The sequence below is a fragment of the Pseudomonadota bacterium genome (genome assembly GCA_022572885.1).
Classification (GTDB): Bacteria; Pseudomonadota; Gammaproteobacteria; order Steroidobacterales; family MnTg04; genus MnTg04.
Genome location: JACZVC010000013.1, coordinates 1 through 57,671 on the forward strand (window position 1 = coordinate 1; position 57,671 = coordinate 57,671).

General features: G+C 55.6%; 51 protein-coding genes, 1 tRNA gene and 2 pseudogenes (1 of these 54 running past the window's edge). 37 read left to right on the top strand and 17 right to left on the bottom strand.

Annotated features, from left to right (window positions below; translation table 11 throughout):
* Window positions 1–2,718 (bottom strand): SEL1-like repeat protein (locus IIA05_06370; protein ID MCH9026725.1); only part of this gene is annotated, 2,718 nt, incomplete at its 3' end.
* Between the two features lie 292 nt (window positions 2,719–3,010).
* Between IIA05_06370 and IIA05_06375 the strand changes: the two genes are divergently transcribed.
* The 9 genes from IIA05_06375 (at window position 3,011) to IIA05_06415 (ending at window position 13,707) form a co-directional block, all read left to right on the top strand.
* Entirely contained in the window at window positions 3,011–3,214 is a 204-nt protein-coding gene (locus tag IIA05_06375) for a hypothetical protein (protein ID MCH9026726.1), read from the top strand.
* Window positions 3,215–3,601: 387 nt separating this feature from the next.
* Window positions 3,602–4,000 (top strand): ribosome maturation factor RimP, encoded by a 399-nt coding sequence (locus IIA05_06380; protein MCH9026727.1) that lies wholly within the window; start codon window positions 3,602–3,604, stop codon window positions 3,998–4,000.
* A gap of 16 nt (window positions 4,001–4,016) precedes the next feature.
* Window positions 4,017–5,519, top strand: coding sequence for a transcription termination/antitermination protein NusA (gene nusA / locus IIA05_06385; protein MCH9026728.1), 1,503 nt, complete (start codon window positions 4,017–4,019; stop codon window positions 5,517–5,519).
* 17 nt (window positions 5,520–5,536) lie between these two features.
* A complete protein-coding gene (infB, locus tag IIA05_06390) occupies window positions 5,537–8,053 on the top strand; it encodes a translation initiation factor IF-2 (GenBank protein MCH9026729.1) in 2,517 nt (838 codons plus the stop codon).
* A 10-nt stretch (window positions 8,054–8,063) separates the two neighbouring features.
* Window positions 8,064–8,447, top strand: coding sequence for a 30S ribosome-binding factor RbfA (gene rbfA, locus IIA05_06395; protein MCH9026730.1), 384 nt, complete (start codon window positions 8,064–8,066; stop codon window positions 8,445–8,447).
* Window positions 8,440–9,363 carry a tRNA pseudouridine(55) synthase TruB gene (gene truB, locus IIA05_06400; protein MCH9026731.1) on the top strand — a complete coding sequence of 308 codons (924 nt, stop codon included), beginning with the start codon at window positions 8,440–8,442 and terminating at the stop codon, window positions 9,361–9,363. The genes rbfA and truB overlap by 8 nt, the downstream gene beginning before the upstream one ends.
* Before the next feature lie 103 nt (window positions 9,364–9,466).
* Window positions 9,467–9,736: a 30S ribosomal protein S15 gene (gene rpsO, locus IIA05_06405; GenBank protein ID MCH9026732.1), complete on the top strand. Its 270-nt coding sequence runs from the start codon at window positions 9,467–9,469 to the stop codon at window positions 9,734–9,736.
* Between the two features lie 32 nt (window positions 9,737–9,768).
* Window positions 9,769–11,856: a polyribonucleotide nucleotidyltransferase gene (gene pnp, locus IIA05_06410; protein ID MCH9026733.1), complete on the top strand. Its 2,088-nt coding sequence runs from the start codon at window positions 9,769–9,771 to the stop codon at window positions 11,854–11,856.
* Window positions 11,857–11,994: 138 nt separating this feature from the next.
* Window positions 11,995–13,707, top strand: coding sequence for a hypothetical protein (locus IIA05_06415; protein ID MCH9026734.1), 1,713 nt, complete (start codon window positions 11,995–11,997; stop codon window positions 13,705–13,707).
* A gap of 47 nt (window positions 13,708–13,754) precedes the next feature.
* Here the strand turns inward: IIA05_06415 and phaR are convergent, their stop codons facing one another.
* From phaR to queF, 4 genes are all read right to left on the bottom strand, one after another.
* The gene (gene phaR, locus IIA05_06420) at window positions 13,755–14,285 is read right to left on the bottom strand and encodes a polyhydroxyalkanoate synthesis repressor PhaR (GenBank protein ID MCH9026735.1); all 531 of its coding nucleotides are present in this window, start codon (window positions 14,283–14,285) and stop codon (window positions 13,755–13,757) included.
* A gap of 133 nt (window positions 14,286–14,418) precedes the next feature.
* On the bottom strand, window positions 14,419–15,342 hold the full coding sequence (gene gluQRS / locus IIA05_06425; GenBank protein ID MCH9026736.1) for a tRNA glutamyl-Q(34) synthetase GluQRS: 924 nt from the start codon (window positions 15,340–15,342) through the stop codon (window positions 14,419–14,421).
* Between the two features lie 37 nt (window positions 15,343–15,379).
* Window positions 15,380–16,099, bottom strand: a complete 720-nt coding sequence (dksA, locus tag IIA05_06430) for an RNA polymerase-binding protein DksA (GenBank protein MCH9026737.1) — start codon at window positions 16,097–16,099, stop codon at window positions 15,380–15,382.
* A 60-nt stretch (window positions 16,100–16,159) separates the two neighbouring features.
* Window positions 16,160–16,573, bottom strand: coding sequence for an NADPH-dependent 7-cyano-7-deazaguanine reductase QueF (queF, locus tag IIA05_06435; GenBank protein MCH9026738.1), 414 nt, complete (start codon window positions 16,571–16,573; stop codon window positions 16,160–16,162).
* Between the two features lie 111 nt (window positions 16,574–16,684).
* Between queF and smc the strand changes: the two genes are divergently transcribed.
* Genes smc through IIA05_06455 form a run of 4 tightly spaced genes read left to right on the top strand, consistent with a single transcriptional unit; the run spans window position 16,685 to window position 23,830 of the window.
* Window positions 16,685–20,188, top strand: coding sequence for a chromosome segregation protein SMC (gene smc, locus IIA05_06440; GenBank protein ID MCH9026739.1), 3,504 nt, complete (start codon window positions 16,685–16,687; stop codon window positions 20,186–20,188).
* 8 nt (window positions 20,189–20,196) lie between these two features.
* Window positions 20,197–20,892 carry a cell division protein ZipA C-terminal FtsZ-binding domain-containing protein gene (locus IIA05_06445; protein MCH9026740.1) on the top strand — a complete coding sequence of 232 codons (696 nt, stop codon included), beginning with the start codon at window positions 20,197–20,199 and terminating at the stop codon, window positions 20,890–20,892.
* Between the two features lie 31 nt (window positions 20,893–20,923).
* On the top strand, window positions 20,924–22,951 hold the full coding sequence (gene ligA / locus IIA05_06450) for an NAD-dependent DNA ligase LigA (protein ID MCH9026741.1): 2,028 nt from the start codon (window positions 20,924–20,926) through the stop codon (window positions 22,949–22,951).
* A gap of 60 nt (window positions 22,952–23,011) precedes the next feature.
* A complete protein-coding gene (locus tag IIA05_06455; protein ID MCH9026742.1) occupies window positions 23,012–23,830 on the top strand; it encodes a hypothetical protein in 819 nt (272 codons plus the stop codon).
* A gap of 83 nt (window positions 23,831–23,913) precedes the next feature.
* On the opposite strand, the gene IIA05_06460 is transcribed toward IIA05_06455, so the two are convergent.
* The 4 genes from IIA05_06460 to IIA05_06475 all read right to left on the bottom strand — a co-directional run bounded on the left by IIA05_06460 (window position 23,914) and on the right by IIA05_06475 (window position 27,420).
* On the bottom strand, window positions 23,914–24,840 hold the full coding sequence (locus tag IIA05_06460; protein ID MCH9026743.1) for a hypothetical protein: 927 nt from the start codon (window positions 24,838–24,840) through the stop codon (window positions 23,914–23,916).
* Window positions 24,833–25,720, bottom strand: coding sequence for a hypothetical protein (locus IIA05_06465; GenBank protein MCH9026744.1), 888 nt, complete (start codon window positions 25,718–25,720; stop codon window positions 24,833–24,835). The genes IIA05_06460 and IIA05_06465 overlap by 8 nt, the downstream gene beginning before the upstream one ends.
* 651 nt (window positions 25,721–26,371) lie before the next feature.
* Window positions 26,372–26,629 carry a BolA family transcriptional regulator gene (locus tag IIA05_06470; protein MCH9026745.1) on the bottom strand — a complete coding sequence of 86 codons (258 nt, stop codon included), beginning with the start codon at window positions 26,627–26,629 and terminating at the stop codon, window positions 26,372–26,374.
* 218 nt (window positions 26,630–26,847) lie between these two features.
* Window positions 26,848–27,420, bottom strand: a complete 573-nt coding sequence (locus IIA05_06475) for a septation protein A (protein MCH9026746.1) — start codon at window positions 27,418–27,420, stop codon at window positions 26,848–26,850.
* A 146-nt stretch (window positions 27,421–27,566) separates the two neighbouring features.
* Between IIA05_06475 and IIA05_06480 the strand changes: the two genes are divergently transcribed.
* The 6 genes from IIA05_06480 to IIA05_06505 all read left to right on the top strand — a co-directional run bounded on the left by IIA05_06480 (window position 27,567) and on the right by IIA05_06505 (window position 32,633).
* Window positions 27,567–28,190: a threonylcarbamoyl-AMP synthase gene (locus IIA05_06480; protein MCH9026747.1), complete on the top strand. Its 624-nt coding sequence runs from the start codon at window positions 27,567–27,569 to the stop codon at window positions 28,188–28,190.
* A gap of 36 nt (window positions 28,191–28,226) precedes the next feature.
* On the top strand, window positions 28,227–28,880 hold the full coding sequence (locus IIA05_06485) for a site-2 protease family protein (GenBank protein ID MCH9026748.1): 654 nt from the start codon (window positions 28,227–28,229) through the stop codon (window positions 28,878–28,880).
* A gap of 19 nt (window positions 28,881–28,899) precedes the next feature.
* On the top strand, window positions 28,900–30,114 hold the full coding sequence (locus IIA05_06490; GenBank protein ID MCH9026749.1) for a tryptophan--tRNA ligase: 1,215 nt from the start codon (window positions 28,900–28,902) through the stop codon (window positions 30,112–30,114).
* 105 nt (window positions 30,115–30,219) lie between these two features.
* Window positions 30,220–31,044, top strand: a complete 825-nt coding sequence (locus IIA05_06495; protein MCH9026750.1) for a segregation/condensation protein A — start codon at window positions 30,220–30,222, stop codon at window positions 31,042–31,044.
* A 10-nt stretch (window positions 31,045–31,054) separates the two neighbouring features.
* The gene (scpB, locus tag IIA05_06500) at window positions 31,055–31,846 is read left to right on the top strand and encodes an SMC-Scp complex subunit ScpB (protein MCH9026751.1); all 792 of its coding nucleotides are present in this window, start codon (window positions 31,055–31,057) and stop codon (window positions 31,844–31,846) included.
* The gene (locus tag IIA05_06505; GenBank protein ID MCH9026752.1) at window positions 31,809–32,633 is read left to right on the top strand and encodes an rRNA pseudouridine synthase; all 825 of its coding nucleotides are present in this window, start codon (window positions 31,809–31,811) and stop codon (window positions 32,631–32,633) included. The genes scpB and IIA05_06505 overlap by 38 nt, the downstream gene beginning before the upstream one ends.
* A gap of 10 nt (window positions 32,634–32,643) precedes the next feature.
* Here the strand turns inward: IIA05_06505 and IIA05_06510 are convergent.
* From IIA05_06510 to IIA05_06535, 6 genes and pseudogenes are all read right to left on the bottom strand, one after another.
* Window positions 32,644–33,389: pseudogene (locus tag IIA05_06510) on the bottom strand (YciK family oxidoreductase).
* Window positions 33,390–33,410: 21 nt separating this feature from the next.
* Window positions 33,411–34,286, bottom strand: coding sequence for a squalene/phytoene synthase family protein (locus IIA05_06515; GenBank protein ID MCH9026753.1), 876 nt, complete (start codon window positions 34,284–34,286; stop codon window positions 33,411–33,413).
* A 5-nt stretch (window positions 34,287–34,291) separates the two neighbouring features.
* Complete coding sequence (rmuC, locus tag IIA05_06520) at window positions 34,292–35,605, bottom strand: DNA recombination protein RmuC (protein MCH9026754.1); 1,314 nt, start codon at window positions 35,603–35,605, stop codon at window positions 34,292–34,294.
* A 4-nt stretch (window positions 35,606–35,609) separates the two neighbouring features.
* Window positions 35,610–36,287, bottom strand: a complete 678-nt coding sequence (gph, locus tag IIA05_06525; protein MCH9026755.1) for a phosphoglycolate phosphatase — start codon at window positions 36,285–36,287, stop codon at window positions 35,610–35,612.
* Window positions 36,284–36,988 carry a bifunctional 2-polyprenyl-6-hydroxyphenol methylase/3-demethylubiquinol 3-O-methyltransferase UbiG gene (gene ubiG / locus IIA05_06530; protein MCH9026756.1) on the bottom strand — a complete coding sequence of 235 codons (705 nt, stop codon included), beginning with the start codon at window positions 36,986–36,988 and terminating at the stop codon, window positions 36,284–36,286. Before ubiG ends, gph begins: the two co-directional genes overlap by 4 nt.
* A gap of 45 nt (window positions 36,989–37,033) precedes the next feature.
* The gene (locus IIA05_06535; protein MCH9026757.1) at window positions 37,034–37,861 is read right to left on the bottom strand and encodes a mechanosensitive ion channel; all 828 of its coding nucleotides are present in this window, start codon (window positions 37,859–37,861) and stop codon (window positions 37,034–37,036) included.
* A 190-nt stretch (window positions 37,862–38,051) separates the two neighbouring features.
* Between IIA05_06535 and mtnA the strand changes: the two genes are divergently transcribed.
* The 17 genes and pseudogenes from mtnA to IIA05_06620 all read left to right on the top strand — a co-directional run bounded on the left by mtnA (window position 38,052) and on the right by IIA05_06620 (window position 54,902).
* The gene (gene mtnA, locus IIA05_06540; GenBank protein ID MCH9026758.1) at window positions 38,052–39,074 is read left to right on the top strand and encodes an S-methyl-5-thioribose-1-phosphate isomerase; all 1,023 of its coding nucleotides are present in this window, start codon (window positions 38,052–38,054) and stop codon (window positions 39,072–39,074) included.
* A 134-nt stretch (window positions 39,075–39,208) separates the two neighbouring features.
* A complete protein-coding gene (gyrA, locus tag IIA05_06545; GenBank protein MCH9026759.1) occupies window positions 39,209–41,761 on the top strand; it encodes a DNA gyrase subunit A in 2,553 nt (850 codons plus the stop codon).
* A 45-nt stretch (window positions 41,762–41,806) separates the two neighbouring features.
* Complete coding sequence (serC, locus tag IIA05_06550) at window positions 41,807–42,901, top strand: 3-phosphoserine/phosphohydroxythreonine transaminase (GenBank protein ID MCH9026760.1); 1,095 nt, start codon at window positions 41,807–41,809, stop codon at window positions 42,899–42,901.
* A gap of 27 nt (window positions 42,902–42,928) precedes the next feature.
* The gene (locus IIA05_06555) at window positions 42,929–44,107 is read left to right on the top strand and encodes a phosphoglycerate dehydrogenase (protein ID MCH9026761.1); all 1,179 of its coding nucleotides are present in this window, start codon (window positions 42,929–42,931) and stop codon (window positions 44,105–44,107) included.
* A 117-nt stretch (window positions 44,108–44,224) separates the two neighbouring features.
* The gene (locus tag IIA05_06560; GenBank protein MCH9026762.1) at window positions 44,225–45,340 is read left to right on the top strand and encodes a histidinol-phosphate transaminase; all 1,116 of its coding nucleotides are present in this window, start codon (window positions 44,225–44,227) and stop codon (window positions 45,338–45,340) included.
* A gap of 37 nt (window positions 45,341–45,377) precedes the next feature.
* The gene (gene aroA, locus IIA05_06565; GenBank protein MCH9026763.1) at window positions 45,378–46,733 is read left to right on the top strand and encodes a 3-phosphoshikimate 1-carboxyvinyltransferase; all 1,356 of its coding nucleotides are present in this window, start codon (window positions 45,378–45,380) and stop codon (window positions 46,731–46,733) included.
* The gene (cmk, locus tag IIA05_06570) at window positions 46,733–47,434 is read left to right on the top strand and encodes a (d)CMP kinase (GenBank protein ID MCH9026764.1); all 702 of its coding nucleotides are present in this window, start codon (window positions 46,733–46,735) and stop codon (window positions 47,432–47,434) included. Before aroA ends, cmk begins: the two co-directional genes overlap by 1 nt.
* A 130-nt stretch (window positions 47,435–47,564) precedes the next feature.
* Window positions 47,565–49,241: a 30S ribosomal protein S1 gene (gene rpsA, locus IIA05_06575; GenBank protein ID MCH9026765.1), complete on the top strand. Its 1,677-nt coding sequence runs from the start codon at window positions 47,565–47,567 to the stop codon at window positions 49,239–49,241.
* A 103-nt stretch (window positions 49,242–49,344) separates the two neighbouring features.
* Complete coding sequence (gene ihfB, locus IIA05_06580) at window positions 49,345–49,647, top strand: integration host factor subunit beta (protein MCH9026766.1); 303 nt, start codon at window positions 49,345–49,347, stop codon at window positions 49,645–49,647.
* A gap of 173 nt (window positions 49,648–49,820) precedes the next feature.
* Window positions 49,821–50,183 (top strand): LapA family protein, encoded by a 363-nt coding sequence (locus tag IIA05_06585; GenBank protein ID MCH9026767.1) that lies wholly within the window; start codon window positions 49,821–49,823, stop codon window positions 50,181–50,183.
* Window positions 50,173–51,351 carry a tetratricopeptide repeat protein gene (locus IIA05_06590; protein MCH9026768.1) on the top strand — a complete coding sequence of 393 codons (1,179 nt, stop codon included), beginning with the start codon at window positions 50,173–50,175 and terminating at the stop codon, window positions 51,349–51,351. Before IIA05_06585 ends, IIA05_06590 begins: the two co-directional genes overlap by 11 nt.
* Window positions 51,352–51,824: 473 nt before the next feature.
* Window positions 51,825–52,112 carry a helix-hairpin-helix domain-containing protein gene (locus IIA05_06595; protein MCH9026769.1) on the top strand — a complete coding sequence of 96 codons (288 nt, stop codon included), beginning with the start codon at window positions 51,825–51,827 and terminating at the stop codon, window positions 52,110–52,112.
* 90 nt (window positions 52,113–52,202) lie between these two features.
* A complete protein-coding gene (gene galU / locus IIA05_06600) occupies window positions 52,203–53,102 on the top strand; it encodes a UTP--glucose-1-phosphate uridylyltransferase GalU (protein MCH9026770.1) in 900 nt (299 codons plus the stop codon).
* Between the two features lie 345 nt (window positions 53,103–53,447).
* Window positions 53,448–53,936, top strand: coding sequence for a hypothetical protein (locus IIA05_06605; GenBank protein MCH9026771.1), 489 nt, complete (start codon window positions 53,448–53,450; stop codon window positions 53,934–53,936).
* Window positions 53,937–54,029: 93 nt separating this feature from the next.
* A pseudogene (locus tag IIA05_06610) lies at window positions 54,030–54,116 on the top strand (VPLPA-CTERM sorting domain-containing protein).
* Between the two features lie 207 nt (window positions 54,117–54,323).
* Entirely contained in the window at window positions 54,324–54,470 is a 147-nt protein-coding gene (locus tag IIA05_06615) for a hypothetical protein (GenBank protein ID MCH9026772.1), read from the top strand.
* Between the two features lie 126 nt (window positions 54,471–54,596).
* A complete protein-coding gene (locus IIA05_06620) occupies window positions 54,597–54,902 on the top strand; it encodes a hypothetical protein (protein MCH9026773.1) in 306 nt (101 codons plus the stop codon).
* 320 nt (window positions 54,903–55,222) lie between these two features.
* On the opposite strand, the gene IIA05_06625 is transcribed toward IIA05_06620, so the two are convergent.
* Window positions 55,223–55,298: transfer RNA gene (locus tag IIA05_06625), tRNA-Asn, on the bottom strand.
* A 110-nt stretch (window positions 55,299–55,408) separates the two neighbouring features.
* On the bottom strand, window positions 55,409–56,599 hold the full coding sequence (locus IIA05_06630; GenBank protein ID MCH9026774.1) for a pyridoxal phosphate-dependent aminotransferase: 1,191 nt from the start codon (window positions 56,597–56,599) through the stop codon (window positions 55,409–55,411).
* A gap of 115 nt (window positions 56,600–56,714) precedes the next feature.
* On the opposite strand from IIA05_06630, the gene uvrB reads away from it, so the two are divergent.
* Window positions 56,715–57,671: the beginning of an excinuclease ABC subunit UvrB gene (uvrB, locus tag IIA05_06635; protein ID MCH9026775.1), read on the top strand. Its footprint extends 1,080 nt past the window's final position; 957 of the gene's 2,037 nt are visible here — the first part of the coding sequence; it begins with the start codon at window positions 56,715–56,717; its stop codon lies beyond the right edge, outside the window.

A 57,671-nucleotide genomic window follows, 5' to 3' on the forward strand; every position in this document is an offset into this window, starting at 1 on the left:
GTCCTCGATGAATCCCATCGCCGATCCAGCCGGAGGGACTGTCGTTGTGTAGGCTGAATCGTCCTTGGCGAAAATCACACTGATTCCGTTGGCAGAATTATAGCGTTTCCCCCAGCTCGTACCCCCGTCATCGTCCCAAATATTGAACTCAAACGTGAGAACAAATGGCGTTGTTGTTGGCTCTTTCATGAGGGCAACAGCCGATGCGCCGTACGCATCGACCGGAGTCAGGGTGAGGACACCGGACTCAGGATCAAGCGACGGGTAACCCGGGTTCTTGGGATTGCCGTACAGATTGTATGTAGACGAAGTATCGGGTCTCTTGTGTGTATTCCTGGAGTTGTCTTTGACGACGACTCGGTTGGTTTGGTAGGGCGTGTCTGTCGTATTTAGCTCATTGAAATCCCAATACGCCAGAATTCGGGTGCTCGCCGCCAACGTGGTTGGCGAGTCGCCTCTGGCCAGCGCTCGAATGTCGGCTTCGCCAAGCGCAGTCGCGAACACTGAGTAGTCATCCAGCATGCCGTGCATGTGGTTTTCCATTCCCAGCCTTTTGGCGCCAAGCCAGATTTCCGTAAAATCGCTTGGCAACGGTTTCGTGTTCTTCCCGGCGAGGAACAGTTGCCCATCGATCCAGATTTCCTTGTGCGAACCCTTCTTTGTAAAAACAAAATGATGCCATTGGTTCCACCACTTGACGTCACCGGAGTAACCGGGAAATGATGCGATGCTGGCTTCGATACGCTGGGTGTTGGCATTGCAGCAACCCGCAGTGTCGAAAACGATAGCGTTATTTCCCCAGGGAATGTGCGCTTGAAAACCACGCTTTGACTTGCCGCCGGAGGGTGAAGCTACCCAAAACACGGAACTGTTGACGATCTCGTAATTTTTTACCCAGATCGAAAACGTCAGCTCGTCTGCTTCTGCGGTCGCCGCGTTCAGGAAATCGGCGTCCGGAATCACAATCGACGGATTGCCCTTGCCCATGCCCAGGTCTACCCCACGATCACCTGGGTTACCCGAGAAACCACTGGCGTCGTCGGCGAGTCGAGCGGTGCCCAGAATAAATGCCACGATATTATTGAGCTTGTCCGAAACCGACTGAGGGCGCGGGCACCGGCTGAGGTCGCTGAGTTTTCTGCCCCGGTCGTAACAGCTTTCCGTCGCGTTGTCCTCGATGTCCCAGTCAGTCCAGTGCCCCTGGCGATAGTTTGCAAACCGCTGGCCTCGCGAGTTCTTCATGTAAGGCGGTCTGTAGCGTATGTATAATCCTTCCGCTTTTTTGCCGCCGCTTTCATACCACTGGGTCCAGTAGACGCGTCCCCATTCCTTCAAATAGCCGAGCTCCGGCCGAGCCCGCTGCAGGTGGTTTTCCTCAGATTTCTTTTGCCCGGTCTGATAGTACTCGGTCCAGGGACCATCCCTGAGGCCAGTACTTTTTTTGATCATGCCCTCCGACTGCTTTTCGCCGTTTTCGTACCAGCGGGTCTGGAGCCCGTCTGCAAGGCCTCCATCCATGTTTTTCACCGCGGATTTGTTCCCGTTTTCGTACCAAGTGGTCACTGGACCCTTGATCCTTCCATTGACGTAATTCGCCTCCTGCTTCTTGGTCCCGCTCTCGTACCAACTTACGAAAAGCCCTTCTTCTTTCCCATTGACGAAACTGACTTCACTGTGTTTCGACCCGTCTTCGTGCCACCATGTTTTCAGACCCTCTCGCTTTCCATTAACATAGTTAACTTCAAACCATTTTTGTCCGTTTCCATACTTCCACATGGAAGAAAGGCCCTCTTTCTGCCCATCAACATAGTTTGCCTCGGTATATTTTCTCCATTTCCTTTGGAATCTCGGCCCACCAGTCCATTGGGTCCTGATGCCATGTATGTTTCCGTTCAGGTAGCTCGTGAATATCGGAGAACCCCCGAAGTTCTTTCGGTCCCAGGTACAGCCGGTCAATGGCCCGCCATGCCCTTTCATTTGATTACTGTGTAGAAATGCACCACTTGACGAGTCCGCCACGATTGGCTCCAGGCACTCCAGTAGTTGCTGCGCTACGGGGTCTCCTTGCGCGGCGGCCAACCGATACCACTCAGCGGCAGTTTGGTCGTTTTCCTCGACACCCACACCAAACACGTAGCTGTCACCAAGCAACGATTGTGCATTGAGGTTGCCCTGCTCGGCCGCTTTCTTGTACCACTGAACGGCTGTAGCGTCGTTTTTCTTGACGCCTTCTCCCCGGTTGTACAGAACACCGAAGTAATATTGCCCCTCGGCGTCTCCATGTTTCGCAGCCAGGCCGAACCACTTCGCCGCGTTCTTGTAATTTTTGCGCTGGATCTTGTCCCGCAACGCTTTCAGTCCCGAATCACGTTGGGCAGCTCGTTTTTTCGAACTGTCCATTTTGGCCCAGGCCTGCTCAGCCTGTTCAATTGGATCCGGGGACTTTTTGCCAACTACTTTGTCCCAAATCTTATCGGCAAGCCACTCAGTATCCAAAATCGACCCGCGGGAACCCTGGCGAATTGATTCACCAATGGCCTCGACCCAGATCCCTTCCTCAGAAGCGCTTCTGCCCTCGTAGTAAATCAGACCGATGTTGAATTCCGCGTTGGCGTCACCCTGTTTCGCCAGAGCACGATATTTCGTCAAGGATTCCGTTTCCGCGAGCGCCGACAACGGAACTGTTACAAGCAATACAGCCAGAAAAAGCTTTTTCACTTTTGTCTCCCCAAAACAAGGTCTCTTATTATGGTCTGTACGACCATGTTTACATCTTTCGTGATTCTAGGGTCAGTGTCAGAGTACTCGTTTCAACACAATCAGGCGAAGCCCCCAGAAATACAGTATGTTACTGAGCGCCTGAACGCGGGCTGAACATGGAGCGTCCGAGCTTCATCGCTGACGAATACCGAAAAGGGCACGTATTGGGCAAGCGGAGTAGTTGCAATCATCGAATGCAGCCGCTGGGCTGACAAAATAACGGTGTTGATCGGTATACAACCGAACCCTGATGGAATCGTTTCGGCCTTTAGCGTTGCAGGACTTGAGTCATACCAAAATTTCTCCGAGTTCCAAAATTCATACTCGAGAGCATTTTTGGCAAGCATCGATGGCGGAGGCGGGTATAGCATCGATGGCGGCGGCGGCCGAACTGTTTTTAGCCAAGCTGTATGGCCACGATTGGAATGCCCATATCCTTGCCTTTAAAGGTTGAGGCTGCTGCGGAAAGCAGACATCGATACCGCTCCTAACCTCCTGCCTCGGGGCGGAATAGAGACTGATTTTGAGTGAAAAAGGGTTTTATGCGGCGATATACTAGGGTAATATGCGCGCTCAGCGGGTCACTCAAGCTTGAGTAGAGGGTGATCCGGCGTTAGATCGTAGCGCCGAATATACGGGCTGCAACGTGCCCCCGCTACCAAATTGGTAGAAAGCCCCGCTGGCCGGGGCTTTTTATTTGCAGCAGGCTCGGTGGCATGCTGGTTTGGCATGGAAAGTAGCGGGGCAGGACCGGGTGGGCTATAGGCCCATTTTTTGTACGCGAGGCAAAAGTTTGATCAGAGAGGAATTGATAGCGCTGCTTGAGCCGACCGTGAACGGTATGGGCTACGAGTTGATCGATATCGATCTGGATCTGGGCGGCACTGGCCTGCTCAGGTTGTTTATCGATGGCCCGGATGGCGTCGGCCTGGATGACTGCACGAAAGTCAGCCACCAGGTCAGTGCATTGCTCGACGTGGAAGACCCGATTCCCGGGCACTACACGCTCGAAGTGTCGTCGCCGGGCTTGAACCGGATTTTGCGGACTGCGGATCACTTTCGGCAGTTCACCGGCAAACGCGTCAAGGTTCGCATGGAGCGCGCCGTTGACGGGCGAAAAAGGATTATTGGCCGGTTGCTGGGTCTCGATGAGGAACAGGTACTGGTAGTGATGGCAGACCATGAATACCGGCTGCCGATTGAGGATATCAAGAGGGCGCGGCTGGCGCCGGAGTTGTGAGATCATGAGTTTGGAAATGCACAAGGAAATTCTGCTTGTTGTCGATGCTGTTTCCAATGAAAAAGACATCGACAAGGAAATTATTTTCGAGGCGATTGAAGCAGCGCTCGCCTCGGCGACACGCAAGACCCACAAGGACGATATTGACGTTCGGGTCGCGATCGACCGCCAGACCGGTGACTACGAGACCTTCCAGCGCTGGCTGGTGTTCGCGGACGACTCGACCGAGCTGGAAATACCGGATCACGAACTGCGCATGATCGACGCCGTTGACATCGATCCGGACGCCCAGCCGGGCGAATATGTCGAAGTGCCGATGGAGTCGGTCGATTTCGGGCGCATTGGCGCCCAGACCGCCAAACAGGTCATCGTCCAGAAAGTCCGCGAAGCAGAACGTAAACAGGTCTTCGAAGAATACCAGGAACGGGTTGGCGAGTTGCTCAGCGGCATGGTCAAGCGCGTCGATCGTAATGGCGCCTATGTTGATTTAGGCGGCAATGCGGAGGCGTTTATTCCACGCGAGCACCTGATTCCGCGCGAGCCCCTGCGTAATAATGAACGGGTCAAGGGCCTGTTGCGTGAGGTTCGTGAAGAAATCCGCGGACCACAACTGTTTCTGACCCGAACATCTTCTGAGTTTTTGCTCGCAATGTTCAAATTGGAAGTGCCCGAGGTCGGGCAGGGCCTGGTCGAGATTCTGGGGGCCGCGCGCGATCCGGGACTGCGCGCGAAGATTGCCGTGAAAAGCAATGACAACCGGATTGACCCGGTCGGCGCCTGCGTGGGTATGCGCGGGTCCAGGGTGCAGGCGGTATCCAATGAGCTGGCTGGCGAACGAGTCGATATCATTCTGTGGAACGAGGACCCGGCGCAGTTCGTGGTCAATGCGATGTCGCCGGCCGAGGTGCTTTCCATCGTGGTCGACGAAGATAAACACAGCATGGACATATCGGTCGATGCCGAAAAACTCTCCCAGGCCATCGGCCGGGGCGGGCAAAATATTCGGCTGGCCAGCGAGTTAACCGGCTGGGAACTGAACGTAATGGATGAGGCGGATGCCCAGACCAAGACAGAGGAAGAAGCCAAAGAACTGACCAACATGTTCATGGAACAGCTCGATGTCGATGAAGACGTCGCAATCATCCTGGTCCAGGAAGGGTTTTCTTCGGTCGAAGAGATAGCCTATGTGCCTAACTCTGAATTGCTCGGTATCGAGGAGTTCAACGAGACCATTGTCACCGAGTTGAGGAACCGGGCGAGGGACGTACTGCTGACCCAGGCAATTGTCAACGAAGAACGCCTGGATGAAGTTGAGCCCGCGGCTGACTTGCTGGAACTGGAAGATATGGACAAAGCGCTGGCATTTCAGCTGGCCAGCCATGGGGTCATAACCCGTGAAGACCTGGCCGAGCAGGCGGTGCTGGATCTGGAGGACGTCGAGGGTCTGGATGAAGAGCGGGCGGCCAGGCTGATCATGGCGGCACGAGCCCATTGGTTTGAGAACGAAGAGAGTACCTGACGCGCTGGAGCGTATATATGTCTGATGTGACTGTTAGCCAATTTGCCGAAGTACTGAAGGTACCGGTCGACCGTTTGCTGGTTCAGCTTGAGAAAGCCGGCATTGAGGTCGCCGGTGCGGATGACAGTATCTCGGATGAATCGAAAATGGAACTGTTGACGTTTTTGCGCAGGAGTCACGGTCAGTTTGGTGACGATGCGGCAATGGGTCCGAGAAAAATTTCATTGAAACGCAAGTCGCACACCGAACTGAGGTTGCCAGGCGCGCAAGGCAGAGCCCGTACGGTCAGCGTTGAAGTCAGGCGCAAGCGAACATACGTCAAGCGTGACGATCTCGAAAAAGAAGCCAAAGCGCGGCAGGCAGAGCTGGAAAGCATTCGCGCCGAGGAGCTGGCCGAGAAAAAACGCCAGGACGAGGAAATCCGCGCCAAGGCTGAGTCTCGTGAAGAGCAGCGCAATCGGCAAGAGCAAGAAGAAAAAGAACGCATCGAGGACGAGCGATCCAAAAAAGAAGCCGATATCGACCGCCGGGTGGATGAAGAATCCAAGAGACAGCAGGAAGCCCGCGAGACAGAGCGTCAGGAGAAAGAAAAGAAACACCGCGAACATGCCGCCCGCGCCGAGCGCGACCGCAAACGCAGCCGGACCAAGTATGGCCGCGAGGAACTGCATATTGGTTCGATCAGCGCCCGGCGCAAACGCAAGCCGCAGCGACGCCGGCCCAGCCATATCAACGTCGACCAGAAGCACGGGTTCGAAATGCCAACCGAGCCCGTGGTTCGCGAGGTCAAGGTGCCGGAGACCATTGCGGTCGGCGAGCTGGGCAAACTGATGGCGATCAAATCCGGCGATTTGATCAAGGCGCTGATGGGCATGGGTGTTATGGCTACGATCAACCAGGTACTGGATCAGGACACTGCCTTGCTGCTGGTTGAGGAACTGGGGCACAAGGCAATTTCTGTCAGTGAAGATCACGCTGAGGAGAAGCTCGTTGAGGCGGCCGGCGAAAGTGAAGCCAAGGAGCTACCGCGCGCGCCGGTGGTCACCGTCATGGGTCACGTCGACCATGGCAAAACTTCACTACTCGACTACATTCGCAAGAGCCGGGTCGCTGCCGGCGAAGCCGGCGGCATTACGCAGCACATTGGCGCCTACAGCGTGGAGACGGAGAAAGGAACGATCACTTTCCTGGATACGCCGGGTCATGAAGCGTTTACCGCGATGCGCGCACGCGGTGCGCGGGCGACCGATATCGTGATCCTCGTCGTTGCTGCGGATGATGGCGTGATGCCGCAGACCATAGAAGCCATTCAGCACGCCAAAGTTGCGGGAGTTCCGCTGGTAGTGGCGGTAAACAAGATTGACAAACCGGAAGCGGATCTCGAGAAAGTCCGCAGCGAACTTTCGCAACACGAAGTGATATCGGAAGAATGGGGCGGCGAACACCTGTTTGCCAATGTGTCGGCCACCAGCGGCGAAGGTGTGGATAAGTTGCTGGACATCATCCTGCTCCAGGCGGAGGTTCTGGAACTGCAGGCCCGGCGCGAGGGTCCGGCGGCCGGTGTGGTCATTGAATCCAGCCTGGAAAGAGGCCGTGGCCCGGTGGCGACAGTGCTGGTCAGGAAAGGCACACTGCGTTGCGGCGACGTACTTCTGGCGGGCCAGGAGTTGGGGCGCGTCCGCGCCATGTTCGATAATGCCGGCAAGGCGATAAGCGAAGCGGGTCCATCGATGCCTGTCGAAGTCCTGGGATTGTCGGGCACGCCGGCGGCGGGCGATGACGTGCTCGTGGTCAGCAGTGAACGCAAGGCAAGGGAAATTGCCGACCTGCGCCGCAACCGGAGCCGGGATCTCGATCTGGCCAGCCAGCAGGCTGCTCGTCTGGATGACGTATTCTCGCAAATGGAAGCCGGGCTGGTCAGTTCGGTTCAGATACTGATCAAGGCGGATGTCCACGGCAGTGCCGAAGCGATACGCGATGCCTTGGGCAAACTTCCCAGCGATGAAGTCAAGGTCAAGATTATCGCCTCGACCGTCGGTGGTATTACCGAATCGGATGTCCACCTGGCGGCCGCGTCCGACGCGATCATTCTCGGGTTCAATGTCCGCGCCGATGGCGCCGCACGCAAGACGATCCAGGAAATGGGCGTCGATGTTCGGTATTACAGTGTCATCTACGAAGCGATCGATGACGTAAAGGCGGCGCTCAGTGGCTTGTTGAGTCCGGAAATCCGGGAGCAGATCGTTGGGCTGGCGGAGGTCAGGGAAGTCTTCAAATCACCAAGCTTTGGCCAGATCGCAGGTTGCCTGGTCACCGAGGGCGCCGTCAGGCGCAACAACCCGATTCGCGTGCTTCGCGACAACGTAGTGATCTATGAGGGAGAACTGGAGTCGTTGAGGCGCTTCAAGGACGACGCCAATGAGGTTCGCTCGGGTACTGAGTGCGGCATCGGCGTGCGCAATTACAACGACGTCAAGGTTGGTGACCAAATCGAGTGTTACGAACGGGTCGAGATAGCCCGGACGCTGGATTGAGCGGCGCGATATGCCAAGAGAGTTTTCACGTACAAAAAGAGTCTCGGAGCAGGTAAGGCGTTTGCTCAACCAGCTGATCCTGACCGAGCTGAAGGATCCTCGTGCTGCCTCGGTCACCGTGACCGAGTGTGATGTCTCGAGGGACCTGTCGCATGCGACCGTGTTTTTCAGTCTGCTGGACCCGGATTCAGACCCGGAACCGACGGCAAAGGCGCTCAAGGGGGCTGCGGGCTTTTTGCGCAGCCAGCTGCGCAAGGCGATGGATACCAGGCAAGTGCCGGCGCTCAAGTTCGTCCACGATCAGTCGGTGGCGAGCGGGGTCCGGATCAGTGCATTGATTGACGAAGCGGTGAGCAAGGACAAGTCTCGCACGCAGGACAACGAACATGAGTAGGCTGCGCGGCCGCAGACAAAAAGGCCGGGCGATCGACGGTATATTGTTGCTGGACAAGCCGATCGGCCTGACTTCGAACCAGGCATTGCAGCGGGTCAAGCGCCTGTTTGACGCGAGAAAGGCGGGGCATACCGGGAGCCTTGATCCGCTGGCCAGTGGACTGTTGCCGATATGCCTTGGCCAGGCGACCAAGGTATCCGGGTTCCTGCTCAATGCCAGCAAGCGATACCAGGTTACTGCCCGGCTTGGGCAGCGTAAAGATACCGGCGATGCCGATGGCCGGGTCGTCGAGGAAGAGCCGGTACCGGCCCTGGACAATGACGCCGTCAAGCGGGTTCTTGCGCAGTTTGCAGGATTGCAGAAACAGGTGCCGCCGATGTATTCGGCGATAAAACACCAGGGCCAGCGCTTGTACAAACTGGCGCGCAAGGGCATAGAAATAGAGCGTCAGGCACGTGAAATCGAGATCTACGGACTCGAGTTGCTCAGCCTCGAAGACGATGCCCTGGAACTGGACGTGGCGTGCTCAAAAGGAACCTACATCCGGACATTGATCGAAGACATTGCCCAGGCGCTGGGCACGGTGGCTCATGTCATCGCGCTGAGGAGACTGAGCGTTGGCCCATATGCCGAGGGGCGTATGTATAAGCTGGAGGAGCTTGAGGCTCTGGCAGAGCAGGGTATGGAACGGCTGGATGACATTTTACTGCCGGTGGACAGTGCGCTCGGCCACTGGCCGTCCGTCGAACTGGGTGCAGACAGCGCCTATTACCTGATGCAGGGGCAGGCGGTGATGGCGCCCGGTGCCCCGCGTAGTGGAAAAGTGCGGCTTTACGATGAAAGCCATGGTTTTCTGGGAATTGGCGAAGTAAAACTGGATGGGCGGGTGGCTCCCACGCGGCTGTTTCCACGTTGAGCGTCGTGAATGAATATTTATTTGTATTTCAGCTTGTTAGCTGCGCGGCAGCAACTTAGAATAGCGGGCTGATTTGTGCCGGTGCGCCGGCCAGGGAGTGAAAATGCCTCTTTCAACAGAGCAGAAAAGCGAAGTAATTGCCGAATTCAAACGGGGAGATCTTGATACCGGGTCTGCCGAGGTGCAGGTTGCCCTGCTCACCAAGCGGATCACCGAGCTAAGCGATCATTTTGCCGGACACAAGAAAGACCACCATTCAAGGCGTGGATTACTGCGCATGGTTAACCAGCGCCGCAAGTTGCTGGATTATCTCAAGAGCAATGACCTGGAACGTTACCGGGCACTTATTGCCAAACTTGGGTTGCGCAGATAGGCCGCACAGCCCGTATCAGTGAAGGAAAAAATGTGAAAAGTATTAAGAAGAGTTTTCAGTATGGTGAGCATGAAGTCACCATCGAAACAGGCGAGATAGCGCGTCAAACGGATGGCGCGGTCCTGGTCAGTGTCGCGGATACCGTAGTCCTGGTAACCGCTGTTGGCCGGAAGGAAGCTGCAGCAGGCAGGGAGTTCTTTCCGTTGACAGTCAACTATCAGGAAAAAACCTACGCGGCCGGCCGGATACCCGGTGGCTTTTTCAAGCGCGAAGGGCGGCCCAGCGAGAAAGAAACGCTGACTTGCAGGCTCATTGACCGGCCGATACGTCCGCTGTTTCCCAAAGGTTTTTACAACGAAGTTCAGGTCGTCGCGACCGTCGTTTCGGTCAACCCCGATGTGGATCCCGATATCCCGGCCATTCTGGGAGCGTCGGCGGCACTGGCGTTGTCCGGTATGCCGTTCGCTGGTCCGATCGGTGGCGCACGGGTCGGATATATTAACGGCGAGTACGTGCTCAATCCCTCGATGAGCCAGTTGACCGAATCCAAACTGGACCTGGTCGTAGCGGGTACCGAGCGTGCCGTGCTAATGGTCGAATCGGAAGCGGATTGTCTAGACGAAGAGGTGATGCTCGGCGCAGTAATGTTCGGGCATGAGCAAATGCAGACGGCGATCAAGGCGATTGCAGAACTTGCGGCCGAAGCCGGCAAACCTGCCTGGGACTGGCAGCCGGCGGAAAAAGACGAAGAACTGGCAAAAGCGGTGGCCGAACTGGCGAGCGAAAAACTGGCGGCCGCGTACCAGGTTACCGAAAAGCAGGCGCGGTATTCGCAGGTAGGTGAAATCCGGGATGCCGTGGTCGAGGGACTGAGCGACGGCGATGACGCACGCTGGGATGCAGGAGATGTCGCAGGCGAGTTCAAATCGCTGGAGAGCAAGGTCGTACGCTCACGCGTCCTGGCTGGAGAGGCCAGGATAGACGGACGCGATACGACGACTGTCCGGCCGATCCATGTCCGGGTCGGTGTGTTGCCGCGAACCCATGGTTCAGCGTTGTTCACCCGCGGTGAGACGCAGGCAATCGTGGTGACCACGCTGGGGACCGGACGCGATGCGCAAATCATCGACGCGCTCGAAGGCGAGCGTCGCGAACGCTTCATGCTGCAGTACAATTTCCCGCCGTATTGTGTCGGTGAAACCGGTTTTATGGGCTCGCCAAAACGACGCGAGATTGGCCACGGCCGGCTTGCCAAGCGCGGAATTATGGCGGTCATGCCCGATCTGGATGAATTTCCGTATGTGATTCGCGTGGTATCGGAGATCACCGAGTCAAACGGCTCCAGTTCCATGGCTTCCGTTTGCGGCACCAGCCTGTCGCTGATGGACGCCGGTGTGCCGGTCAAGGCGCCGGTTGCCGGTGTTGCCATGGGACTGATCAAGGAAGGGGATAAATACGTCGTGCTGACCGATATTCTCGGCGACGAAGATCACCTGGGCGACATGGATTTCAAGGTAGCGGGTACCACGGATGGGATAACCGCTTTGCAAATGGACATCAAGATCGACGGGATTACCCGGGACATCATGGAAGGCGCATTGGCCCAGGCCAAAGATGGCCGTCTTCATATTCTTGGGGAGATGGCCAAGGTTATCGATCAGCCGCGTAAGGAAATGTCTGAATGGGCGCCCAGCATCATCACCATGCACATCGATCCCGAGAAGATTCGCGATGTCATCGGTAAAGGCGGCAGCGTTATTCGCCAGATTACCGAAGAGACGGGCGCCACTATCGATATCGAAAACGATGGCACGATCAAGATTGCTTCCGTTGAAGGTCTTTCCGGCCAGGAGGCTCGCAGGCGGATCGAACTGATCACCGCCGAGGTCGAGGTTGGCAAGATCTATGATGGCAAGGTGGCCCGGTTGATGGACTTCGGGGCGTTTGTCACGATTCTGCCGGGCAAAGACGGCTTGGTGCACATCTCCCAGATCTCGGAAGAGCGCGTCGAAAAAGTCAGCGACAAGTTGTCCGAAGGTGACAATATCCGGGTCAAGGTACTCGAGGTGGATCGCCAGGGCCGCGTTCGCCTGAGCATGCGTAACCTGGATGCTGAATAGGCATTCGCCAGCAGAACCAGGCAAGACACGAAAAGGAGCCGGGAGGCTCCTTTTTCGTCTGTAGACCTCAATCAGATCAATCATGCCTCTATGGGTTAAAATAACTCTCAGCAACAGACAGGATCGTTTGCATTCTGGATGGCAAAAAAAATTAAACCGCTTGTCTCCTTATTCAGAGAACTAAAGCGCCGCAAGGTGTTTGAAGCGGGTGCGTTCTATGCCGCTGGCGCCTGGCTGGTTGTCGAAGCTGTCTCCGTTGTGGTGCAGACCTATAAAGCGCCCGCCTGGGTAATGCAGGTGCTGGTCGCGCTCGCTTTCGCGGGATTCCCGGTAACGTTGATACTTTCCTGGTTCTTCAAGTTCGGCCAAAAAGGTATTTCACGCGACGAGGCAGGGAAGGTGGAGTATCAGGACGGGTTGTCAGCTGATCATGCTGCTGTGCCAGGTTCAATAGCGGTATTGCCTTTTGGCAACATGAGCACAGGCTCGGATAACGATTATTTTGCCGATGGATTAACCGAAGTCCTGATAGCCAAGCTCGCGGGTATTCAGTCTCTGCGTGTTATTTCGCGCACAACGATCATGCGATACCGGGAAACCAAGAAAGACTTGCGGCAAATTGGCCGCGAACTCCAGGTTGCGCACATTATTGAAGGATCGGTATTGCTGTCGGATCAGAGCGTGCAAGTCGTCGTGCAGTTGATCGACCCGTTGACCGACCACCATCGCTGGGCCGAGACCTATACCCGACCCGTGCAGGATTTTATTGGATTGCTAAACGAAATCGCTTGCATTGTTTCGGTTGAAATCGGCGCGCGGATTAGCACGGCAGAGCAGAAACGTCTGGATTCCGCTGCACCAGTCGATTCCAGGACTCTCAGGTCATATCTGAAAGGCCGCCATTTCTTCAGCAAGCGCACGCAACCGGGGTTTCAGGCTGCGTTGCAGTATTTTTCAGATGCGATCGGACAAGAAGCAGACCACGTGCCCAGCCTGGTCGGAATGGGAGAGGTCTTCCTGCTCCAGGGAATCTACGGATCCTTGCCGGCCAGCGAGTGTTTTCCTCAGGCAAAGCATTATTTTGAAGCAGCCTTGCGCCTGGATGACAAAGAGTATGCCGCGTTGTCAGGCATGGCAGCAGTAAAGATGTTTTTCGAATGGGACTTCGTTTCCGCCCGTTCCATTTTTCAAGCCAGCATTGCGCAAAATCCCAGTCAGATTATAGGCAGGATAGGGCTGGGTGATTTATTGGTGGTCGTCGGCGAGCAACAAGGGGCTATGGAGCAGATTCATACAGCCTTGCGGCTGGACCCGTTGGACGTGGGCGTATCGATGAATGTCGGCGATTTTCTTTTTTTCGGCCGCAAGTATGAACAAGCCATTGCACAATGGGAAAAGACGCTGGGGATCGCCGAGCATTTTGTACCGGCATACCTGAGACTGGCAGAAGCTTATGCGTTCCGGGGTGAATCGCTGGCCGCAAGGAAGCACATAAAGCGGGCAATGGAGCTTGATAGCGGGAACATCCAGGTTCTGGTCAGCGCCGTTTTTGTGTCTGCAGTGACCGGCGAGCATGGCAAAGCGAATTCGCAACTTGAAGAACTGCTGGCGCTGAGCGCTGAACGATATGTTGCACCCTGGGTATTCGCCCGCGCATACGCAGCGATGTGCGATACCGAGAAAGCGTATGAATGGCTGGACCGCTCGATCAATGACAGACACGGAGCGGTAATTTTTCTTGGGGTCAATCCGGCCTTCGACAACATCAGGACCCAGCCCGGGTTTAGCGATTTTCTTGACCGCATCGGTATCGCAGATGGCGGCGGTCTGGCCGCCAATACGACAGACTAGCAGGCTGTTGAAAGGCGGTCAGAATTTCTGCTAAGCGTGTGGGCTTGCTATGCAGCCGGACGGTCATTGCTGTTGTCGTCATCCTTATCGTGGTGGCGTTTGTCTCGATCGTTTCCCTGCCCACCGATGTCGGTCAGCGTGCGAAAAATCTCGTTTTGCACTGACTTCCAGCGCTCATAATTTTTTTGTGCAATATCCGTCATTACGCCAACCGGATCCACGCCGACCACATCTTTTACCTTATCCCGGATCTGTTGTTGCTGGGTCATAAACAGGCGCAGGCTCTGTTCCAGGTAGCTGCTCATCATACTTTGCATCGTGCCGCCATAAGACCGAATGACCTGCGCCAGGAAGTCCTGGCTCATGACCGGTTCACCATGCCCTTCCTGGTCGGCGATCACCTGCAATAAAATGCTTCGGGTAATATCTTCCTGTGATTTTTTGTCGATGACGACAAATTCGGTTTTTTCGAGAACCAGCCGGCGGATGTCAGCCAAAGTGATGTATCGACTTTCTTCGGTGTCGTATAGTCTGCGGTTCGGGTATTTTTTTATTATTCGGCTGCTGCTGTCATTCATTTTTTTCTCTTTCTGGAGAACGGATCAAGAATTGCCGCAATTTTGCTCTGCCGTGATGCTGCACCGGGTTGCACAAAGGAATCTGGTTTGCTCGAAGCATAGTACATTTTTGTGCGATACGGAAAAATATTCGCTAGCCTGCATTTTTTACTAAGCCCGCATCCCTGATTAGGCTTGGTCGCCAGTTTGCTATTGCCCACTCCAGGATTTCTGTATTCAGCGCCTTTGAGAGCTCGGCAGGCGGGTTTTGATGCAGAAATGCCAGGGCGGAAAGTAACGAATCAGACAAGGTTTTGTCGGTGAGTGGGTGGGCGCCGGTTTGTTTGCTCAGTTTTTGGCCGGTGTTGTTTAACACGACCGGCAAGTGCATATAGGCCGGCCTGGGGTAGCCCAGAACCGATTGCAGGTAAGCCTGGCGGCCGGTATTGTCCAGCAGGTCCGCGCCGCGGACCACATGGGTTATGGCTTGCTGAAAATCGTCGACAACCACCGCCAGCTGGTACGCAGGCAGGCCATCGCGGCGCTTTACGATGAAATCGCCGCACTGTGTGGCCAGGTTTTCCATAAAATTGCCGTAAATCCGGTCCGTGTATCCAATATGTACGCCGCTGGTTTTGATTCTCAGGCTGTGGGCCTGGTCGTTTCCTGGTGTCCGGGTCACGCAGGTTCCGGGGTAAATGCCGGCCGCATGACCAGGTTCGCCAACCGTTTTCCTCATTGATTTCCTGGAGCAAACACAGCGATAGAGCAGTTGCTGTTCGATCAGCGACTCCAGGGCGCGATCGAAATATGCCAGGCGCTGACCCTGGTATATAACCTCCCCATCCCAGTGCAGTCCCAGTGCGTCAAGAGTTCCTTTGATGCTGTCGGCTGCACCGGGGCGCTCCCGTGGGGGATCGATATCCTCGATCCGCAACAGCCAGGTTCCCTTGTTGGCACGTGCATCGAGCCAGCTTCCCAATGCGGTAACCAGAGAACCGAAATGCAGCGGGCCAGTGGGGGAGGGAGCAAACCGGCCGATATAGCCCGCAAACAAATCGGGGCCCTGAGAATTCATCTCAGAGCCCCGATGATGCTTTGCCATTCGAACTGAGTCAGCGATAGCGGTCGTCCCGATCCCGGTATTGACGTTCCGCCATTTCGCGGCGCTCCTGTGCATCGAGACACAGTGTTGCAACCGGGCGCGCCTCAAGTCGTTTCAGCCCGATTTCGTCGCCGGTCTCATCGCAATAGCCGTAGCTGCCTTCCTCGATGCGGGTCAGAGCCTGTGAAATCTTTCGGATCAGCTTGCGTTCGCGATCCCGTGTTCTGAGTTCGAGGCCGAATTCCGATTCCTGGGTCGCACGGTCATTCGGATCGGGAAAGTTCGCGGCCTCGTCTTTCATGTGATCGACAGTCCGGTCGACTTCTTCCATCAACGCCTGCCGCCAGGCCTTCAGGATATTCCTGAAGTGTCCAAGCTGGCCAGCGTTCATATATTGCTCGCCGCGTTTGGCTTTGTAAGGCTGGAAACCGTGTAAGGGTCCAGTCATCAATTGATTACGCCGTGTCCCGGTCTTGGCCGCGGCCTTTTTCCTTGCTTTCTTTTTGGCGGTTGTCTTTTTCGCCAGCTTTTTCTTGCCAGCGGCTTTTCTCTTAGCGGTTTTTTTGGTCGCCGTTTTTCTTATCGGCTTAGTTTTCTTGCCAACCTTCCTGGTCGTTTTCCTGGGGCTCTTTTTTTTGCTCGCCTTTTTTTTGGCAGCATTTTTAGCAGCGGTTTTTTTCCTGGCGGGCAATGCGCTATCTCCATCTTCGGCAAATGCCGAACGCGGCATTATACAACCCCCGCAGCCACTGTCCAGAGGCAGCTTTTCGCAAAAAAAACAGCTTTAATATCAGGGGGTTGCAGTCCGCATGGGCGCCTGCCATCCGGGTTTTCGGTGTTCTGCGACGACGGTGGTATAAATGCCGCCCCGCACATTGAATTCGGCGGTCAGACACATGTATCGGGGTTCGATCGCGGCGACACAATCGTCGAGAATCTGGTTGGTCACGGTTTCGTGGAATGCGCCCTCGTTGCGATATGACCAAATATAATTCTTCAATGATTTCAATTCAATACATAGCTTATCAGGAATATACTCGAAGTTTAGAGTCGCAAAGTCGGGTTGTCCGGTCTTTGGGCACAGGCAGCTAAACTCCGGAACCCGAATCCGAATGGTGTAGTCGCGGGCGGGGTTCGGGTTGGCGAAGGTTTCAAGACCCCGGACGGGGCGCGCCGGCTTGGATTTTTGCGGGTTTAAGGGCATCGGGATCGGCTCCTCCGAATCGGGCAAGCAAGGCGTATTCATTCAACAATAATTACTTTACACTACCGCTAATCAAGGAACCATCAGCCTCAGGGATTGGCGTCAGGGCATATGCGACTCAGCAAAATCAAGCTGGCGGGTTTTAAGTCTTTCGTAGACCCAATCACGATCTTTTTTCCAGGCAACCTGACCGGAATCGTTGGCCCGAACGGCTGCGGCAAATCCAATGTGATCGATGCCGTGCGCTGGGTGATGGGGGAAAGCTCGGCCAAGAACCTGCGCGGTGATTCCATGGCGGATGTCATTTTTAACGGTTCGAGCGCCCGTAAACCGGTTGGCACTGCCTCCGTGGAACTGGTATTTGACAATGCGGATGGCGCAATGGGCGGGCAATACGCCAGCTATGCGGAAATCTCCATTCGCCGGGTCGTATCGCGTGATGGCACTTCCGTCTATTACCTCAATAATGCGCGCTGCCGCAGAAAGGACATCACGGCCGTTTTCCTTGGCACCGGGCTGGGGCCACGCAGTTATGCCATCATTGAGCAAGGCATGATATCCAGGCTGATCGAGGCCCGACCCGAGGAATTGCGGGTATTCCTCGAGGAAGCGGCGGGTATTTCGAAATACAAAGAAAGAAGGCGAGAAACCGAGAACCGGATGCGGAGTACCCGGGAGAATCTCGAACGGTTGCATGACCTGATCGACGAGATCGAAAAACACATCAAGCACCTGCAGCGCCAGTCAAGAACCGCGAAGCGGTACAAGAATCTGAAGTCGGAGGAAAGAAAGCTGGGCGCCGAACTTATCGCTTTGAAACTGCGTCACCTGGATGTCAAGGCAGCCGTGGCCCGAAAGGAAGCCTCCGAAGTAGAAAATCGTTTGCAGGCGGCTGTGTCCGGGCAGCGGGCGGTCGAGGCTAAAATAGAGGAATTCCGCGACAATCATGATTCCCAAACCGATGTCTTCAACGAGGTTCAGGCGCGCTATTACCAGGTAGGCGCGGAGATCGCCAGGCTTGAGCAAAATATTCAGCACGCGCGGGAACTGAAAAAGAGACAGGAAACAGACCTTGAGCAGGCTCGGGCAAACCTGGGCGATATCCAGTCACACATTGTGCAGGACAAAAGCCGGTTGCATGGACTGGCCGAGGCGCTGGACGAACTGGGTCCGGACCTCGAAAAAGCCCGCCGGCAGGAAGTCGATTCGACAAATGCGTTGCGTGGAGCAGAACAGGCAATGGCTGACTGGCAGGAGAACTGGGAAAGTTTTGGCCGTGAAAACCATGTTGAGCAAAACCAGGTACAGCTGCACAAAGCGTCTATCGAGCACCTGGAGAGCCAGCTTTCCCGGATGCTGCAGCAGAAAAACAAAATGGGCCAGGAGCAACTATCGATATCCAATACCGATCTGGAAGAAAAGCTTGCTGAACTGGTCAAGGAGGAGCAGCAGGCCGAGGTCAAGGCCATGGCTTTGCAGCAGCAATTACAGCAAATCTCCTCACGGGTGGCGCAATTGCGTACCCAAGACCAGGAATTAACCAGCGAGCTCGACCTGGGCCGGTCGGATCTACAGAAAATCCGCGGTCAGCTGGCTACGCTCGAAGCGATGCAACAGGCAGCGCTGGGGCAGACCGAGGGTGAAGTCGTTGAATGGCTTGAGGGCAAGAACCTGGGTGACCGCCCGCGACTGGCGCAGGAGCTAGAGGTAGAAGCCGAATGGGAGGCAGCGGTTGAGACAGTGCTGGGTTCCTACCTGGAAGCGGTTTGCGTCGAGGGAATCGACGCCGTCGCCGAAGTCCTGGGCTCGTTGCAGGCAGGTTCAATCGCATTTATAGAGCGTAAGAAAGCGGTCGATCCGGTCGCCGACCACACGTTGTTGCTGAGCAAGATTCAAAACGGCTCGGGTCTGGAAGCGCTGCTCGGCGGCGTCCATGTCGCTGATTCGTTGGAGCAGGCGCTGGCAACCCGGGAAAATTTGGGGCCGGGTGACTCGATCGTTACCAGAGACGGCATCTGGCTTGGCGGGGGCTGGTTGCGAGTCGCTCGCGCCAAGGATGAGCATTCCAGCGTCATTCATCGTGAGCAACAAATCAGGCTGCTGCGCGAGCAACACGGTGAGTATGCCGCTCGCGTAACTGGCGACGAGGACAAGCAAGGGGCGGTCAGGCGCGATCTCGATAAACTCGAGTCTGAAAGGGAGGAAGTCCGGGAAGAGGGTGGGCGGCTGCAACGATTGCACGCAGATTTGTGTGGACAACTGAAAGCGGAGCGGCACCAGGCGGAGCAAACCGCTAGCCGGACGCGCAGCCTGGGAATCGAGCTTGCGGAAGTATCGCGCGATATCGAAAAAACGACTCAGCAATTGAGAAACTCACGAGCGGCAGTCGAAAGCGGCATCGAGATTCTGGCGGCCTTGGAGGAAAAACGCGGCATCCTGGAAGAGCAGCGCGTGGAGCTTCAGTCGAAGTTTGAATCTTCTCGTGAAATTGCGAAAAAAGGTCAGCTCGCATGCCAGGAGATTGCGATCAAAGTCGAATCGAGGCGCAGTACCCGCGAATCGGCCAGCGCCAACCTGTCGCGCATGGAAGATCAGCTCCGGGGATTCAGGGACCGTGTCGATGAGCTCGAGGAACAGCTTCGGGGCGGTGAAGAACCGTTTGTAGAAAGCCGTCAGCGACTCACCGAGTTTTTGGAAAATCGCATAACAGTAGAGCAAAAGCTGGCGGATGCGAGAAAGCGGCTCGAGGAGATAGAACAAGCGCTTCGCGAACATGAACACGAACGGACCGAGGCTCAGTCAACCGTCGAAGAGATTCGCCAATCGTCGGATCGGGTGAGGATGACGGTTCGGGAAATCAGTGTGCGACAGGAAGGTGTCAGCGAACAATTTGACGAAACCGGTTTTTCGATCGACGAAATTACCAGCGAAATACCGGATGACGCCAGTGTAGAACAGTGGGATGAGCAGTTGGAACGCCTGGCGAGTCGGATAAACCGTCTTGGACCGATCAACCTGGCCGCCATTGGGGAATACCAGGAGCAGCTCGAACGGAAAGAGTACCTGGATAAGCAAAATACCGACTTGAGCGATGCGTTGGAGACGCTGGAAAACGCGATTCGAAAAATCGATCGCGAGACGCGTACGCGATTCAAGGAGACCTTCGATAACATAAACGACGGCCTCAAGGCGAAATTCCCGAGGCTTTTTGGCGGTGGTCATGCCTATTTGGAACTGGTCGGCGACGATTTGCTGAATTCCGGCGTCACGATCATGGCGCGGCCGCCGGGCAAGCGCAACAGCACGATTCATCTGCTTTCAGGCGGCGAAAAGGCGCTGACGGCGGTGGCGCTGATATTCAGTATCTTCGAATTGAATCCGGCGCCATTCTGCCTGCTGGACGAGGTTGATGCGCCACTGGATGATGCCAATGTCGCCCGTTTCTGCGAGCTCGTGCGTGAGATGTCGGAGCAGGTGCAGTTCGTCATCATTACGCACAACAAAACGACAATGGAAATGACGGCCCAGCTTACCGGCGTCACTATGCACGAAGCCGGCGTTTCCAGGCTCGTGTCGGTCGATGTTGACGAAGCGGTGCAAATGGCGGCCAGTTAGAGCCTGGAATGACAGAGCTGCGCTGGATATTGCTGATCGTTGGTGTGGTAGTCGTAGGCGGCGTGTATTTGTGGAGCAAGCGCCAATTAGACGATGACCGGCCAGTCAACGATTCTTTCCATAAACGCACTGAGCCATCGCTGGATTCCAGCGCAAATTCCGAGATAGAGCCGGAGGGGCCGGTTGCGGATGCGGGCCACGGCAGCGACCAGGATTCACCGCCGGCAGGCAAAGGACGGCGTTCCAAAAAACCTGCTTCCAAAGGGCGTATTTACCAGGACCTTAGCGGGGACGAAAAGATCATTTCATTGAGAGTCGCCACGAAAGGCGGGCTGCTTCTCAACGGCATGGACATCGTAAAAGCGCTGATGGACGCCGGGTTAATGCATGGCAGTTTCCAGATATTTCATCGGATGGCGGAAAACACGGAGGTCCCCGTATTCAGCGTGGCGAGCCTGCTCGAACCGGGGACCTTTGATTTGTCCAAGCTGGAAAGCATGAATACGCCCGGGCTGACTTTTTTCATGGTTTTGCCTGGCGCATTGGATGGCATTGAAGTTTTCAACGACATGCTGGCAACAGCCCGCGGGATCGCCGAGAGAACGAACTGCGAACTGCTGGACGAAAAGGGCGGGGCACTGACTGCGCAGGGAGCGGGGTACATCCGCGACGAAATCGTTCGGTATCAGCACCAGACTGGCTGAGCCGCGTACCCGGGCATCACGACGCAGCGATATGAGCGCACCCAAAGAAACAGCAGTGCATGCGAAAGAGCTGCGACTACAGATTCGACGCCACAATCACCTGTATTACGTATTGGACGATCCGGAACTATCCGACGCGCGTTATGACGGCCTGTTGCGGGAACTCCGGAAACTCGAAGCTGAATATCCCGATTTGATTACCGAGGATTCGCCGACGCAAAGAGTGGGTGCAAAGCCGGTCAAAGCATTTGATCAAGTACACCATCAGTTGCCAATGTTGTCTTTGGAAAATGCGTTCGATGAAGACGAGTTGCGCAATTTCGACCGTCGTCTGAGAAATCGGCTCAAGCTCGAGGATTCCGAAGAAGTTGAATATGCAGCAGAACCAAAACTCGATGGATTGGCGGTCAGTATTCTTTATGAAGGAGGAAAGCTGGTTCGAGGCGCCACCCGGGGCGATGGCAGCACGGGCGAGGATGTAACGCATAACATCAAGACCATAAACGCGATCCCCTTGCGGCTGTCAGGTTCGGAATATCCACCGCTGCTGGAGGTTCGTGGCGAAGTCATTATGCCGCGGGCCGGATTCGATGAACTTAATGCCAGGGCCCGGCGAAAAGGCGACAAGGAATTTGTCAATCCACGCAACGCGGCCGCCGGCAGCCTGCGTCAGCTGGATCCAAGAATAACGGCACAAAGGCCGCTGGATATCTATTTTTATGGTATCGGTCAAATATCGGCAGGACACTCGGTGGCAACCCACGACATGGGAATGCAGTTACTCAGGCAATGGGGCCTGAAGGTTTCTCCTGAATCAGCGGTGTTGTCCGGGGTGGATAAATGCCTGGCCTACTATGCTGCCATTTTCAGGAAAAGAGTCTCGCTTCCTTACGACATCGATGGTGTTGTTTTCAAAGTCAACCGGCTCGATTACCAGGAGGCGCTCGGTTTTGTGGCTCGTGCCCCGCGCTGGGCGATTGCGCAAAAGTTTCCAGCCGAGGAAGAAACCACCATCGTCAAGGATGTCGAGTTCCAGGTAGGCCGGACCGGTGCGCTAACACCGGTGGCGAGACTGGACCCCGTTTTTGTCGGCGGTGTAACCGTTAGCAACGCAACACTGCACAATATGGATGAGCTGCAACGCAAGGATGTCAGGATCGGTGACACCGTGGTGGTTCGACGAGCGGGAGACGTCATTCCCGAAATAGTCAGTGTGATAAAAAAGAAAAGGCCAGCTAAGGCCAGAAAAGTCAGACTGCCGGCTAAATGCCCTGTGTGTGGTTCGGACGTTGAGCGGCCAGAAGATGAAGCGGTTGCCCGGTGCAGTGGCGGATTGTTTTGTCCGGCGCAGCGCAAAGAAGCAATAAAACATTTTGCATCGCGCCGTGCCATGGATGTTGATGGCATGGGCGACAAAATTATCGACCAGTTGATCGAGACAGGAATTGTCAAAACAGCAGCCGACCTCTACAGGCTTACGTTGGAAAATCTGTCCGGACTGGACCGCATGGCGGAGAAATCCGCGGGGAATATTATTAATGCGCTGGAAAAAAGCAAGCAAACAACCCTTGCGCGTTTTTTGTTCGCGCTCGGAATTCGGGAAGTCGGTGAAGCGACGGCCCTGTCATTGTCGGCATATTTCGCAGATCTTGACGAGTTGATGGCGGCCGATGAAGAAGCCTTGATGGCGGTGCAGGATGTCGGTACGGTCGTGGCCTCCCATGTGCGCACTTTCTTCCAGCAAGCGCACAACAAAGAGATTATCGATGCATTGTTGGCGCAGGGCATCCGTTGGCCGGTAGAACGAAAAGCTGCTGCAGATAGTCGATTGCCGCTGGCCGGGAAGATATTCGTATTGACCGGGACACTCGATAAATTGACCAGGGATCAAGCAAAATCAAGGCTGCGGGAGCTTGGGGCAAAGGTTGCAGGATCTGTCTCCAGGAAGACTGATTTTGTGGTGGCGGGCGAGAAACCCGGGTCAAAATATGAGAAAGCACTAAATATGGGAATTTCGGTAATTGATGAAGAGGCGCTTTTGCAGCTAATTAGCAAATAATGCCTTGCTGCGGTATATATATGGGCTAATTATTAAACCTGACCTCCCGAGTTAGTCACCATGTCCGAACTCCCAAGACATATTCAGCTCCTTGATGCCAGCAGAAATGCGCTCAAACCCTTGTTCAGAATTTTTCTGCGCTCGGGCATTTCCTACAAAGATTTTACCGAAGTGGCCAAATCGTTGTTTGTCGAAATCTCGACCGACGAATACGGCCTGAGGGGCAGGAAGACGAATATATCGCGGGTTGCGATCATGACGGGCCTGACGAGGAAGGAAGTCAAGAAGATTCGCGATGACGGTTGGGAAAAAATGCGGGAAGACAAGATAAGCAACAAACTGAGCCCCGCATCGGCTGTCTTGCATTTCTGGCATACGGATTCAGATTACCTGGATGACAAAGGGTCGCCCATTCCGCTGGCCTATGACAACGGTAATCCGTCCTTCCTAACGCTGGCCAAAAAATATGGGGGTGACGTACCATCAGGCGCGCTTTTCAAGGAACTGATACGAGCCGATGCTATCGAGTCGGATGGCGATAGTTTTTATCCGATAAAGCGGCATTTCATCGCAGTTGAGGTAGATGACATACTAATTTGGGCGCTGAGAAATTCTGTCAGGCACAAACTAGGTACGCTAGAATATAATACTAGACCTGGCCGACTTCCTGAGGCGAGAAGATTTGATCGGCGTGTTTTTTTAACTGTTCCGAAGAGTAAACTAAAGAAAGTAAGTGAAATAGCAAGAGAGAAACTTCGGAAGTATACCGAAGACTTAGATGATGAATTGTCTCGTTATGAAACTGGGGATAGCCTGAATCCTGACAAGAACTCAAAAATAGTGGGTGCTGGGTTTTATTATTTTGAGGACGAGGACTAACGAATATGGATTTGAAACAGCAGTACGCTTCTATTGACCCTTAACAGTTTGGCGATTAGAAGGTAAAAGACTAAAACAGCACTTCAAAGAAAATCACGATCACTGATGTAGTTAGGATAATCGCCGCCACCAATGCTCAGGGGCGAATCGCCGCCACCGATGCTCAAGGGCGAATCACCGCCACCAATGCTCAAGGGCGAATCACCGCCACCGATGCTCAAGGGCGAATCGCCGCCACCAATGCTCAAGGGCGAATCGCCGCCACCGATGCTCAAGGGCGAATCGCCGCCACCGATGCTCAAGGGCGAATCACCGCCACCGATGCTCAAGGGCGAATCGCCGCCACCAATGCTCCAGGGCGAATCACCGCCACCGATGCTCCAGGGCGAATCGCCGCCACCGATGCTCAAGGGCGAATCGCCGCCTCCGATGCTGGCCAAGAACATGCCTGCCTTAAGATTTTGGTACTCGGAGAAGTTCGCGTATGACTCAAACCCTCGTGTGCTATTCGCCAACATTATTCCATCCTGGTTCGGTTGCACACCGGTGAATACGGCAATTTGGTTGGAATCGATTTGGGTTGGCGCAGAAAGAGACGGTGTGACGTCTATAGTCAAATCACTGAGGGATACATGACCATTTTCGTCCAATGATTCAAAGAGCATCCCGGATACCATAACTGGCGATGACCCTGGTACATATTGAGATTCCAGTACTTCGATATGTGTAGACGATATTTGGCCAGTTGCCGAAATATACCCAAATACAGCGGTATACGAACCAGATTCCATATGCTCGACAAAACTCTTCGCATCGGAAAATTCGACGGTCACGAGCTGACCCATTATTTCGAGGGTTCGACCTTTTGCTCTCGATACCGGGCCAACTAACAACAATGCCTCGGGTTGCGAGCCTTCGAGCCTCTTTTCGTTTTTTGGCATTCCAACTGTCGCACCAGAAAGAAATAAGGCCATTGCGGTAAATACCGATACTGCAATTGCTTTAGTCATCTTCCTGCTCATCATAATAACCCCCGAAAATTTCAGTTAATTCTTGAAAACGGCTTTTGCTTCTTACAAAGTGATATACGCCCGCACCTGCAATTTTTGCATTCGAAGGAACGAAATCACTGGTTCGGCGTGCTATCTTTTTTCCTAACCAATCATCCATTTCTTCAAGGTATTTTTGCCCGGACACCCGGACAAAGTTCTCAAAATCTACGAGTTCGCCCTCTGTAAGTTTTTCATCAGACCAAACGGTTCGTTGAAATCGCCCAACACCACCAGCTACTTTTTTCTCCAAATTAATAATTACGGTCTGATGGAAGTCGGCTAAAGCTTTCTGCATCATTTCCAGACCGCCGGGCGCCAGGCTTGGTGGGATGTATGTCCGCATCAAAACCCGGTACAAACTGTCTTTTGTTTCTTCTACCGCTCCAATTCTCAGTAACTCATCGAGCATCGCTCTCGGTGGCATGTCGCCGCTGTGGCGCTTTACCAGGTCCGAAAAAGTCAGCCCTTCTTCCGCGTCGAAGGGCAGATCATTCGGCGTGCCATACGGTCCAATAAAGTCGTCGTCCATGTGCCAGCCAAGTAACACCCTGGCGGCTCGACCCTGCGGTGATCCCTCGTATCCGTACAGGCGGCGATGCTCCTCCTTAATAACTCTGGCCACTTCCTTGCGGGTCAGGCCGGTAACGATGGCCACCCGCGATTGGGACATTTTTTTCCCGGGCACCTCGAATTCGTTTGCCGCGACCTCCACAAAAGCGGTCTTGATCAGTTCTATAAACTCTGCGATCGACACGCCGTTTCTGAGCAGCACGCCGATAAACGGGCGAAAAATCTTTTTAAACGCATCCAGCAGGCTATTTTTGGGCGTCTGATTCATGCCTGTTGTAGGAAACATCGAGCGGAACCCTCTGAATCCGCAGCATATTACATAACCCAACCTTTGGGGGACTTTAATCCCAAACTTTTTAGACAGTCAAGCGAAAAACGTCATAACTGGTTAGTTTGCAAGGGAATCTTGCTTGACAGTCTCGAGTGAGACTGGTTAAACATAAGGCATGATTGAATGTATTATGTTAATAAAAGGCGGTAAGTCTTTGAAGAAAAAGATAAAAAAGAGTGTTAAAGCGATTCAACACCGTACTTTGCCCCAAAAATATTTGATCGACTTAGAGATTTTGCCGATTTGACCTGACGACGGACAAAACCGGGAACAAAACGATGGATTTGCGCGACCGATATGCCGCGGGAAGGCACTGTCTTGCGGAGAACGAGCGTTTCGCAGGGCCAGACATAAAAAAAGGCCGGCATCCTTGCCGGCCTGGGTCTCACCTTAGCAGGGGAGATCTGAGGGTTGGAGCGGCTTGCCCTGAGCGATAGAGAAAGCCAGGTTCATTTATAGAAAAATTGCGGGCGCAAAGGTGTGAACCACGTCACACTTTGGCAAAGGCAAGGGCATCGTCCGGAAATCTGGCCTGATGAGCCACCTGAGCCCTCGACCAGAATCTGCAATCCTTGCTGATACAGCCTGCTAGTATCGCGCGTCGATCTGCAAAGCGTGAATATCAGAGTTCATCAGATCGCCCACGGCATCATAGACAAGCTGGTGTCTTTCGAGGGCGGAGCGTTCTTTGAATTTCGGCGATTCGATCAACACGAAAAAATGCGAGCGGCCGTCGCGTGCGCCCGTATGGCCAATATGCTTTTCACTGTCATCCCTGATTTCCAGTCTGGTTGGCTCAAGCGTTTCCAGTCTTTCCCTCAACAACCGGATGCGTTCTTTATTCATGGCAAAACCTTGTTTTTGAACGGAGTGACTTCAGTTGGCTTTTAGACGCCAGCTTCAAGTCAGGGATCTTTTGTTGGTCCAGTCCGAAGCTGTCTCCAAGAATACTTTATACCGCGCAGATTGCTCGGTGGGCAAATTCCGCCACAATCAATAAGCCGGACGCGCCGGATTCCGCGCTTTCTGGCACACATCCTTGCCAATAATGGCGTACAGCGTGATTAATCCTCGTTTGTTGGTGACGCCGCAGACCCCTTGTCTTCCGTGGCGTCCGGAATATGCCTGATTTTTGAGTGTATCCAAAAACCCTGCGCAAGAGCGAACAAAAAGGTCATGCCAAGAAATCCGAATAACTTGAAGTTGACCCAGGTGTTTTCATCGTAATTGTAAACCACGTAGAGGTTCACAAAACCCATTACCAGGAAAAAGCCAACCCACATCCGGTTCAAAAAGCGCCACGACCCGGCATCCATGTCAACCGCGTGGTTCATCATCCGCTGGATTATTGTTTTGTCGCTAAAAAATTCGCTGCCAAGTGCTACCGCGGCAAAAAGCCAATACAAAACGGTGGGTTTCCACTGGATATACAGGCTATTCTGCAAATAGAGCGTGATACCGCCAAAAACAATAATCAGGGCTGCGGAAATGACGTGCGTCTTGTTGACGCTGCGGGTGCGTAACCAATGCACACTAACCTGCAACACCGATGCCACGATGATGACGCCGGTTGCGACATACATGCCGTAAAACTTGTATGCGGCGAAGAAAGCCACGATGGGAAAGAAATCGAACAGGAGTTGCATATCGTTTCCGAAGATTGAGTAACGGGAGACTACCAAGGCCGAGCATCATAGCCGACCCAAGGCCCTGGCCCAACCCGGCAGGCGTGGCGAGACGGCAAAAAGCTCGAATTCATGGTCGACATCGTTACAATTCACCAATGGCAGAGTTTCTTGTGATTCACCCGGACAATCCCCAGCCCAGGCTCATCAGGCACGCGGCCAGCGTGCTGCGCGCTGACGGCCTGGTCGTGTATCCCACCGATTCGTCCTACGCGCTTGGCTGCGCGTTAACCAACAAGTCAGGCGCCGAGCGCATCAAGAAAATTCGTGAGGCCGACCGCCATCACCAACTGACGCTGGTTTGCCCTGATCTGAGTACGATCGGCGTGTACACCAGGCCGGATAACTGGGCGTACCGGCTGCTTCGGTCATTAACGCCGGGACCGTATACATTGATTCTGAAAGCGACCCGGGAGGTTCCTGCTCGCCTGCGGCACAAGCGGCGCAAGGCAGTCGGGATCAGGGTTCCCGATAACCCGATTTGCCAGGCGTTGCTGACCGAACTCGGTGCGCCGGTGCTAAGCTCGACGTTGTTGATGCCAGGCGACGATATGCCATTAAACAGGCCGGCCGAAATTCTCGACCGGCTGGGCGACAAAGTGGATCTGATTATCGATGGCGGGCTCTGCCCGGCAGAACCGACCACGGTTCTCGACCTGACCGGGGCCACTCCGACCTTATTGCGCGCAGGCAGGGGGCCAGTGGAATCCTTGCTTTTATAACGGGCCTTGTCGCCGCCGGATGCGTATAATGAGTCGATGGAAAGTTTGAATCTAATCCAGAAAATCGCCGTTTACGCAATTCCGACGATTCTGGCTATTACCATCCACGAAGCCGCGCACGGATATACCGCCCGGTATTTTGGTGACCGAACCGCCGAAATGCTCGGTCGCCTGACCCTGAATCCGCTAAAACATATAGATCCGGTCGGTACGATACTGGTGCCGGTGAGCTTGTTGCTGCTTGGCTTTCCCTTTCTATTCGGCTGGGCAAAACCGGTACCGGTAGCGGCCCGAAATTTGAGGAAGCCACATCGGGACATGGCGATAGTCGCAGCAGCCGGACCGGGATCAAACCTGGCGATGGCGGCAGGCTGGACAATGATTCTAGCGTTTGTAGTAGCTTTCGCGGGGGGGTCTTCACTATTTCATCCATTGAGGCTGATGGCCGAATGGGGTGTTTTTTTCAATGTCCTACTGGCAATTTTTAATTTATTTCCGTTGCCTCCACTGGACGGCGGACGGGTGTTGAGCGGATTGTTGACACCCAGGGCCTCAGCCAGCTTCGACCGAATCGAACCCTATGGCTTGTTTATCATTGTTGGATTACTAGCGACCGGTATTCTCTGGAAAATAGTCGGTCCGGCTATCTATCTAGTCACCGGGTTCTTTTTCGGTTTGATTGGCGGATAAAAATCAGCAGGAGATTTTCTTGGCGAATTCCGGACAAAATAATCGCGTCGTTTCGGGTATCAGACCGACGGGCGGGACCCACTTGGGCAATTACCATGGCGCGTTGAAAAACTGGGTCGCCCTGCAGCACGAATACGAATGTTATTTTTTTATCGCTGACTGGCACGCGCTGACCACCCATTATGACGATTCGGCCGATCTGGATAATAATGTCCGGGAGATCATCATCGACTGGCTGGCGGCCGGCCTGAACCCGAGCATGTGCACGATGTTTATTCAGTCACGGGTTGTCGAACACGCCGAATTACACCTGCTTTTGTCGATGTTGACGCCGTTGAGCTGGCTGGAACGTGTGCCGACCTACAAAGACCAGCAGGAAAGACTCAAGAAAAAGGACCTGTCCACCTACGGGTTCCTGGGTTATCCGCTGCTGCAAAGCGCGGATATCCTGTTGTACCGGCCCGCCTTTGTCCCGGTCGGCGCCGACCAGGTCGCTCACGTGGAAATTACCCGGGAAATTGCCCGACGCTTTAACCACCTGTACGGTCGCGAGCCGGGGTTTGAAGACAAGGCCAATGATGCGGTCCGGAAACTGGGCGGCAAGAACGCGAAACTGTACCGGCAGATGCGCAGGAACTACCAGGAAAAGGGCGAGCTGGAGGCGCTGGAAAAGGGCAAGGCGATGGTCATGGATCATGCCAACCTGACCCTGGCGGATCGCGAACGGTTACTGGGTTACCTGGAAGGCGGCGGGCGCAACATCCTCGTGGAGCCGGAGGTCTTGCTGACCCCGACGCCGAAAGTTCCCGGGCTGGATGGGCAGAAAATGTCGAAGTCGTACAACAACACGATTGGTTTGCGGGAAGACCCGGATTCGGTCAACAAGAAACTGCTTACTATGCAGACTGATCCGGCAAGAGTACGGCGAACCGATCCGGGAACGCCGGAGAAATGCCCGGTCTGGGAGTTGCATAAAATATACTCGGACGAGCAGACCCTGGAATGGGTGCAAGAGGGTTGTACGACCGCTGGAATCGGTTGTATCGATTGCAAGAAGAAACTGATTGACCGGGTGGTGACGGAGATCGAGGAAATGAGGGCGCGCGCCAGTGAATTCGAGGAAAATCCGGAATTCGTTCGCAGTATCATTGCCGAAGGATGCGAGGACGCAAGAGATGCGGCGCGCGATACCATGGATGAAGTTCGCCACGCCATGGGCCTGCACTACAGGTAGGCCGGGACTCCGATGGAAGAGAAAAAACCTGATCTGAAACTGGTTCACAGCGGGCCGCCCCCGTTGCATGAGGGTGATGACGGCGGTATTCCGCAGCAAGGCGAAATGCCGTTCGCGGTAGTCCAGGGCGAAGCAGTTACCGAGTTGCCCAGGGATTTGTATATACCGCCCTACGCACTCGAAGTATTCCTGGAAGCGTTTGAAGGTCCGCTTGATCTGCTGCTCTACCTGATCAAACGCCAGAACCTGGATATCCTGGATATTCCGATCGCCGAGATTACCCGCCAGTATGTGGAGTACATCGAGCTGATGAAAGAGATTCAGCTCGAGCTGGCCGGCGAGTATCTCCTGATGGCGGCGATGCTGGCCGAAATCAAATCACGCATGCTGTTGCCACGGCCCGTTGAAAGCGGCGACGAAGAGGATGATCCGCGAGCCGAGCTGGTCAGGAGACTACAAGAGTACGAAAGGTACAAGAAAGGTGCGGAAGAAATCAGCCGGATGCCGCGCATGGAGAGGGATATTTTCCCGGTTGAAGCGGAACTGGTCGACAAGAAAATCGTTCATGTGCTGCCGGACCTGGACCTGAAAGAACTGTTGGTCAGTCTGAAAGAGGTGCTGGCAAGGGCCGAGCATTTCGAACATCACCTTATCCATCGAGAGGCATTGTCGGTTCGGCAGCGAATGGGTGAGTTGCTGCTCACCATAAAAGGCGACGAATTCGTCGAGTTTAGCCGCTTGTTCGATCCACGCGAGGGGCGCATGGGTGTCGTCGTGACTTTTCTGGCCCTGCTTGAGTTGTTAAAGGAGCGTCTGGTGGAGTTGGTGCAGGCGGAAAGCTTCGGGCAGATCCATGTCAAGTCGGCAGCAGCGGAAACCGGCGCAAAGATCGACCCGGATGACCAGGATGCCGACGAGACTAGGGGGTAGGGCTGAAAAAATGGATGAAACGCAAATAAAAAACATTATCGAGGCAGCATTGATGGCATCGGGCCAGCCGCTGAGCATTGACCGGATGCTGGCGCTGTTTGAAGATGCCGACCGTCCGGAGCGAAAGACCATACGCGAAGTTATAGTAAAGATTCAGGCGGACTATGCGGACCGTGGGATCAAGCTGAATGAAGTTGCCAGTGGTTATCGAATTCAAGTCAGGACTGCGTATAGCGAATGGGTGTCCCGCTTGTGGCAGGAGAGGCCGCCTCGCTATTCACGCGCGTTAATGGAAACCATGGCGTTGATTGCCTACCGGCAACCGATTACCCGCGGCGAAATCGAGGAAATCCGCGGGGTCAGCGTCAGTACAAACATTATCAGGACGCTTCTGGAAAGGAGCTGGGCGCGAGTGGTGGGTCATCGGGATGTGCCGGGAAAACCGGAGATGTTCGGGACGACGCGTGAATTTCTGGACTATTTTGACCTCAAGAGTCTTGATGAACTGCCGACGCTCGGTGAGATCCAGGATTTTGACAGCCTGAATGTCGAACTGGATCTGCAGGCGCTGGTTGATCCTGCCATTGCCGGGTCAACGCCGATGGCGGTCAGTGAGGACATGCCATCCGCAGAAACGGGTGAGGAGAGCGCGGCTATTCAGGAAACGGACGAGCAGCCTCAACCATTGACGGTCGTCAGCACGGAATCTGCTGCCACCGGGCAGCAGGCAGAAGACCCGGCCGATGTTATCGCATCGGATCCGAATGCCATTGAGGAGTCCGGTGACAAGTCGATTGCCTGACAAGCAACGCATTCAGAAATTCCTTGCGGCTCGGGGCGTCGGTTCGCGACGGCAGGTGGAACGCTGGATTGCGGATGGCCGCATAAAAATTAACGGGCGTCTCGCGGTCGCTGGCGATCCGGTAAGTCCGGATGACAAAATCCAGATCGATGGCAAACCGGTAAGCTCCAAAACCCTGGCTGATCATCAGTACCTGATGTATCACAAGCCGGTTGGCGAGATTTGCACGAGAACCGATCCGGCAGGGCGGAAAACGGTTTTCGATCGATTGCCGCCGCTAAAAGGCGGCCGCTGGATCAGTGTCGGCCGCCTCGATATCAACACCGATGGCTTGCTTATTTTTACTACCGACGGTGAATTGGCCAATGCTTTGATGCACCCGTCTCGGGAAGTGGTCCGCGAATACGCGGTCCGGGTGCTCGGTGACCCGGGCGCTGAAAGCATCCAACGGCTGGTGGACGGCATGGAGCTCGATGACGGGCAAGCGAGGTTCAAGTCGGTGGTCGCCGGGGGCAGCGGCGAGGGTGCTAACCGTTGGTTCCATGTGACCCTGGCGGAAGGTCGAAACAGGGAAGTCAGGCGCTTGTGGGAGGCGGTTGGCGTGACTGTCAGCCGATTATCTCGTACTCGTTATGGCTCTTTACGCCTGCCGCGGAACCTGGCGCGGGGACGATACCGGGGTTTATCCGCCCATGAAGTGCGTGGGCTCTACCAGGCCGCTGGCCTGCAGCAAGAGCCCAAGAAACCACAACCGCGCAAAGCCTCGGCCAGGAGTCGGCGCAAGTAGACAGCCAAACTCATGGCTGAGAGTCCACACTCAAATTGCTGACGCCACGGCTGTCCGGCCCGAGAAAATAAAGAAACGGCGCCAGTACGTCATCGGGTTGCGCCGATTGAGCGGCGTCTTCGGCCGGAAAAGCAGCGCGTCTTAGTCTTGTGCGGGTCGCACCGGGGTTGACCGTATTGACCCGGATTGGAATATTCTCGGTTTCGTCGGCCAGAACCTGGGCCAGCCCTTCAATGGCAAATTTTGAAACCGAATAAGCGCCCCAGTGAGCCCGCCCCTTGCGCCCGACCGTACCGTACTGGAGACGAAAATCACCGACGGATCTGCCGATTTTCTCAATAACGTCATGCCGGCCCGAGTGAGCAGAAACGGCGCATTGAGATTGACCTGCAAGACCCGGTACCAAAGATAAGGATCATGGTGTTCGATCGGGCTCAGCTCCCCCAGTATCCCGCCGCAATGAACCAGGCCGTCAAGACGCCCATACTCGTCGCCCAGCACCTCGGTAATTTTCTCGTACTCCGCCCATTCGGTCGTTTCCAGGTTAAAGGGGAAAATGCCCGGGCGGGGTCCACCGGCTTCGGTAATTTCATCATGCAGGCTTTTCAGGCGGGATACGTTGCGGCCCAGCAACACGATCGTTGCTCCCAGTGCGGCGCATTTGGCGGCCAGCGCACGGCCTATCCCCTCGGTCACGCCGCTGATCAAAATGACGCGGTCAACCAGCAACTGGTCCGGCGCTGTGTATTTGTCTATACCTCGCATATCTCTGCCTGCTTAATCCTGCCTGGCAGCTCGTCTGGCTGCCCGCCATGAAACTCGCATCATCTCAAATGCAGACAAAGCCGTCCTGCCCTGAAAAACATCCTGGTAATCACTGTTGTGCATCTTGTCGAACATGCGCCGGTGCATAGCGAGGTTGGCCGCGGCGAACGGGTGTGTGCTCAGTTTGTTGGCAGCATCATTATCCGCGTGGTCCGCAATCTGCTCGCGAGTCAGTTTCCCCAGGAGTCTCATGACTTCAATGGCGGCTGGTTGCGGGTGATCGCTGTTCAGATCCACAACCGTCAGTCCGGACTCGTCGAGCCACTGCAAGGGCAGGTAAACCTGTCCAACCGCCAGGTTCACCCGCAGGTCGCGTAGCAATTCAATCAGCCTGATCCCCGAACCGATGGTCAGCAGCCGGTCTTTTTGATCCGCCGCAAACGCTTTGCCATGCAAGATTTCGGCTTGCAGGGAGAGCAGGCTGCCGCCGCCAAGGCGGCAATAATGCAAAAGATCGTCCGGTTTCGGATAGCGGGTCTTCACGAGGTCCATTTGCGCCGCATCGATAATGTTGGCCATCGTTGCCGAGTCGAGCAAGGGTTCGTCGTGCCCATCGAGCAAGGACTTGCAGACTGGGTGGACGGCGCTGCCCTTAGCGTAACGGCCGATCTCCTCGCGCCACCAGGCCAGTTTTATGCGCGCAATATCCGGCTCATGGACCCGGTGAACGGCCATCTCGCAAGCGTGGCGAAAAGAAAACAGCGCGTGCAGACGCGCGCGCAGCCCGGCCGATGCATAAAGGCAGGCGAACCAGTTCAGCGACCCAGGCCGGACGGCTTCCGACAGCAGTGACTGCATGGGGTCTTGCTCGCGAGCCGGGCCGGACATCGTTTTCAGGATCCGGCTGCGTCTTTTTCGTCCGGAGTGTCGTCGTCCTGAGGCGACTGGAGCTGACGCACTGTTTTGTCAACGGGATCGAGTTCGGGCATTTCCCTGGGCGCGCTAATGCCCATCTCGATAAATTTCCGCGCGCCGGGCAGGACCTGTCGCTCCAGCGATCCCACCGCGCTGTTATAAGCCTCGATACTATTGCCGAGCTGTCGGCCCAATTTTGACAAGTGGCCGGTAAAGGTCGTGAGCCGGCGATACAAGTCCTGGCCAAGATCTCTGATTTGCTCGGCGTTTTTGGCAAGCGTCATCTGGCGCCAGCCATAAGCGACCACTTTCAACAGCGCAACCAGGCTGTTGGGTGTAGTCAGCAGGACTTTCTGTTTGATCGCTTCTTCATTGAGGTTGGGTTCCATATCCAAAGCGGCTGACAGGAACTGCTCGCCGGGGACGAACAAGATGACGAATTCCGGGCTGCCATCGAATTGCGCCCAATAGTTTTTGCTCGACAACTCGCGTACCCGTTCGCGCACATGCCTCGCGTGACGTTTCAGGGCGACTTCGCGGCTCTTGGCGTCTTTGGCCGCGGTAGCATCGAGATAGGCATCGAGAGGCGTCTTGACATCGACCACTACGGTCCTGCCCTCCGGTAAATGAATGATCATGTCCGGGCGCATGGATCCCTCATCGCCGTCGGTCTGGGCCTGTTCCGAGAAATCGCAGTGATTGACCATGCCAGCCAGTTCCACCACGCGCCGCAGGGTGAGTTCTCCCCACTGGCCACGCACCTCGGGCCGGCGCAGGGCATTGACCAGGTTTTGCGTTTCTTCCTGCAGTGCCCGGTGACTTCTGCTGACCATTTCCAGTTCCTTGTAGATGCTGCCGTAAGCTTCTTTGCGCTCTTTCTCTATGCGCAGCAATTGCTCCTCGGTTTTCTTTAGCGCTTCGGCGACCGGTTTGATCAGGGCTGCAATCGCTTGCTCCTTGGCTTGCAGCTGACCGTGCGCTTTTTCCTGATGGCTGCCGAGATTTTCCTTGGCCAGTTTGAGGAAAGTTTCACTGTGATCGCGGAAGGATTTTCCCGTTTGCTCGATCATGCTGGCAGCCAGCCTTGTTTCCGCTTGTTTCAGGATTTCCTGCCTCTCTTCGTGCAGCTGGTCCTGCGATTTGAGTTGTGCTTTGAGGGCGCTGTTGCGGGCTCGCATGTGGCCGATTTTGTTCAGCAAGTACAAACTGGCGGCCATGGCGCCGACCATGAGGCCAGCGAGGCCCGCCGCAGCCAGGATCCAGAACAGGTTTTGTGTTGCAGCAGCAGTCATGGGTCTATTTTAAGCCAATCAGGCCGCTCAGTTCGCCGGGTTTTTTAATCGTGGCTGCGGCCGGCCATGCCGACGGGTCCGTCCCTGCCGGAATATACCCGTATGCAGCCACGATCCCGGCCATATTCGCACTTTCCGCGGCTTCCATATCACGGCTGGCGTCGCCGACATAAACGCACCCTTGCGGTTTTGCGTTCAGCAGACCGGCCGCATGGAGCAACGGCGCCGGATCGGGCTTGCGCTGCGCCAGCGTGTCGCCGCAGACCAGACAAGCGCTGCGCCGATCGATGCCGAGATGCCGCAGCAGCGGCTCGGTCAGCCAGGCGGGCTTGTTGGTCACGATTCCCCAGGCGATGCCGCTGGTATCCAGCCAGTCCAGAACCTCGGCGAAGCCATCGAACAATACCGATTGGTGCCCGTTCAAACCGGCATAAATCTCCAGGAACCTTTGTTTGAGCGCCGCAAATTTGTCTTTGTCCGGTTGGCGCGCCCAGGCAAGGCCAAGCAGCCCGGCAGCGCCTTGCGAGACATGCGGTCGGATTTCCCGATAGGCCATTGGCGCCTTGTTTTCCTCCGCCAGCAACTGGTTTAGCGCGGCGGCCATATCCGGAGCGGTATCGACCAGGGTCCCATCCAGATCGAGCAGCACGGCCGAAACCAGGATGATGGGCAGCGAGTTCAGGGTGCCTGCTCGCGACTGCAATGCATCAGGTAGTTGACATCGGTATCGCGCTTGAGCCGAAACCGATCGGTCAGCGGGTTATATGTCATGCCGGTAATGTCGTGGACTGCAAGCCCGGCATCCCGGCACCAGGCCGCCAATTCGGACGGCCGGATAAATTTGCGATAGTCGTGAGTTCCCTTTGGCAACATGCCGAGCACATATTCGGCGCCAATGACTGCCAGCGCATAGGCCTTCGGGTTGCGATTGATGGTAGAGAAAATCACCTGGCCGCCCGGTTTGACCAAGCCCGCGCATGCGCTGACCACCGCAGATGGGTCGGGCACGTGCTCGAGCATCTCCAGGCAGGTAACAACGTCAAACTTCTCCGCGTGCGTTTCCAGCAGCTTTTCTGCCGTGGCCAGCAGGTAATCGACCTGCAGACCGCTTTCCAGCAGGTGCAGCCTGGCCACCTGCAATGGCGCATCGGCCGCGTCCACTCCGGTTACCTCGGCGCCTGCTGCGGCCATCGCTTCGCTCAGCAAGCCTCCGCCACAGCCAATATCGGCGATAACGGCTCCGCGCAATTCACAGCGTTGCGCAATGTAATCCATCCTTAGCGGATTGAGCCGGTGCAGCGGCTTGAAATCTCCTTCCGGATCCCACCAGCGCGCCGCCATTGCCGCGAATTTTTTTACTTCGCCGGCATCGACATTGTCCAGGCGAGTTTCTGCAGGTTCATTCATGGTCCGTCACCGGTATCGAGATTACTCTCCAGCCTTGTATAGATGCACGTCTTGTTGCGGGTAGGGGAGGCTGCAACCACCCTCTTCCAGGCCCGTTTTGATGTTTTCCAGCAAGTCGCCGCGGGTGGCCGAGTAATCTTCCTTGCGCACCCACGGGCGCACCGCCAGGTCGACGCTGCTGGCGCCCAGTTCCAAAACGAGGATCACCGGCGCCGGTTCTTTCAGGATTCGCTCATCCGCGCTCAGTATGTCCTCGATGATCTGTTTGGCCGTGCCGATGTTGTCGTCGTAACCGATGCCGATGACCAGGTCGATCCGCCGCGTGGCCTTGGCCGAGAAATTGGTTATCGTTCCGCCGAAAATCTGCGCGTTGGGGACGATGATTTCCCGGTTGTCGCCGGTCTTCATGACCGTATTGAATACATTGATCTGTTCCACGGTGCCGGTGGTTCCGCCGGCTTCGACGAAGTCACCGACCTTGAACGGGCGAAACAGGATCAGCATGATGCCCGATGAAAAGTTCGCCAATGACGACTGCAAGGCCAGGCCGACAGCCAGGCCGGCAGCGCCGAGTATCGCCAGGAACGAAGTGGTTTTGATGCCGAGCTGATCGACTGCCGCGATGATCACCGCGATCAGCAAGGCGCTGTATACGACGTTGTGCAGGAAATGGGTCAACGTGGCATCGACGCCGGCTTTTTCCATCATCTTGTCGATGCCGTTGGCGGCCATTTTGGCGGCCCAGCGACCGACCAGGAAAATCAATGCCGCGAGACCGATCTTTATGGCCCATGGCATCAGTAGTACGGTTAACTGGCCGGAGGTGATTAATTCATTGAGCTGATCCATTTTTGCTCCAGTGTTTTCTTCGTTTTTTCAGCCGCCTGTATATCAGCAGGGATCGTCGACCGGCCGCCGGTTGTCTGCGCGGGTTTATCACGGGAGAACCAGCGGGTCCAGGGTATTATAATATGTGATCCAGATCGTCTGTTGAACGATTTGCGCCACCCATTTTATCCAGAGCCAAAGATATTCCGATATGCTGCCTAAAAGCCAGATTTGCCCGATTCGCTGGCAGGACAATGCATTGTTTCTGCTGGATCAACGGCGCCTGCCCGCGACGGAGACCTGGTTGCGTCTGGAAAGCGCGCCCGAGGTTGCCGAGGCGATTCGCGACATGGTCGTCCGCGGCGCGCCGGCGATCGGTTTTGCGGCGGCTTTCGGCGTCGTTCTATCGGTTCAGCAGCACGGCACGGCGGCAGGCTGGCGGAATCGGGTCGACTCTGACATCGAAACGCTGGTGGCCGCAAGGCCCACGGCGGTCAATCTCGCGTGGTCGCTCGGTCGCATGACGAAGCTGCTGGCAACGGAGTCCGACAACCTGGCGGCAAGTCTGCTCGATGAAGCGCAGGATCAACTGGCGACCGACCGTGAGCAAAATCTGCATCTGGGGCAATTAGGCGCCGCGCTGATCGAAAAAGGCAGCAAGGTCATGACCCATTGCAACGCCGGCGCCCTGGCCACGGCTGGTTACGGGACCGCCCTGGCGGTGATTCGCGTGGGCCACTGGCAGAAGAAAATCGAGCAGGTCTTTGTTGGCGAAACCCGGCCATGGTTCCAGGGTTCTCGCTTGACCGCATGGGAGCTGGCCAAAGACGGCATACCGGTAACTTTGCTGGCTGATTCCGCCGCCGCCCAGGCGATGCGCCAGGCCGGGATTAACTGGCTGATCGTCGGTGCCGACCGGATAGCGGCCAATGGCGATGTCGCAAACAAGATCGGCACCTATGGTCTCGCGGTTGCCGCACGCTACCACGGTGCGAAAGTGATGGTGGTGGCGCCCCACGCTACGGTGGATATGAGGGTCAGCGATGGTTCCGGAATCCCGCTCGAGCAGCGCCCGGCAAATGAAATTCTCGATGCAGCGGGCATCGAAAACTGTTTGCCGGATATCACCGTAGCCAATCCCGCTTTCGATATAACGCCGGCCGGGTTGGTCGATTTTATCGTGACCGAAAAAGGCGTTTTTCAGGCGCCTTTTACAGAGGCATTCAAGGCCTGAAAATAGGCAAAATGGCCTGATTTAGCTAGGGCGAAATTGCTCCCTGTGCTAAGATATAAACTTATTCAGATGGCCTGGGCGGAGTGGTTCTCCGACCAGGCCAAAATATTATTTGGAACCCCTTAAATTCCCTTATGGCCGAAATCGCAAGCGGAATAATTCACGTAAATCTCGAAGACGAAATGCGTCAGTCCTACCTGGACTACGCGATGAGCGTCATCGTTGGACGGGCCTTGCCCGATGTGCGCGACGGGCTGAAACCGGTGCATCGCCGGGTCCTTTTTGCGATGAAGGAACTGGGCAACGACTACAACAAATCCTATAAGAAATCGGCCCGCATCGTCGGCGATGTGGTCGGCAAATATCACCCTCATGGCGACTCCGCCGTTTACGACACACTGGTGCGGATGGCGCAACCGTTTTCGATGCGTTTTATGCTGGTCGACGGGCAGGGAAACTTTGGCTCGGTGGATGGTGATGCGCCGGCTGCGATGCGTTACACCGAGGTCAGAATGTCGCGCATCGCCCATGAATTGCTTGCCGATATCGACAAGGAAACCGTCGATTTCGTCGCCAACTACGATGAGTCGGAATTCGAACCATCGGTAATGCCGACCCGGGTTCCGAATCTCCTGGTCAATGGCTCGACCGGCATCGCCGTCGGCATGGCGACCAATATTCCACCCCACAACCTGGGGGAAGTCGTGGCGGCTTGTATGGCTTTGATCGATGATCCGGAAATCGAAATCCGCGATTTGATCAAGCACCTGCCTGGCCCGGATTTTCCGACCGCTGCGATGATCAATGGCTCGAGCGGGATCTACCAGGCCTATACCACAGGCAGGGGGCGCATACACCTGCGTTCGAGGACGCATATTGAAGATATCGGCAGCCACGACAAGCAGGCCATTATCGTCACCGAGCTGCCATACCAGGTCAACAAAGCGAGATTGCTGGAAAAGATTGCTGAACTGGTGCGCAATAAAAAGATTGAAGGCATTACAGAACTGCGCGACGAGTCCGACAAGGACGGCATGCGGGTCGTCATCGAGCTGCGCCGCGGCGAAATTTCCGATGTTGTTCTGAACAACCTGTACAAACACACGCAGCTACAGACCGTGTTTGGTATCAACATGGTCGCTTTGGTAGACGGCCGGCCAAAACTCCTCGGTCTCAAACCGATTCTGGAAGCATTTTTGCGACACCGTCGCGAGGTCGTAACCCGGCGCTCGATATTCGAGTCGAAAAAGGCGCGCAGCCGCGCACACATCCTGGAAGGGCAGGCGATCGCGTTGGCGAATATCGACGAGATTATTGCCCTGATCAAGGGATCGCCATCGCCCACCGAAGCCAAGGCCGGCCTGCTGGCCCGGTCGTGGCAAGCGGGTCCGGTAACCGCGATGCTCGCCCAGGCGGGTGGCATCGAGTCTCGTCCGGACGATCTTGAGGAAAAATATGGCCTGGACAACGATAAATACCAGTTGTCGCCGGCGCAGGCACAAGCCATCCTGGAATTGCGACTGCACCGGTTGACTGGTCTTGAGCAAGATAAAATACTTGGTGAATACAAAGGGTTACTAGAACTAATTAAAGGTCTTACTGAGATACTTTCCAATCCGGACCGGCTGTTGCAAGTCATCCGCGATGAGCTTCGGGTGATATCCGAGCTATATGCCGATGCCCGGCGAACGGAAATCCTCGAAGACCACAGTGACCTGACCATTGAGGACCTGATCCAGCAGGAAGACGTCGTCGTTACTCTTTCGCACGGTGGCTACGCAAAGGCACAGCCGTTGACGTCATACCAGGCGCAAAAACGCGGTGGGCGTGGGCGCACGGCGACCAAGGTCAAGGGGGAAGATTTCGTCGACCACCTTTTCGTCGCCAACACCCACGATACCTTGTTGTGCTTTTCCAGCCGGGGGAAACTTTACTGGCTCAAGGTTTACCGCTTGCCACAAGCCGGCAAGGGCGCGCGGGGCAAACCGATTGTCAACCTGCTGCCGCTGGCGCCGGATGAGCGCATCAATGCCGTTCTACCGATCAAGGAATTTACCGAGGACCGGTTTGTCTTCATGGCAACCAGTAACGGTACTGTAAAGAAAACGGCGCTGAGCGCGTTTTCGAGACCGCGTACCAACGGCATCATCGCCCTGGACTTGAGAGACAACAATCACCTGGTCGGCGTCGCGATTACCGATGGCAGCCAGGATATCCTGCTGTATTCGAGTTCGGGTAAAGCCATTCGCTTCAACGAGAAAGACGTCAGGCCAATGGGCCGGCTGGCGGCCGGTGTCAGGGGCATCAGGCTGGCGCCCGGGCACGAGTTGATCGCGCTGATCATCGCGGCGGACGGTGCAATCCTTACAGCGACCGAACGTGGCTTCGGTAAACGCACCAGGCTCAGCGAATTCCCCATCCGCGGCCGGGGTGGCCAGGGCGTGATCGGCATCCAAACATCCAGGCGCAACGGGCGTCTGGTGGGTGCGCTGCAGGTTGCCGACGATGATGAGATCATGCTGATCAGCGCCGGTGGAACCTTGGTGCGCACACCGGTTTCGGAAATTTCCCTGCTTGGCCGCAATACCCAGGGTGTCAGACTTATCCGCTTGTCTGCAGGACAGAAACTTGCCGGCATAGAACGAATCGCTGCGCTGGTCAATGATGAGGATGCTGGCGAAGAATGACGCGGACAGTTTCTCGGGTCTTTTTCAGGTTGGGAGCTTGTGACCATGAAGCGGGCATATAATTTCAGTCCGGGGCCGGCGATGTTGCCGGATCCGGTCATTGAACGCCTGCGGGAAGAGGCGGGCGACTGGCATGGCTCCGGCATGGCGGCGATGGAAATGGGCCATCGTAGCGCGGAGTTTACTTCGATAGCCGAAAAGGCCGAAGCCGATCTGCGGGACTTGCTGTCCATTCCCGATAGCTACAAAGTGTTGTTCATGCAAGGCGGAGCGACCGCACAGTTTGCGGCCGTGCCGATGAACCTGTGTACGCCGGACGATACAGCCGACTACCTGGTGACCGGTTACTGGTCGAGAATGGCAGTCAAGGAAGGCGCCCGTTTTTGTCAGGCAAATATCGTTCTGGATACGGCAGACAACGGCGACACGAGCATCCCGGAGGCAGACCAATGGCGCCTGTCTGACCAGGCCGCGTTTTTTCATTACGTCGACAATGAAACCATTGGCGGCGTCCGTTTGCCGATTGTGCCGGTGACCCAGGCGCCGCTGGTGGTGGATATGTCGTCGAGCATCCTGTCGGAACCGATTAATGTGCAAGACTACGGGGTCATCTACGCCGGGGCGCAAAAGAATATTGGCCCGGCGGGCCTGACGATTGTCATTGTCCGTGACGAGTTGATTATTGAAAAAAAGGGAAGCGCTCCAAAGGGCGCAATACCGGCCGTTTTGGATTACCGGAAAATGGCGGATGCCGGGTCCATGCTGAATACGCCCCCGACTTTTTCCTGGTACGCGGCAGGGTTGGTTTTCGAGTGGCTCAAGGTGCAAGGTGGGGTCGAGAAAATGGCTGCCCGTAACCGGGCCAAGGCGGATCGCCTTTACCGGGCGATAGACAACAGCGATTTTTACGCCAACCCGGTTGCAATCAAATACCGATCGGTGATGAATATTCCGTTCATGCTGGCTGACGAGACTCTCGATGCTTTGTTTCTCGAGCAAGCCGCGGAGCGTGGCCTCACTTCGCTAAAGGGGCATCGTTCGATCGGCGGTATGCGAGCCAGCATTTATAATTCGATGCCTGATGAGGGCGTCGATGCGCTGGTGGAATTCATGGGCGAGTTCGAGCGCACCAATGGTTAAGCCTTCGCCGGGTATCAGGCTACGGTCATGAACCACAAAACACGATTCAAGATTCTGACTTTGAATAATATAGCGCTGGCGGGGCTGAAACGGTTTCCGCGTGAGCGCTATGAAGTGGCGTCGGATATGTTGCACCCGGATGCAATCATGCTGCGCTCCCACAACATGCATGACATGGAAATTCCCGATACGCTGCTTGCGGTCGCAAGGGCGGGCGCCGGGGTCAACAATATTCCCGTCGAAAGGTGCAGCGCCGCCGGCGTACCGGTATTCAATGCCCCGGGCGCAAACGCCAATGCCGTCAAGGAACTGGTGTTGACCGCAATTTTTCTTGCCGCCAGGAACATCTGCCAGGCGGCGGATCACGTCAAGAACCTCCGGGTGGAAGGCGCGGAACTGGATGCGGCCGTTGAAGCGGGCAAGAAAAAATTTGTCGGCTTTGAGATACCGGGCAGGACTCTCGGTGTCGTGGGTCTGGGCGCCATCGGCGTCGAAGTGGCCAATGCGGCGCTGAATCTTGGCATGAAAGTTGTGGGTTTCGACCCGCAGATAACCGTCAGGCGTGCCTGGCAAATGTCATCCGGCGTGGAACAGGCGAGCAGTCTTGACGATCTCTTTTCGCGAGTCGACGTCTTGACCACGCATGTGCCGGTTACCGAGGAAACCCGGAACCTGGTCAACGGCGACCGGCTTCGACTGATGCGCGATGGCTCGGTCTTGTTGAATTTCGCCAGGGCGCCGATCGTGGACGAGGATGCGGTGGCAAAAGCGCTCGAGAGCGGTAAATTGCATGCTTTTGTCACCGATTTTCCCAGCGCCGCGCTGAAGAATCATCCGCGGGTGACGGCGCTTCCCCACCTCGGCGCATCGACCTATGAGGCCGAGGAGAACTGCGCCATCATGGTCGCCGACAATCTCCGGGATTTCCTGGAGAACGGCAATATTCGGCATTCCGTGAATTTCCCGGAGGCCGTCTTGTCCCGCAATGGCCGCCAAAGGCTGGTCGTTGCCAATGCCAATGTGCCCAATATGGTCGGTCAGATTTCCACGACTCTTGCCGAGGCGAGCCTGAATATCGCGGATCTTCTGAACAAATCCAAGGGTGGCCTGGCTTATACGCTGGTTGACATCGATGGCAAGGCGGATGCGGAGACAGTGGACAAGATTGGCGGTATCGACGGTGTTTTATCGGTGCGCGCCTTATAACGGGCTGAATGTTTAGCGAACGCCAGGCGACCGCGGTTGGTTCCTGCGTCATGACCCGCAGCGATGGTTTTTTGTTTGTTACCATGAAATTTTCCAAACACGAGTCGGGAGAAAAGCATGCCTCGATCACCGCTTGATCTTGCCGCCCCCGGTGTTCGGGAAATTGACCCGTACCAGCCCGGCAAGCCCATCGATGAACTCGAGCGCGAGTACGGGATCAGTAACAGCATCAAGCTGGCCTCAAACGAGAATCCGCTGGGACCGGGCGCAAAAGTCATGGCCGCGATCGCCAAGGCCGCGCCACAGGCAGCCTTGTACCCCGACGGCAACGGGTTTCATCTGAAGGAAGCGCTGGCGGCGCATCACCATGTCGGCATCGACAGGATCACGCTTGGTAATGGTTCGAATGATGTATTGGTGTTGCTTGCGGAAGCGTTCCTGACGCCGAGTCACGAGGCAATCTACTCCGAGTACGCGTTCGCGGTTTATCCACTGGCCGTGCAGGCGGTCGGTGCCACCGCGAAAGTCAGCGCCGCGCAGCCGGGAGATTCTTTTTCACCGTTGGGCCATGACCTCGGTGAAATGGAAACCTTGATCGGCGACCGGACCCGCCTGATTTTTATTGCCAATCCAAACAACCCCACCGGTACCTGGATAAAAAGCCGCGAACTTAGAGATTTTATCGGGCAGGTGCCTGATCACGCGCTGGTTGTCGTGGACGAAGCCTATTTCGATTACCTGGAAGAGCAGGACTATCCGGATACCAGCCAATGGCTGGACGATTTTCCGAACCTGGTCGTTACCCGAACCTTTTCCAAAGCCTACGGCCTGGCAGGCCTGCGCATCGGTTATTCGCTATCGCATCCGGATGTGGCCAATGTCCTGAACCGGATTCGCCAGCCGTTCAATGTCAATTCCCTGGCGCTGGAAGCCGCGTGCGCCGCGATCAACGATAAAATGCACCTGCAACGCTGTGTCTCCCTGAACAACGAGCAGCGCGACATTGTGGGGGCTGGATTGAAGAAACTGGGCTTGCGGTTTATCCCGTCGGTGGCCAATTTCATATTGGTCGATATGGGCCGGCCGGCCATGCCGGTTTACGAAGACTTGCTGCGCCAGGGCGTCATCGTACGGCCGGTTGGCAACTATGGCTTGCCCGAGCACCTGAGAATTTCGATCGGCACGGCAGAGCAAAACCAGCGCTTGTTGCAGGCACTGCGCCAGGTGTTTTGAGCCGGCTTATTCATGAATAATCCGGGTTAGGGGTCAGTTGAGCAGCGCGTCACATCGCCACACCGCCGATGCCGGTCGCCTGACCATCGCCGGCGGCCATGTCGGCGGCACCATTCGTGTTCCCGGCGACAAATCGATCAGTCACCGGGTTGCGATGTTCGCGGCCATGGCCAGCGGGACCAGCGTCATCAAAGGATTCTGTCACGGCGACGATTGCCTGGCGACGCTGTCTGCGTTGCATGGTCTGGGGGTCGAGCATGCGTGGGACGACCAGGTCTTGAGCATATATGGCAATGGACGTGACGGTCTGGGCGCGCCGGGGGCGGCGATAGACTGCGGTAATTCGGGAACCACGATGCGCCTGTTGTGCGGGTTGCTGGCGCCGCAAGACTTTGCCAGTACCTTGGTCGGCGATGATTCGCTGAGCCGGCGGCCGATGGAGCGTGTGGCGGAGCCGCTACGGCAGATGGGTGCGCGGATCGCCACGACCGACGGGTGTCCTCCGCTGCGGATAGATGGCAATCCACGGCTCAGGGCGGCCCGGATAGACGTCGAGGTTGCCAGCGCGCAGGTCAAGACCGCGCTAATGCTGGCCGCGCTTTATGCCGATGGCGAAAGCAGGATTTCCACCCCGGGCAGGGTCAGGGATCACAGTGAGCGGTTGTTGCCCTTGTTCGGCTGTCCGGTCCGCGTCGACGGGCAAGCCACGGTGGTGCCCGGGCGCGTAGGTTTGCGGGCGATCGAATTCAGCGTACCCGGGGATATTTCGGCCGCCGCATTTTTTATGGTTGCCGCCTGCCTGGCAGGTCATGGGCTTACCCGGATTGTCGATGTGGGTCTGAACCCCGGACGCAGCGCGCTGATCCGATTGTTGCAGGGCATGGGCGCGCGGATCGAAGTAACGGAGCGTCCCGCCGGCGCAGCGGAACCGATCGGCGAGATTCATGTCTGGCGTTCGAGTTTGACCGGGGTTGACGTGCCGCGGGAACTGGTGGCGCCTGCAATAGACGAGTTTCCGGCGCTTTGCGTAGCGGCGGCCTGCGCCAGTGGCGAAACGACGATTCGGGGCGCGGGTGAATTGCGTTTCAAGGAGAGCGATCGAATCGCAACCATGGCCGTTGCTTTGCGCACCCTGGGCGTTTTCGTAGAGACCAGCTCTGACGGGCTGCTCATCCGGGGCGGCGAAATCAGCGGGGGCACCGTCGATTGCGGCGGCGATCATCGCATCGCGATGGCATTGAGCGTTCTTGGCCTGGTATCCCGGGATCCGTTGACAGTGACCGGGACGGAATGCATCCAGACCTCGTTTCCCGGGTTTCAGGATTTGCTGGCAAAAGCGGGGGCGAACATCATCGCCAGTCCGGAAATTCGATTATCCGGTGAGGTTCAGTAATGGGGGACACTGTGGGCGACCAGGACATTGCTGTCGTCGCGATCGACGGGCCCAGCGGGTCGGGTAAGGGAACCATTGCGCAACGATTGGCGGGCTACCTGGGCTGGCATTTCCTGGACAGCGGCGCTTTGTACCGGCTGGTCGCGGTCGCCGCGAAAGAGTCCTCCGTCGACCTGGATGATGAAGCCGGGCTTGGTCGCCTGGCGGCTGGCCTGGACGTCAGATTCGACAGCACGGCGGACGGGACCGAGCAAATATTTTTGGGTCAGACTGATGTCGCCAGCGAAGTCAGAACCGAAGAAACCGGGAAAATTGCTTCGAAAATCGCTGCGATGCCGCAGGTGCGCGCGGCCTTAATGGAACTGCAAAAAAGATTCCGCCAGACACCGGGCCTGGTCGCCGATGGGCGCGATATGGGTAGCGTGGTTTTCCCGGATGCGACGGTAAAAATTTTTCTCACGGCCAGCCCCGAAGAAAGGGCCCGGAGACGACATAAGCAGTTGAAGGACAAGGGAATTGATGTTAGCCTTCCGGCCGTTTCCGCAGACATCGCGGAGCGTGATCGCAGGGATAGGGAACGTGCGGTTGCGCCGTTAAGGCCGGCTCCGGATGCGGTGATTCTGGATACCACCGGCCTCTCGATAAGCGAAGTGGTAGAACAGGCGAAGAAAATAGTCGCCACGACTTTGGCTGACCGGTGAACCGGTAGCGAAAGCCCGCGGGGGCAATGGAGCGCTTTCCAAGGATTGGGGAGCATTTTTTTTGACGACGTTGCAGCAAGGATGTGGGCAACGAATTAAATGGCGGGCGCAAGCCCTTGGTATTAACAAAATGACTGAAAGTTTCGCAGAATTATTTGAAGAAAGCCTGGCTACGCAACAAATGAAGCCTGGCACCATTCTCACCGGCAGTGTCGTATCGATCAGCCCGGAAGCCGTTATCGTACATGCGGGCCTCAAATCGGAAGCCGTGATACCGGCACACCAGTTTCGTAATGAAAAGGGTGAGATGGAGGTAGAGGTCGGCGACAAAGTCGAGGTGGCCCTGGACGCAGTTGAAGACGGATTTGGGGAAACCCGATTATCCCGTGAGAAAGCCAAACGCGCCCGTACCTGGTCGCGTCTTGAAGAGTCCTTCAATAACCAGGAGATCGTCACCGGCGTAATTACCGGTCGCGTGAAGGGCGGGTTTACCGTGGAAATCGAATTTGTGCGCGCCTTCCTTCCTGGCTCGCTGGTGGATATCCGGCCGGTGCGCGATCCCAGCTATCTGGAAGGCAAACCGCTGGAATTCAAAGTGATCAAACTGGATCAAAAACGTAACAATGTGGTGGTTTCCCGTCGTGCCGTGGTCGAGCAGGAATTCAGCGCCGAGCGCGAAGAAATGCTCAAAAACCTGCAAGACGGCAACGTCGTCAAAGGCGTCGTCAAGAACCTGACCGAGTACGGCGCGTTTGTCGATCTCGGCGGTATCGATGGTTTGCTTCACATTACCGACATGGCCTGGAAACGAGTCAAGAACCCATCCGAAGTGGTTGAGGTCGGCCAGGAAATAGACGTCAAAATTCTCAAGTTTGATCGTGAACGCATGCGGGTTTCGCTGGGCATGAAACAGCTCGGTGACGATCCGTGGCGCGATCTTGGGCGCCGTTATCCGCCGCAGACTCGCTTGTTCGGCAAGGTCACGAATGTTGCGGACTACGGTTGTTTTGTCGAGATCGAGGCTGGTGTCGAAGGCTTGGTGCACGTCTCGGAAATGGACTGGACCAACAAGAATGTCAGCCCGGCAAAGGTCGTGCACATCGGCCAGGAAGTCGAGGTCCTGGTACTGGAAATCGACGAAGAGCGACGCCGCATCTCACTGGGCATCAAGCAATGTCAGCCGAATCCGTGGACCGAGTTTTGCTCGAACCACAACAAGGGCGACCGCGTGCAGGGCCAGATCAAATCGATTACCGATTTTGGCATCTTTATCGGCCTGGACGGCGGCATCGATGGCCTGGTCCATTTGTCGGATATTTCCTGGGACATCCCGGGCGAAAAGGCCGTGCGCAATTACAAAAAGGGAGATGATCTCGAAGCTGTGATTTTGTCGATCGACCCGGAACGGGAGCGCATTTCTCTCGGTATCAAGCAGATGGACAAGGATCCGTTCTCGAGCTATCTGGCGGAAAATCCGAAAGGAACCATCGTTACCGGCACTGTTTCGGAAGTCGATGCGCGCGGTGCAGTGATCGCTTTGGCTGATGGCGTAGAAGGCTATCTGCGAGCGTCCGAACTGTCGCGCGACCGGGTCGAAGATGCGCGCACGGTGCTGAAACCAGGCCAGGAAATCGACGCGAGATTCACCGGTCTCGATCGCAAAACCCGACGGATTGCCTTGTCTGTCAAGGCCAAAGAAGTACACGAAGAAGCCGAAGCCGTACAGCAGTACCAAACGGAATCGAGTAGTGGCACGAGCCTCGGTGATTTGCTGAAAGCGCACATTTCAGGCAAGGACGACAAGTAGAAAACAGGCCGCCGTTGCAAATAATTGCACCGGCGGCCTTGTTTTTTTGGCGCAGATGTTAGATAAAGACATATAAATCAAAGGCATAAAAACCGGGATAAGAATGACAAAATCAGAACTTATAGAAGTCATCGCTCGTAAACAGAAACATTTACCGACCAAGGACGTCGAATTGGCAATCAAGCATTTGCTCGAAACCATGAGCGATGCGTTGGCCAACGGCAACCGGATAGAGATCCGCGGGTTCGGTAGTTTTTCTTTGCATTTTCGGCCGCCCAGAATCGGCCGCAATCCGAAGACTGGCGAATCGGTTGCCCTCGAAGGGAAGTATGTTCCGCATTTTAAGCCCGGCAAGGACCTGCGCGACCGGGTCAACCAGAGCCAGGATATTCCCATCCGGGGCTAGCCTGTGTTCCCAGCCCGACCGGGAATTCCGGATCCCTTTATGCGGCATGAAGGTTAGATTCGGGGCGAAGCGTTTTTTGTCTGAAACTGTCCCACTGAACTCTTTGCGGCCGCGGCTGCGGGTTCTTGGTTATTGTTGTTAAATAGTGCTCTGAAAACTGACAGGCACGGATCATGTTGCGCAGAATTATTATTATTTCCCTGGTCATGGCGGTTGCCGCTTTTGCGGCATTTTTCGCCAGCCTGAATCCTGCCGTTATTCCTCTCGACTTGGCTTTTGGCGAAATCGACGCGCCATTGACCCTGGTTCTCGTTGTCTGTCTGGCTCTTGGTTGGGTACTCGGGTTGGTCAGCGCTTCTTTCATGATTTTCCGCATGATGGCGCAACGCAGGACATTGCGTCGTTCATTGGTGCTGGCGGAAAAGGAAATAGACAATCTGCGGACCATGCCAGCACCGGGAGCCGATGGTGGGTCAGCGCACCCGCAGCGTGAAACTGATGCGGGTTTCCTGGCCAGAACCGGCAATGCTGACTGAATCCGCACTGCTACTCGCCAGCCTTTTTGTCATTGCCGCGGCTTGTGGCTGGGCATTTGCAACCTATTACCCGGGTCACAAAAAAGAGCCGGGCGAACAGAAACTCAGCGCGAAATATTCAAAAGGCCTCAATTTCCTGCTCAACCAGCAGCCTGACAAAGCGCTCGAAGTATTCTTGCGAATTGCGGAAATGGATACCGAAACCGTCGCGACCCATTTTGCGCTGGGTAATTTGTTCAGGCGCCGGGGCGAAGTCGATCGTGCCATCAGAATTCATGAGAACCTGTTGAAAAGAGAAGAGCTTTCTGTCGAACACCGGGCGCATGCGGTACTCGCTCTTGGTGATGATTTTATGCACGCAGGTCTGTTGGATCGTGCCGAGGAAAACTTTCTGGAATTGCGCCAGTTTGAGTTATTTCGAGAAACCGCATTGAAACGGCTGGTGTCAATCTATGAGCTGGAACAAGAATGGCGAAGAGCGATCGACACCAGGCGTGAGCTGGAGGCCGGGAAAGTCGCTGGCCAGGCGCCTGTTATCGCGCACTACTACTGCGAACTCGCGCAACTTTGTATCGACGAGGGCAAGACCGACAAGGCCAGACGACGGCTGCGCCGATCGAAACAGATACACAAGGACAATCCGCGCGCGATGCTGATGCGGGCCGAAATTGCGCGCGATGCGAAAGATTACCCGCTGGCGATCAAGCTTTATCGAAAGCTCCTTGACCGGGATCCCGAATTCGTTGCCGAAGTGTTGCCGTGGTTGCTGGCCTGTTACGAGGCGACGGGTGCGGCCGCCGACCTGGACAAGGCCCTCCAGGCGCTGGCCAGGAAAGGTCAGAAGAACAGGACGGCGATCGCCTATGCAGCAATCATGGATGACATACTCGATTACCCGGTAATCAAGGAATGCTTGCGTGAATACTTGGCAAAAAATGAGGCGTTTCGCGAGTGGTTCGCTGCGTTTCAGATGAGTTCGGATAAAATTGTTGCGAACCCCGACATGCTGAGGCGGGTTGCCGGAATTCTGCGAAAGACTTCTGCCGATGGCCGTATGTACCAGTGTAATCAATGCGGTTACATCGGCGTACACCTGTACTGGAAGTGTCCGAGCTGCAAAAAGTGGGACACCATGCGACCCAACACCAGTTTCAGTATCCAGACCTGAGCACGATGCTTGCGCGGCAGTCGCCCCGAGCTGTGGGTAAACCAGGCTTCCACAACGGTCGGCGTTGATGCTTCGATGGGCGGTGGTGGTATTGGGAGCGGAGTTCATTTGTAGATCGGGGGGTTGCGGGCCGCTGGTTTACCCACTGCTAGATGAACTTCGTTCCGAATCGAGCTGTGGGTAAACCAGCGTCCCACAACGGTCGGTATTGATGCTTCGACAGGAGATGGTGGTATTTGGATTGGGGTTCGTTTGTAGTTAGGGGACTTTCGATCGGGGTTTCCGCTTAGCCATTCGAGCGCTCGCCAAGGATCGGTATCCTGAGTATCCGGTCTTAATCGGCAGATTAACCAACTGCACTCTCAATGGCGGCGCGCTAGCTTGTTCTCGTCGAGTTGTTTCGGCGAAGGCGGGCGACAACTGCCCGGCATGGCATCCAGGTCATGCGCAAGATTCATCAGGAGGATCAAGCAATGAAAAAAGCACATCTGATTACCGCTTTGCTGGCCGCGATCTGCAGTTTTCCGTTACTGGCGGGACCGGTCGATATCAATACCGCCGATGCGGCGACGCTGGCCAGGGAACTCAATGGCGTGGGCATCAGCAAGGCTACGCTAATCGTGGAGTACCGGGACTCACACGGCGCGTTCAAAACGGTGGATGACCTGGCCAAGGTCAAGGGCATCGGCAAGGCGACCATCGAGAAAAATCGCGAGAATATTTTGCTTGGCAGCAAGAAAGAAGCAGTGAAAAAGAAATAACCGGGCTGGCTGGGCGGGGCCGGCCGGGCGGCCCCGCTCATTGCGGTTGGATTCCAGCCCGCCACCTGCTGGGTTATGATCGCGCTCGGGATGCAGAACGGGCGGTCGATGGTGAGCAAAACAGTGAGGACAGCAGTTTTCCCGGTAGCGGGCAGAGGAACCCGGTTTCTGCCGGTGACCAAGGCCAGTCCGAAGGAAATGTTGCCGGTGGTGGATAAACCGCTTATCCAGTATGCGGTCGAAGAGGCGCTCGCGGCCGGGGCCGAGCGGCTGATTTTTGTCACCGGGAGCGGCAAGCGGGCGATCGAGGATCATTTTGACCGCGACCATGAACTCGAAGCGGCCCTCAGGGCGCAGGACAAGCCTGAGCTGTTGCAGGCGATCAGGAATATCATTCCGGATTCCGCGACCTGCATTTATGTCCGGCAGAGCGCGCCGCTTGGCCTGGGGCACGCCGTATTGTGCGCTCGTGACTTGGTCGGCGACGAACCCTTCTACGTGCATCTGGCGGACGACCTGATAGACGCCGAAGTCCCTTGCCTGGCGCAAATGCAGGAAGCTTTTTCGAGCTGCGGGGGCAGCGTAATCGGTGTGCAACCGGTGCCCGCGGACCAGACCGATCAGTACGGCATCGTCGAGGTTGAGGATGCCAGCGAGAAAACAACGCGCATCAAGCGCATCGTGGAAAAGCCGGCGCCGGACAAAGCACCATCCAATCTCGGCGTGGTCGGGCGCTATCTGTTGACGCCGGCCATCTTCAGGCAACTGGCAACCACCGGCAGGGGAGCGGGCGGAGAAATTCAGCTAACCGACGGGATCGCCGGCCTGATGACCGAGGAACCGGTGTACGCCTATCGTTATGACGGCAAGCGTTACGACTGCGGCAACAAACTGGGTTACCTGCAAGCGACGGTGGAATATGCGCTCAAGCATGCAGAGGTGGGCCCGCGGTTCGAGAAATATTTGTCCGATCTGCTAAAAAGCAATTAACGCGGCTTGGGAGACCAGAAAAGTTGGCTCATCCAGTGCTCGGGTGATAGCACTGTTTTTTAATTGACTTTAATAAAGCCCCGTAACCTGCCTGAATATAAAACCAAAAGATGGAACAGTCCTGAATGGTATTTGTGACCAGGCATTCTCTTGTTCATATGGGCGCCCCCGCATCGTTGCTGGTTCACAATCTAAGAATTGTGTCGGATTTTCTTACATCCACCGATTCCATATTCATAATCAACATAGAAAAAATCATATAAAACAATAGCTTGGTAAAGCTGGCATGCTAATTGCTTTGTTCAAGCAGACGCGAGAATAAAGAACAAGACAGAGAAACGACGAATGAGGAAAATTGGATACTTACTCACGCTGGCCCTTTTTTGGGTCAGTGGCGCAACCGTTGCCGTACCACTGGATATCGATTTTGTTGCATGCACATTGGGTACCGGCACCAATGGGATAGCCGTTACCGATGTCACTGGAAATAATGGCGGTGCGACCCAGTGCTATGGCACGTTCGACGGCAACGATCCAGGGCCGTCTGCAGATGGTATAAAAACTGGTGGCATGATTTTTGACTTCATAACAAAAGTCGATGTCGCAGATAATGGTGATTTAACGATCGACCCTTCGGGTACGGGCATTGGTATTTCCCTCACATATGACTCGGGTGTGGCAGACGCGACGGGAACCTGGTCATACGATTCGAGCCTGTTTTCAGCGGAAGCCTTTATCATTGTTATTAAAGCAGCCAATGAACCTGGTTGGGCTGCCTGGTTATTTGAAGGTACACATGCGACGTCAACTTTTGGGGACTGGCTTATCGCATGAGGAAATGGTGCCGATTGTACGCCGGCGTTAGACCCAACGACGACAGATGACGATTGTAAAGACATTTCCCACTTCGGTATTTACGCAAAGAATGCAAGGGTTCCCGAACCTGCAACCGCCGCATTACTCGGCCTGGGTCTGATCGGATTTGGTCTGGCTCGACGCCGGAAAATCAAATAACAACAACAATCAGTCGCAATTCCATCCCTCTAAAGCCCTGTCTCCGGCAGGGTTTTTTTTGTGCAGGGTGTCTCCTCACATGGTCGGCAATATTGAAATAATGATCGGCCCAAGCCAGATGGTATTAGATGTTATCTATGTGCTAGGTTTGCGCATGTACGGGATAACGAAGTCACCGGCAGACGATGCTGGCGTTGTTATTTATCTGTGGACCGGTGGTTCAAGATCGATTCGACAGCGAACATAGACGACATAGACGAGGACATCGACATAGACGAGGACATCGACATAGACGAGGACATCCACGAGCCTTTCGGCGAGACTATGGGTGTCCTCCTGTCTCGACGGGCATAGTGTGAGGGAGTTCGCACTATAGTTCTGGAAACTGTGAGGTTTATTGGCCTTGTCATATGCAAAGGTTATATTATCCACTGACCCCTATTATGTAAGGAGCTTGTTGTGGCGGAACCAAAAGGACTCATGAAACCAGTGAAACTAAAGGCTGATATGGCTGAATTTTGTGGAGTCAGTGAACTAGCCCGCACTGAGATCACAAAAAAACTTTGGGACTATATCAAAGCCAATGGACTTCAAACGAAGTCTGCCAACGGCAAACCGGAAAACGCCGGAAAATTCATCGTCGCCGACGGGAAATTGCTCAAGGTGTTTAAAAACACGAATTCCACGAGCAAATCGGGCAACCTTACCGATCTGCGCAACATGAACGAAGGCGACACCATCGATATGATGCAAATGGCCGCTGTGGTCAGCGCAAACGTAGAATAGCCAACAGCGCCCACGGCGCTGTTTTTTCGTGCCGTTGGTGGGTGGGATCCTTAGCGGATGACCCCGGTTTTTCCGGGGTTTTCCGTATCTGGCGAATCAAGTATGCATCTGAACAAACAAAAAAGCCCTCAGGTAGAGGGCTCTTCAGAAATATGGCTCCCCGGCGCAATCCGCCTGCCATATCAAGAACCACTGTGCTGGTTAGTGCGGATTGATCTTTAGCGCCGGATTCATTCGAGCAATCATTTGTTTGTCCGCGCGAATCAAGTAGGCATCTGAACAAACAAAAAAGCCCTCAGGTAGAGGGCTCTTCAGAAATATGGCTCCCCGGCGCGGACTCGAACCACGGACCAATTGATTAACAGTCAATCGCTCTACCAACTGAGCTACCGGGGAATTGCTGCGCTTGTTGGCACAGGGCGCGCATTTTCCACTACCGTGCTCGACCAGTCAAGGTATCACACGACAGTCCCGATAGCCTCCTGTTTTCATCCTGCAAGAAGCGCTTACTTGACGTGGAGACAGCCCCTTATCCGGCCCATGGCATCTTCCAACACAGCGATACTGGTGGCAAATGAAATACGGACATGGCCGGGCGCAAAAAACGCCGATCCGGGCACGACGGCGACGCCAGCCTGTTCGAGCAGGTGGGTGGCAAAACCGGTATCGTCTTCGATGCCGTCGATGCTCTCGATCGCGCCGGACACATCGGCAAAGGCATAAAAGGTACCCGCACCGGCCAGGCAGGAAATTCCGTCCATATCGTTGAGCGCTTTGAGCACGAAATCGTGGCGTTCGCGGAAGGCCCGGTTCATTTTGGCGATACACGATTGATCGCCGTTCAAGGCCTCAACCGCTGCTTTTTGTGAAATCGACGATGGGTTCGATGTGCTTTGCCCCTGGATTTTTTTCATTGCCGCGATGATTTCGCGCGGCCCGCCCGCGTAGCCGATGCGCCAGCCGGTCATCGCATAACACTTGGATACGCCATTTATGGTCATCGTCTGTCCATACAGATCGGGGCAAGCGCTCACCAGGCTGCAAAATGGCTCGTCCGCCCAGTAAATATGCTCGTAAATATCATCGGTGGCGATCACGATGCCTCGATGGCGGGCCATCACCGCACCCAGTTCCTGCAATTCCACACGGCTGTAAGCGGCGCCGGTCGGGTTGCTGGGGCTGTTCAGGATCAGCATGCGGGTTTTTGGGGTAATCGCGGCTGCGAGTTGATCCGCCGTCATCTTGTATCCCTGGTCGGGTCCTGCATAGACGATTACCGGCTGGGCATCGGCCATCAGGACTATATCGGGATAGGAGACCCAGCACGGGGCCGGGATGATGACTTCATCGCCCGCGCTCAGGACCGCCTGGCAGAGATTAAAAATGGTCTGCTTGGCGCCAGCCGAAACCAGGATCTGGTCGCGTTGGTAGATAAGCTGATTGTCACGGCCAAACTTGTCGATGATCGCGTCTTTGAGTTCATCGATACCATCGATCGCGGTGTACTTGGTAAAACCATCCTCGATCGCCCGGGTTGCCGCCTGCTTGATGTGGTCCGGCGTATCGAAATCGGGCTCGCCGACTCCCAGTCCGATGACGTCCTTGCCCTGCGCTTTGAGTTCCCTGGCCCGCGCGGTCACGGCCATGGTCGCCGATGGTTTGACTTTTTTCACGCGGGCGGAGAGGGGCAGGCTCATTCGTTCTTTCCAGGTGGCATAATGCAGGGTCAGCATATTTTAGTGGCATCGCGATCAAAGGCAACAAACACTTTTCAGGCGTCCTTAGGAGCAAGCAGAGAGCCTGCCGGCATCGATGAATCAAGAAGACAGAAAATTCGTCCTGAGCTCTGATTTTGAGCCCGCCGGAGACCAGCCTTCGGCTATTGCCAGCCTGGTGCAAGGCCTCAACGACGGGCTGGCCCGGCAGGTCTTGCTCGGTGTCACGGGTTCAGGAAAAACTTTCACGGTGGCCAAGGTGATCCATGAGCTGCAAAGGCCCACGCTGGTTCTTGTCCACAACAAGACCCTTGCCGCGCAGCTTTATGGCGAGTTTCGCGATTTTTTCCCGAACAACGCCGTGGAATATTTTGTTTCCTACTACGACTACTTTCAGCCGGAAGCCTATGTGCCGTCTTCCGACACCTACATTGAGAAAGACGCCTCGGTCAATGCGCACATCGAGCAAATGCGTTTGTCGGCGACCAAGGCGTTGCTCGAGCGGCGTGACGTGATTATCGTAGCGACGGTCTCGGCGATCTACGGTCTCGGCGACCCGCAGGCTTATTTCAGCATGATATTGCACATGGTGCGGGGCGATCGCATAGATCAGCGAACCGTGCTGCGGCGGTTGGCCGAATTGCAATACAAGCGCAACGATGTGGAGTTGAGCCAGGGGACCTACCGGGTCCGTGGCGAAGTCATCGATGTGTTCCCTGCGGAGAGCGAACGCGAGGCGATCCGGATACAGCTTTTCGATGACGAGATAGAGACCTTGTCGTGGTTTGACCCACTGACCGGGGAGGTCTTGCGCGCTGTGCCGAGGATGACCATCTATCCAAAAAGCCATTATGTGACGGAACGCGATGTTTTGCTCAAAGCGGTCGATGAGATCAGGATCGAGCTGAAAGATCGACTCGAGGAATTGCGCAAGGCAGACAAGCTGGTGGAGGCTCAGCGGCTCGAACAACGGACCATGTACGATTTGGAGATGATCAGGGAACTCGGTTATTGCGGGGGCATCGAGAATTACTCGCGCTACCTTTCGGGCCGG

Excerpts from the sequence above, each read along its gene's own strand:
- IIA05_06375 (MCH9026726.1), top strand. The coding sequence starts at position 3,011 with ATGGAATCGTTTCGGCCTTTAGCGTTGCAGGACTTGAGTCATACCAAA.
- IIA05_06380 (MCH9026727.1), top strand. The coding sequence starts at position 3,602 with ATGGGCTACGAGTTGATCGATATCGATCTGGATCTGGGCGGCACTGGC.
- nusA (MCH9026728.1), top strand. The coding sequence starts at position 4,017 with ATGCACAAGGAAATTCTGCTTGTTGTCGATGCTGTTTCCAATGAAAAA.
- infB (MCH9026729.1), top strand. The coding sequence starts at position 5,537 with ATGTCTGATGTGACTGTTAGCCAATTTGCCGAAGTACTGAAGGTACCG.
- rbfA (MCH9026730.1), top strand. The coding sequence starts at position 8,064 with ATGCCAAGAGAGTTTTCACGTACAAAAAGAGTCTCGGAGCAGGTAAGG.
- truB (MCH9026731.1), top strand. The coding sequence starts at position 8,440 with ATGAGTAGGCTGCGCGGCCGCAGACAAAAAGGCCGGGCGATCGACGGT.
- rpsO (MCH9026732.1), top strand. The coding sequence starts at position 9,467 with ATGCCTCTTTCAACAGAGCAGAAAAGCGAAGTAATTGCCGAATTCAAA.
- IIA05_06415 (MCH9026734.1), top strand. The coding sequence starts at position 11,995 with ATGGCAAAAAAAATTAAACCGCTTGTCTCCTTATTCAGAGAACTAAAG.
- phaR (MCH9026735.1), bottom strand. The coding sequence starts at position 14,285 with ATGAATGACAGCAGCAGCCGAATAATAAAAAAATACCCGAACCGCAGA.
- gluQRS (MCH9026736.1), bottom strand. The coding sequence starts at position 15,342 with ATGAATTCTCAGGGCCCCGATTTGTTTGCGGGCTATATCGGCCGGTTT.
- dksA (MCH9026737.1), bottom strand. The coding sequence starts at position 16,099 with ATGCCGCGTTCGGCATTTGCCGAAGATGGAGATAGCGCATTGCCCGCC.
- queF (MCH9026738.1), bottom strand. The coding sequence starts at position 16,573 with ATGCCCTTAAACCCGCAAAAATCCAAGCCGGCGCGCCCCGTCCGGGGT.
- smc (MCH9026739.1), top strand. The coding sequence starts at position 16,685 with ATGCGACTCAGCAAAATCAAGCTGGCGGGTTTTAAGTCTTTCGTAGAC.
- IIA05_06445 (MCH9026740.1), top strand. The coding sequence starts at position 20,197 with ATGACAGAGCTGCGCTGGATATTGCTGATCGTTGGTGTGGTAGTCGTA.
- ligA (MCH9026741.1), top strand. The coding sequence starts at position 20,924 with ATGAGCGCACCCAAAGAAACAGCAGTGCATGCGAAAGAGCTGCGACTA.
- IIA05_06455 (MCH9026742.1), top strand. The coding sequence starts at position 23,012 with ATGTCCGAACTCCCAAGACATATTCAGCTCCTTGATGCCAGCAGAAAT.
- IIA05_06460 (MCH9026743.1), bottom strand. The coding sequence starts at position 24,840 with ATGACTAAAGCAATTGCAGTATCGGTATTTACCGCAATGGCCTTATTT.
- IIA05_06465 (MCH9026744.1), bottom strand. The coding sequence starts at position 25,720 with ATGAATCAGACGCCCAAAAATAGCCTGCTGGATGCGTTTAAAAAGATT.
- IIA05_06470 (MCH9026745.1), bottom strand. The coding sequence starts at position 26,629 with ATGAATAAAGAACGCATCCGGTTGTTGAGGGAAAGACTGGAAACGCTT.
- IIA05_06480 (MCH9026747.1), top strand. The coding sequence starts at position 27,567 with ATGGCAGAGTTTCTTGTGATTCACCCGGACAATCCCCAGCCCAGGCTC.
- IIA05_06485 (MCH9026748.1), top strand. The coding sequence starts at position 28,227 with ATGGAAAGTTTGAATCTAATCCAGAAAATCGCCGTTTACGCAATTCCG.
- IIA05_06495 (MCH9026750.1), top strand. The coding sequence starts at position 30,220 with ATGCCGTTCGCGGTAGTCCAGGGCGAAGCAGTTACCGAGTTGCCCAGG.
- scpB (MCH9026751.1), top strand. The coding sequence starts at position 31,055 with ATGGATGAAACGCAAATAAAAAACATTATCGAGGCAGCATTGATGGCA.
- IIA05_06505 (MCH9026752.1), top strand. The coding sequence starts at position 31,809 with ATGCCATTGAGGAGTCCGGTGACAAGTCGATTGCCTGACAAGCAACGC.
- IIA05_06515 (MCH9026753.1), bottom strand. The coding sequence starts at position 34,286 with ATGTCCGGCCCGGCTCGCGAGCAAGACCCCATGCAGTCACTGCTGTCG.
- rmuC (MCH9026754.1), bottom strand. The coding sequence starts at position 35,605 with ATGACTGCTGCTGCAACACAAAACCTGTTCTGGATCCTGGCTGCGGCG.
- IIA05_06535 (MCH9026757.1), bottom strand. The coding sequence starts at position 37,861 with ATGGATCAGCTCAATGAATTAATCACCTCCGGCCAGTTAACCGTACTA.
- mtnA (MCH9026758.1), top strand. The coding sequence starts at position 38,052 with ATGCTGCCTAAAAGCCAGATTTGCCCGATTCGCTGGCAGGACAATGCA.
- gyrA (MCH9026759.1), top strand. The coding sequence starts at position 39,209 with ATGGCCGAAATCGCAAGCGGAATAATTCACGTAAATCTCGAAGACGAA.
- serC (MCH9026760.1), top strand. The coding sequence starts at position 41,807 with ATGAAGCGGGCATATAATTTCAGTCCGGGGCCGGCGATGTTGCCGGAT.
- IIA05_06555 (MCH9026761.1), top strand. The coding sequence starts at position 42,929 with ATGAACCACAAAACACGATTCAAGATTCTGACTTTGAATAATATAGCG.
- IIA05_06560 (MCH9026762.1), top strand. The coding sequence starts at position 44,225 with ATGCCTCGATCACCGCTTGATCTTGCCGCCCCCGGTGTTCGGGAAATT.
- cmk (MCH9026764.1), top strand. The coding sequence starts at position 46,733 with ATGGGGGACACTGTGGGCGACCAGGACATTGCTGTCGTCGCGATCGAC.
- rpsA (MCH9026765.1), top strand. The coding sequence starts at position 47,565 with ATGACTGAAAGTTTCGCAGAATTATTTGAAGAAAGCCTGGCTACGCAA.
- ihfB (MCH9026766.1), top strand. The coding sequence starts at position 49,345 with ATGACAAAATCAGAACTTATAGAAGTCATCGCTCGTAAACAGAAACAT.
- IIA05_06585 (MCH9026767.1), top strand. The coding sequence starts at position 49,821 with ATGTTGCGCAGAATTATTATTATTTCCCTGGTCATGGCGGTTGCCGCT.
- IIA05_06590 (MCH9026768.1), top strand. The coding sequence starts at position 50,173 with ATGCTGACTGAATCCGCACTGCTACTCGCCAGCCTTTTTGTCATTGCC.
- IIA05_06595 (MCH9026769.1), top strand. The coding sequence starts at position 51,825 with ATGAAAAAAGCACATCTGATTACCGCTTTGCTGGCCGCGATCTGCAGT.
- galU (MCH9026770.1), top strand. The coding sequence starts at position 52,203 with ATGCAGAACGGGCGGTCGATGGTGAGCAAAACAGTGAGGACAGCAGTT.
- IIA05_06605 (MCH9026771.1), top strand. The coding sequence starts at position 53,448 with ATGAGGAAAATTGGATACTTACTCACGCTGGCCCTTTTTTGGGTCAGT.
- IIA05_06620 (MCH9026773.1), top strand. The coding sequence starts at position 54,597 with ATGAAACCAGTGAAACTAAAGGCTGATATGGCTGAATTTTGTGGAGTC.
- IIA05_06630 (MCH9026774.1), bottom strand. The coding sequence starts at position 56,599 with ATGAGCCTGCCCCTCTCCGCCCGCGTGAAAAAAGTCAAACCATCGGCG.